Annotated in this window: 43 protein-coding genes, 1 tRNA gene and 1 pseudogene; 18 read left to right on the top strand and 27 right to left on the bottom strand. The window is 62.5% G+C overall.

Annotated elements, in window-relative coordinates:
- The 5 genes from ACFE72_RS16845 to tesB all read right to left on the bottom strand — a co-directional run.
- Positions 1 to 1,181: ammonium transporter (locus ACFE72_RS16845; protein ID WP_375414259.1), on the bottom strand; the 1,181-nt coding region annotated here is incomplete at its 3' end.
- 38 nt (positions 1,182 to 1,219) lie between these two features.
- Positions 1,220 to 1,558 carry a P-II family nitrogen regulator gene (locus ACFE72_RS16850; RefSeq protein WP_375414299.1) on the bottom strand — a complete coding sequence of 113 codons (339 nt, stop codon included), beginning with the start codon at positions 1,556 to 1,558 and terminating at the stop codon, positions 1,220 to 1,222.
- A gap of 301 nt (positions 1,559 to 1,859) precedes the next feature.
- Positions 1,860 to 3,167 carry an ammonium transporter gene (locus tag ACFE72_RS16855; RefSeq protein WP_375414260.1) on the bottom strand — a complete coding sequence of 436 codons (1,308 nt, stop codon included), beginning with the start codon at positions 3,165 to 3,167 and terminating at the stop codon, positions 1,860 to 1,862.
- A 306-nt stretch (positions 3,168 to 3,473) separates the two neighbouring features.
- Positions 3,474 to 3,812: a P-II family nitrogen regulator gene (locus ACFE72_RS16860; RefSeq protein ID WP_375414261.1), complete on the bottom strand. Its 339-nt coding sequence runs from the start codon at positions 3,810 to 3,812 to the stop codon at positions 3,474 to 3,476.
- Positions 3,813 to 4,061: 249 nt separating this feature from the next.
- The gene (gene tesB / locus ACFE72_RS16865; RefSeq protein WP_375414262.1) at positions 4,062 to 4,937 is read right to left on the bottom strand and encodes an acyl-CoA thioesterase II; all 876 of its coding nucleotides are present in this window, start codon (positions 4,935 to 4,937) and stop codon (positions 4,062 to 4,064) included.
- A gap of 195 nt (positions 4,938 to 5,132) precedes the next feature.
- On the opposite strand from tesB, the gene ACFE72_RS16870 reads away from it, so the two are divergent.
- Complete coding sequence (locus ACFE72_RS16870; RefSeq protein ID WP_375414263.1) at positions 5,133 to 6,353, top strand: ubiquinone biosynthesis hydroxylase; 1,221 nt, start codon at positions 5,133 to 5,135, stop codon at positions 6,351 to 6,353.
- A 124-nt stretch (positions 6,354 to 6,477) separates the two neighbouring features.
- Here ACFE72_RS16870 and ACFE72_RS16875 read toward each other — a convergent pair whose 3' ends face one another.
- Entirely contained in the window at positions 6,478 to 6,675 is a 198-nt protein-coding gene (locus tag ACFE72_RS16875) for a Trm112 family protein (protein WP_375414264.1), read from the bottom strand.
- Between the two features lie 54 nt (positions 6,676 to 6,729).
- Positions 6,730 to 7,266 carry a TetR/AcrR family transcriptional regulator gene (locus tag ACFE72_RS16880; protein WP_375414265.1) on the bottom strand — a complete coding sequence of 179 codons (537 nt, stop codon included), beginning with the start codon at positions 7,264 to 7,266 and terminating at the stop codon, positions 6,730 to 6,732.
- Between the two features lie 92 nt (positions 7,267 to 7,358).
- Here ACFE72_RS16880 and ACFE72_RS16885 point away from each other — a divergent pair.
- Positions 7,359 to 7,708, top strand: a pseudogene (locus ACFE72_RS16885) (hypothetical protein).
- 34 nt (positions 7,709 to 7,742) lie between these two features.
- Here ACFE72_RS16885 and ACFE72_RS16890 read toward each other — a convergent pair.
- Positions 7,743 to 8,417, bottom strand: coding sequence for an LON peptidase substrate-binding domain-containing protein (locus ACFE72_RS16890; RefSeq protein WP_375414266.1), 675 nt, complete (start codon positions 8,415 to 8,417; stop codon positions 7,743 to 7,745).
- A gap of 24 nt (positions 8,418 to 8,441) precedes the next feature.
- Entirely contained in the window at positions 8,442 to 9,365 is a 924-nt protein-coding gene (gene trxA, locus ACFE72_RS16895; protein ID WP_375414267.1) for a thioredoxin, read from the bottom strand.
- A gap of 272 nt (positions 9,366 to 9,637) precedes the next feature.
- Between trxA and ACFE72_RS16900 the strand changes: the two genes are divergently transcribed.
- A tRNA-Gly gene (locus tag ACFE72_RS16900) sits at positions 9,638 to 9,712 on the top strand.
- Positions 9,713 to 9,977: 265 nt separating this feature from the next.
- Here ACFE72_RS16900 and ACFE72_RS16905 read toward each other — a convergent pair.
- Positions 9,978 to 12,230, bottom strand: coding sequence for a vanadium-dependent haloperoxidase (locus tag ACFE72_RS16905; RefSeq protein ID WP_375414268.1), 2,253 nt, complete (start codon positions 12,228 to 12,230; stop codon positions 9,978 to 9,980).
- Positions 12,231 to 12,806: 576 nt separating this feature from the next.
- On the opposite strand from ACFE72_RS16905, the gene gcvA reads away from it, so the two are divergent.
- A complete protein-coding gene (gene gcvA, locus ACFE72_RS16910; RefSeq protein ID WP_375414269.1) occupies positions 12,807 to 13,727 on the top strand; it encodes a transcriptional regulator GcvA in 921 nt (306 codons plus the stop codon).
- A 59-nt stretch (positions 13,728 to 13,786) separates the two neighbouring features.
- Here the strand turns inward: gcvA and ACFE72_RS16915 are convergent, their stop codons facing one another.
- Complete coding sequence (locus ACFE72_RS16915) at positions 13,787 to 14,215, bottom strand: heme-binding protein (protein ID WP_375414270.1); 429 nt, start codon at positions 14,213 to 14,215, stop codon at positions 13,787 to 13,789.
- A 526-nt stretch (positions 14,216 to 14,741) separates the two neighbouring features.
- Here ACFE72_RS16915 and ACFE72_RS16920 point away from each other — a divergent pair.
- The 6 genes from ACFE72_RS16920 (at position 14,742) to ACFE72_RS16945 (ending at position 21,222) form a co-directional block, all read left to right on the top strand.
- The gene (locus tag ACFE72_RS16920; RefSeq protein ID WP_375414271.1) at positions 14,742 to 15,572 is read left to right on the top strand and encodes an iron-containing redox enzyme family protein; all 831 of its coding nucleotides are present in this window, start codon (positions 14,742 to 14,744) and stop codon (positions 15,570 to 15,572) included.
- 130 nt (positions 15,573 to 15,702) lie between these two features.
- Complete coding sequence (locus ACFE72_RS16925) at positions 15,703 to 16,575, top strand: NAD(P)-dependent oxidoreductase (RefSeq protein ID WP_375414272.1); 873 nt, start codon at positions 15,703 to 15,705, stop codon at positions 16,573 to 16,575.
- A gap of 4 nt (positions 16,576 to 16,579) precedes the next feature.
- Positions 16,580 to 17,536: a DMT family transporter gene (locus ACFE72_RS16930; RefSeq protein WP_375414273.1), complete on the top strand. Its 957-nt coding sequence runs from the start codon at positions 16,580 to 16,582 to the stop codon at positions 17,534 to 17,536.
- A gap of 81 nt (positions 17,537 to 17,617) precedes the next feature.
- Positions 17,618 to 18,679: a cupin domain-containing protein gene (locus ACFE72_RS16935; RefSeq protein ID WP_375414274.1), complete on the top strand. Its 1,062-nt coding sequence runs from the start codon at positions 17,618 to 17,620 to the stop codon at positions 18,677 to 18,679.
- A gap of 518 nt (positions 18,680 to 19,197) precedes the next feature.
- Complete coding sequence (locus tag ACFE72_RS16940) at positions 19,198 to 20,475, top strand: PQQ-dependent sugar dehydrogenase (protein ID WP_375414275.1); 1,278 nt, start codon at positions 19,198 to 19,200, stop codon at positions 20,473 to 20,475.
- 165 nt (positions 20,476 to 20,640) lie between these two features.
- Positions 20,641 to 21,222 carry a c-type cytochrome gene (locus ACFE72_RS16945; RefSeq protein ID WP_375414276.1) on the top strand — a complete coding sequence of 194 codons (582 nt, stop codon included), beginning with the start codon at positions 20,641 to 20,643 and terminating at the stop codon, positions 21,220 to 21,222.
- A 21-nt stretch (positions 21,223 to 21,243) separates the two neighbouring features.
- Here the strand turns inward: ACFE72_RS16945 and ACFE72_RS16950 are convergent, their stop codons facing one another.
- The 7 genes from ACFE72_RS16950 to ACFE72_RS16980 all read right to left on the bottom strand — a co-directional run bounded on the left by ACFE72_RS16950 (position 21,244) and on the right by ACFE72_RS16980 (position 26,507).
- Positions 21,244 to 22,452 carry a radical SAM protein gene (locus ACFE72_RS16950; RefSeq protein WP_375414277.1) on the bottom strand — a complete coding sequence of 403 codons (1,209 nt, stop codon included), beginning with the start codon at positions 22,450 to 22,452 and terminating at the stop codon, positions 21,244 to 21,246.
- 19 nt (positions 22,453 to 22,471) lie between these two features.
- Positions 22,472 to 22,720, bottom strand: coding sequence for a hypothetical protein (locus ACFE72_RS16955; RefSeq protein ID WP_375414278.1), 249 nt, complete (start codon positions 22,718 to 22,720; stop codon positions 22,472 to 22,474).
- A gap of 136 nt (positions 22,721 to 22,856) precedes the next feature.
- Entirely contained in the window at positions 22,857 to 23,108 is a 252-nt protein-coding gene (locus ACFE72_RS16960) for a hypothetical protein (protein ID WP_375414279.1), read from the bottom strand.
- A 193-nt stretch (positions 23,109 to 23,301) separates the two neighbouring features.
- The gene (gene panE, locus ACFE72_RS16965) at positions 23,302 to 24,234 is read right to left on the bottom strand and encodes a 2-dehydropantoate 2-reductase (RefSeq protein WP_375414280.1); all 933 of its coding nucleotides are present in this window, start codon (positions 24,232 to 24,234) and stop codon (positions 23,302 to 23,304) included.
- Between the two features lie 136 nt (positions 24,235 to 24,370).
- Entirely contained in the window at positions 24,371 to 25,108 is a 738-nt protein-coding gene (locus ACFE72_RS16970; RefSeq protein ID WP_375414281.1) for an SDR family NAD(P)-dependent oxidoreductase, read from the bottom strand.
- Between the two features lie 126 nt (positions 25,109 to 25,234).
- Positions 25,235 to 25,843, bottom strand: a complete 609-nt coding sequence (locus ACFE72_RS16975) for a 2-hydroxychromene-2-carboxylate isomerase (protein WP_375414282.1) — start codon at positions 25,841 to 25,843, stop codon at positions 25,235 to 25,237.
- Positions 25,844 to 25,913: 70 nt separating this feature from the next.
- Positions 25,914 to 26,507 carry a DUF2239 family protein gene (locus ACFE72_RS16980; protein ID WP_375414283.1) on the bottom strand — a complete coding sequence of 198 codons (594 nt, stop codon included), beginning with the start codon at positions 26,505 to 26,507 and terminating at the stop codon, positions 25,914 to 25,916.
- A 157-nt stretch (positions 26,508 to 26,664) separates the two neighbouring features.
- Here ACFE72_RS16980 and ACFE72_RS16985 point away from each other — a divergent pair, with 157 nt between their 5' ends.
- Positions 26,665 to 27,330, top strand: coding sequence for a glutathione S-transferase family protein (locus ACFE72_RS16985; protein ID WP_375414284.1), 666 nt, complete (start codon positions 26,665 to 26,667; stop codon positions 27,328 to 27,330).
- A gap of 60 nt (positions 27,331 to 27,390) precedes the next feature.
- On the opposite strand, the gene ACFE72_RS16990 is transcribed toward ACFE72_RS16985, so the two are convergent.
- From ACFE72_RS16990 to ggt, 3 genes are all read right to left on the bottom strand, one after another.
- A complete protein-coding gene (locus ACFE72_RS16990; RefSeq protein WP_375414285.1) occupies positions 27,391 to 28,701 on the bottom strand; it encodes a serine hydrolase domain-containing protein in 1,311 nt (436 codons plus the stop codon).
- 107 nt (positions 28,702 to 28,808) lie between these two features.
- A complete protein-coding gene (locus ACFE72_RS16995; protein ID WP_375414286.1) occupies positions 28,809 to 29,774 on the bottom strand; it encodes an amidohydrolase family protein in 966 nt (321 codons plus the stop codon).
- 139 nt (positions 29,775 to 29,913) lie between these two features.
- Positions 29,914 to 31,620 carry a gamma-glutamyltransferase gene (ggt, locus tag ACFE72_RS17000; RefSeq protein ID WP_375414300.1) on the bottom strand — a complete coding sequence of 569 codons (1,707 nt, stop codon included), beginning with the start codon at positions 31,618 to 31,620 and terminating at the stop codon, positions 29,914 to 29,916.
- Positions 31,621 to 31,751: 131 nt separating this feature from the next.
- Between ggt and ACFE72_RS17005 the strand changes: the two genes are divergently transcribed.
- The gene (locus tag ACFE72_RS17005; RefSeq protein ID WP_375414287.1) at positions 31,752 to 33,128 is read left to right on the top strand and encodes an MFS transporter; all 1,377 of its coding nucleotides are present in this window, start codon (positions 31,752 to 31,754) and stop codon (positions 33,126 to 33,128) included.
- An 8-nt stretch (positions 33,129 to 33,136) separates the two neighbouring features.
- On the opposite strand, the gene purH is transcribed toward ACFE72_RS17005, so the two are convergent.
- From purH to ACFE72_RS17020, 3 genes are all read right to left on the bottom strand, one after another.
- Positions 33,137 to 34,723, bottom strand: a complete 1,587-nt coding sequence (gene purH, locus ACFE72_RS17010; protein ID WP_375414288.1) for a bifunctional phosphoribosylaminoimidazolecarboxamide formyltransferase/IMP cyclohydrolase — start codon at positions 34,721 to 34,723, stop codon at positions 33,137 to 33,139.
- A gap of 265 nt (positions 34,724 to 34,988) precedes the next feature.
- Positions 34,989 to 36,704, bottom strand: a complete 1,716-nt coding sequence (locus ACFE72_RS17015) for a heparinase II/III family protein (RefSeq protein WP_375414301.1) — start codon at positions 36,702 to 36,704, stop codon at positions 34,989 to 34,991.
- Between the two features lie 173 nt (positions 36,705 to 36,877).
- Positions 36,878 to 38,221, bottom strand: a complete 1,344-nt coding sequence (locus ACFE72_RS17020) for an RsmB/NOP family class I SAM-dependent RNA methyltransferase (protein ID WP_375414289.1) — start codon at positions 38,219 to 38,221, stop codon at positions 36,878 to 36,880.
- Positions 38,222 to 38,400: 179 nt separating this feature from the next.
- On the opposite strand from ACFE72_RS17020, the gene ACFE72_RS17025 reads away from it, so the two are divergent.
- Positions 38,401 to 38,610 carry a DUF1674 domain-containing protein gene (locus ACFE72_RS17025; RefSeq protein ID WP_375414290.1) on the top strand — a complete coding sequence of 70 codons (210 nt, stop codon included), beginning with the start codon at positions 38,401 to 38,403 and terminating at the stop codon, positions 38,608 to 38,610.
- Between the two features lie 149 nt (positions 38,611 to 38,759).
- On the opposite strand, the gene ACFE72_RS17030 is transcribed toward ACFE72_RS17025, so the two are convergent.
- Together ACFE72_RS17030 and acs are read right to left on the bottom strand one after the other, a co-directional pair.
- Complete coding sequence (locus tag ACFE72_RS17030) at positions 38,760 to 39,272, bottom strand: L,D-transpeptidase (RefSeq protein WP_375414291.1); 513 nt, start codon at positions 39,270 to 39,272, stop codon at positions 38,760 to 38,762.
- Positions 39,273 to 39,708: 436 nt separating this feature from the next.
- Positions 39,709 to 41,661 carry an acetate--CoA ligase gene (gene acs, locus ACFE72_RS17035; protein ID WP_375414292.1) on the bottom strand — a complete coding sequence of 651 codons (1,953 nt, stop codon included), beginning with the start codon at positions 41,659 to 41,661 and terminating at the stop codon, positions 39,709 to 39,711.
- A 370-nt stretch (positions 41,662 to 42,031) separates the two neighbouring features.
- Here acs and ACFE72_RS17040 point away from each other — a divergent pair, with 370 nt between their 5' ends.
- A complete protein-coding gene (locus tag ACFE72_RS17040) occupies positions 42,032 to 43,132 on the top strand; it encodes a DNA topoisomerase IB (RefSeq protein WP_375414293.1) in 1,101 nt (366 codons plus the stop codon).
- A 56-nt stretch (positions 43,133 to 43,188) separates the two neighbouring features.
- A complete protein-coding gene (locus ACFE72_RS17045; protein WP_375414294.1) occupies positions 43,189 to 44,475 on the top strand; it encodes a glycerate kinase in 1,287 nt (428 codons plus the stop codon).
- A gap of 107 nt (positions 44,476 to 44,582) precedes the next feature.
- Here the strand turns inward: ACFE72_RS17045 and ACFE72_RS17050 are convergent, their stop codons facing one another.
- Entirely contained in the window at positions 44,583 to 45,092 is a 510-nt protein-coding gene (locus ACFE72_RS17050; protein ID WP_375414295.1) for a MarR family winged helix-turn-helix transcriptional regulator, read from the bottom strand.
- Positions 45,093 to 45,256: 164 nt separating this feature from the next.
- Here ACFE72_RS17050 and ACFE72_RS17055 point away from each other — a divergent pair, with 164 nt between their 5' ends.
- The 3 genes from ACFE72_RS17055 to ACFE72_RS17065 form a co-directional block, all read left to right on the top strand.
- Positions 45,257 to 46,297 carry a branched-chain amino acid ABC transporter permease gene (locus tag ACFE72_RS17055; protein WP_375414296.1) on the top strand — a complete coding sequence of 347 codons (1,041 nt, stop codon included), beginning with the start codon at positions 45,257 to 45,259 and terminating at the stop codon, positions 46,295 to 46,297.
- 3 nt (positions 46,298 to 46,300) lie between these two features.
- The gene (locus ACFE72_RS17060) at positions 46,301 to 48,070 is read left to right on the top strand and encodes an ATP-binding cassette domain-containing protein (RefSeq protein ID WP_375414297.1); all 1,770 of its coding nucleotides are present in this window, start codon (positions 46,301 to 46,303) and stop codon (positions 48,068 to 48,070) included.
- Positions 48,067 to 48,303: ATP-binding cassette domain-containing protein (locus ACFE72_RS17065; protein WP_375414298.1), on the top strand; the 237-nt coding region annotated here is incomplete at its 3' end. The genes ACFE72_RS17060 and ACFE72_RS17065, both read left to right, overlap by 4 nt.

The raw sequence follows: 48,303 nt of genomic DNA on the forward strand, positions 1-48,303 counted from the left end.
AGCGCGCCGACGATGCCGCCGATGCAGTGGACGCCGAACACGTCGAGCGAGTCGTCATAGCCGAGCGCGTTCTTGATCACGGTGCAGAAGAACAGGCAGACCACGCCGACCACGAGGCCGAGCACGATGGCGCCCATCGGACCGGCGTAGCCGGCCGCAGGCGTCACCGCGACAAGTCCCGCGACCGCGCCCGACAATGCGCCGAGCACGGAAGGATGACCCTTGATGATCCACTCGGCGAACATCCACGACAGCGCCGCCGCCGCGGTCGCGACGAAGGAGTTGGTCATGGCGAGCGCGGCGCCGCCACTGGCTTCGAGGTTCGATCCGGCATTGAAGCCGAACCAGCCCACCCACAGCAGCGAAGCGCCGATCATGGTCATGGTCAGCGAATGCGGAGCCATCAGCTCCCTGCCGTAGCCGGTACGCCTGCCGATCAACAGCGCGCCGACGAGGCCGGCGATACCGGCATTGATATGCACCACGGTGCCGCCTGCGAAATCGATCGCGCCCTTCTTGAAGATCCAGCCGGCGTCGGCGTTGACTTCATCGAGCTTGGCCTGTGCCGCGGCCTTGGCCGCCGCATCGCCCGCCGCCGCGAGCGCTTTCACCGCATCCGAGATCGCGTCCGGTCCGGCCCAATACCAGACCATGTGGGCGATCGGGAAATAGATCAGCGTCACCCAGAGCGGGATAAACAGCGCCACTGCCGCGAACCGCATCCGCTCGGCGAACGCACCGACAATGAGCGCGGGGGTAATCGCCGCAAAGGTCATCTGGAAGCAGACGTACACCAGTTCCGAGATGTTGGCGTCGACGCTGAACGTCGCCGCCTTCGAATCCGGGGTAACGCCCATCAAAAACGCCTTCGAGAAGCCGCCGATGAAATCCGAGCCGCCGGTGAAGGCGAGGCTGTAGCCGTAGAGCGCCCAGATGATGGTGACGATGCACACGGTGTAGAACACCTGCATCAGCACCGAGAGCATGTTCTTGGAACGGACCAGCCCGCCATAGAACAGCGCGAGGCCGGGGATCGTCATCAGCAGCACCAGCACTGTCGATGTCAGCATCCAGGCATTGTCGCCTTTGTTGACGGTAGGCTCGGCGTAGGCAGCGGTCGCAGCAAAAAGGCCGACCGCAAGGGCTGCCAATCCCGCGCTATAGGGACGCTTGAACGTCATTTGTTTTACTCCTGAGTGGGTATGATTGTGCGCGAAATCTACAGTGCCGCAGCATCCGCCTCGCCCGTGCGGATGCGAACCGCGTGGTCGAGATTGATGACGAAGATCTTGCCGTCGCCGATCTGCCCGGTTTTTGCCGCACCGGTGATGGCTTCAATGGTTTTGTCGACCTGATCCGAGGCGACAGCGACTTCGATCTTGATCTTGGGCAGGAAGCTCACCGCGTATTCGGCACCGCGATAGATTTCCGTATGACCTTTTTGCCGGCCATATCCCTTGACTTCCGTCACCGTGAGCCCGTGAACGCCAATGGCGGTCAGGGCGTCACGGACTTCTTCGAGTTTGAATGGCTTGATGATTGCCATAACAATTTTCATGGGTCCTATCCCCGCTTGGCCCTGCCGATACACGACAGGGCGATCTCGACTGAGGTTCACCACGCGGAAAAGTTCAGACCACGGGCACAGCCAGGACCGATAGAATCAAATGCCGTGCCAGACGGCACGAATTCCCTAACGGGTTATGAACGCGGGCGTTTTCGCGCTTTGCGTGAAATGCGCGCACCTGCGGTATTCGGTCGCGCCCAAAGCCTGATCAGACCTGTTCAAAAAATAGGCATGACAGAGTCCCGACATAATCGTGCCCACGTGAAGAGCAGAAGGGGCCAAGGGATTAGGTCTACTGCAATGCCTCGCCGTGCTGGGAAATATCCAGCCCCTCCAGCTCCTGCTGCTGCGAAACCCGCAACGGCACAAAGGCACCGACCAGCTTGAGCAGAACAAAGCTGATGCCGCCGGACCAGACCAGCGTGACCGCCACTCCGGCGAGCTGCAGCAGCAACTGATTGGGATTGCCCTCGATCAGGCCGGAGGTTCCGCCAATTGCCGCAGTCGCGAATACGCCGGCGAGCAGGGTGCCGGTGATGCCGCCGATGCCGTGGACGCCGAACACGTCCAGCGAATCGTCGTAATTGAAGCGATGCTTGAGGCTGGTGCAGGCCCAGAAACAGACCGCGCCGGCGATTACGCCGATGACAATGCCCTGCCAAGGCGTGACGAAGCCGGACGCCGGCGTGATGGTGCCAAGCCCCGCCACGGCGCCGGAGATCATACCGAGCACCGATGGCTTGCGCCGGGTCGACCATTCGATCGCGCCCCACGTCAGCGCGCCGGCGCAGGCCGCCAGATGCGTCGCGGTGATCGCCATCACCGCGCGCGAATTTGCCCCCAAGGCCGAGCCGCCGTTGAAGCCGAACCAGCCGACCCACAACAGCCCGGTGCCCATCACCGCCAGCGACAGATCGAACGGCGCGAGATTTTCCGCGCCATAGCCGTAGCGGCGGCCCATCACCCAGGCCGCGACCAGGCCGCCGATGCCGGCGCTTAGATGCACCACCAGTCCGCCGGCGAAATCAATTACGCCCATGGTGCCGAGGAAGCCGCCGCCCCACACCCAGTGCGCCAGCGGCACATAGACGAACATGAACCAGCCGATGCAGAACAACAGATAGGCCGAGAAGCGCATGCGGTCGGCAACGGACCCGGCGACCAAGGCCACGGTGATGACGGCGAACGTCATCTGGTACAGCATGAACAGCGCTTCCGGAATCGTCTTCGCGAGCGGATTGACGCTGTCCATTTCCATGCCGGCGAGAAACCAGCGATCGAGCGAACCGAGCCACGGCCCGTCGCCGACGAACGCCAGCGAATAGCCGAACGCGACCCAGAGAATTGAGATAATGGCCACGGCTGCGAGGCTTTGGGCCATGGTCGCCAGCACGTTCTTCTTGCGCACCATGCCCGAGTAGAACAGCGCCAGCCCCGGGATCGTCATCATCAGCACCAACGCCGTGGCAACGATCATCCATGCGGTGTCGGCGGCGCTGATGGCCGAGGTTTCGGCGAGCGCAGGCGTCGCAACCAAGACGATCGCCGCGAAAGCGGTTGGCGCAGCCAACGTCGCTGCACGACACGAATGTGTCCCCATGGTATTTCCCCCGGCCTTATATGTTTTATCGATCGCGCTCCGAGCGTCGTTGCCGGAGGTGATTATGACTCCATCCTTGCCGGGCTTGACTCGCGTATCCATCACCCTTGGAAGAACTCTTTTAAAGGATGGATTGCCGGGTCAAGCCGGCAAGGACGATGAGGTGTGTGCATCCAGTAGGCTTTGACCCATGTATCCATCCTCTTCGAAAGACTCTCGCGAAGTGATGGATTGCCGGGTCAAGCCCGCGCGTGACGGAGAATGGATTGCTTCGTCGCAAGTGCTCCTCGCAAAAACGGAGAAATCTCACAGCGCGTCGCTGTCGGTCTCGCCGGTGCGGATACGCCGCGCGTGATCGATCGGGGTGACGAAAATCTTGCCGTCGCCGATCTGGCCGGTGCGCGCGCTTGCCGTGATGACCTGCACCGCCTTGTCAGCAAGGTCGGACGCGACGGCGATTTCGATTCTGAGCTTGGGCAGGAAATTCACGACATATTCGGCGCCGCGGTAGATTTCGGTATGGCCCTTCTGACGTCCATAGCCCTTGACCTCCGTCACCGTCATGCCGTGGACCCCGATCGCGGTGAGCGCCTGGCGCACCTCGTCGAGCTTGAAGGGTTTGATGATGGCGACGACGAGTTTCATGGATCGGCCTTGCTTTGCTGGCGGGCGCGGGTTCCTTGCGGAAAGGCGGTTTAGTCTATCTATGCCGAATTTAGCTGCAGCGCGCGCATAAAATAAGCGGTTTGATGCCCGCGAATCGGGCTATCCGCAGATTTTTGCGCCGCTACTCGTCATGGCCGGCTCATCCGCCACGTCTTTCTCACAGGTCAGCCGTCAAGACGCGGATGCCCGGGACAAGCCTGGGCATGACGTGCCGCTGTGTCCTGGCCTCTAACCCACCGGCTTCTCCTTCCGCTCCCGCAGCGAGCCTTCCTGGGCGACTGACGCCACCAGGGTACCATCGGGCTTGAAGATCATGCCGCGGGTGAGGCCGCGGCCGGCGCGCGCGCTCGGGGAATCCTGGGCATAGAGCAGCCATTCGTCGGCGCGGAACGGCCGGTGAAACCACATCGCGTGGTCGAGGCTCGCCGGCATCATGCGCCGGTCGAACAAGGTGCGGCCGTAACGCGCCATCGCGGCATCGAGCAGCGAGAAGTCCGAGGCGTAGGCCAGCGCGCACATGTGCAGCGCGGGATCGTCGGGCAGTTTCGAGGCGGTGCGGATCCAGACATGGATGCGACCGTCGTCGATCTTCTGGCCGAAATAGCGGCCGAGTTCGACCGGGCGCAATTCGATCGGCCGGTCGGATTCGTAATAGCGTTTGATGAAATCCGGCATTTCTTTGAACATCGGCTGTTTGGCGACTTCCTCGGCCGTCAGCTTCTCCGGCGGCGGCACGTCGGGCATCGTGTCCTGATGGTCGAACGCGCCTTCCTCCTCGACATGGAACGAAACCATGATCGAGAAGATCGCATTGCCGTGCTGGATCGCGGTGACGCGGCGGGTCGTATAGCTCTTGCCGTCGCGCAGCCGTTCGACCTCGTAGACGATCGGAATCTGCGGATCGCCGGGCAAGATGAAATAGCAATGCAGCGAATGCGGCAGCCGGCCTTCCACGGTGCGGCACGCCGCCACCATCGCCTGCCCGATCACTTGGCCGCCGAACACCCGCTGCCAGCTCGTCTTCGGGCTGCGCCCGCGGAACATGTTCACCTCGATCGGCTCGAGGTCGAGGATGGAAATCAGGTCGATCAGGCTCTTGGACATGAGACGCTTTCGATTCAACCGTCATTCCGGGTCGGGAGCGAAGCGACCGGGCCCGGAACCCATAACCGGCGGGTGTTTATGGATTCCGGGCCTGCGCGCATCCCGGAATGACGGCCTGTGGCGGATGCCACAGCCCTTGTTTGGTGAACCTGTTTCGCCCAGCTATAGTCGGGGTGCAAGGGAGTAAGGCGTCAGATGTCGGCCCAACCAAGCATTGTCATCGGCGGCGGCGCGTTTGCGGGGCTGGCGCTGGCGCTGGCGCTGCGCCAGGGCCTCGGCCCTGCAGTCCCGATCGTCGTCGCCGATCCGGCGCTTGGCGTTCGGCCGAGCCAAGATCCCCGCGCCACCGCCATCGTTGCCGCCTGCCGCCGGCTGTTCGAAGCGATCGGGACCTGGGACCAGGTCGCCGGTCAGGCGCAGCCGATAACGGACATGGTCGTCACCGATTCAAAGCTCGAAGACGCGACGCGGCCGGTATTTCTTACATTCGGCGGCGAGGTGGAGCCGGGCGAACCGTTTGCGCACATGATCGAGAATCGTCTTCTGATCGATGCGCTGGTGCAGCGCGCCGAGGCCGAGGGTATCGAACTGCGCGCCACCGCGGTCGCCGGATTCGCGCCGCGCGCCGGCCGGGTCGATGTGGCGCTCGGCGACGGCGACACCGTCGGGGCGAGCCTTTTGGTCGCCGCCGACGGCGCGCGTTCGAAATTGCGCGAGCAGGCAGGCATCGCCACCCACGGCTGGAACTACGATCAATCCGGCATCGTCGTTACCGTCGGCCACGAGCGCGACCATCGCGGCCGCGCCGAGGAGCATTTTCTGCCTGCCGGACCGTTCGCTATTCTGCCTCTGAAAGGCACTCGTTCGTCGCTGGTGTGGACCGAGGCGCGCGCCGAGGCCGCCCGCATCGTGGCATTGAGCGCGGACGAATTTCACGCGGAACTCGAACAGCGTTTTGGGCTTCACCTCGGCGAGATCAAGGCGCTGGACCAGCCGCGCGCATTTCCCTTGGGCTATTTCGTAGCCCGCTCCTTCATCGGCGAGCGACTGGCGCTGGTCGGCGATGCCGCCCATGTGATTCATCCGATTGCGGGACAAGGCCTCAACATGGGGCTGAAGGATATCGCCGCGCTGGCGGAAGTCATCGTCGATGCGGCCCGGCTCGGCATCGATCCTGGGCAGGCCGACGTGCTCGCGCGCTACCAGCGCTGGCGCCGCTTCGACACCATGGCGATGGGCCTTGCCACCAACGCGCTGAACATGTTGTTTTCGAACAAGTCGACTGCGTTGCGTACCGTACGCGATATCGGGCTCGGGCTGGTCGATCGCATGCCGCCGCTGAAAAGCGTGTTCATCCGCCAAGCCGCAGGCCTATCGGGCGAAATGCCGAGGTTGTTGAAGGGCGAAGCGTTGTAGCGCTGATCGCCGCGTTTATGCGTCACGGCCGGGCCTGTCGCGGCCGGCGTCTTTGTTCTTCGCCGGCGCTCAAGACGTGGGTGCCCGGGACAAGCCCGGGCGACGAAAATGGCTTGCCGCACCCTCACTCGATCTTCCGCGCCTCCTCCGGAAGCATGATCGGAATGCCGTCGCGGATCGGGTAGGCGAGTTTCGCGGAGCGCGAGATCAGTTCCTGCCGCGTGCCGTCGAACTCCAGCGGACCCTTGGTCAGCGGACAGACCAGGATTTCCAGCAGCTTTGGATCGACGGCGGCGTCAGTGCGTTCGGGCGGGGAATTCATGCGCGCAGGTCTCCGGATCGCAGGGCGGGTGTAGCATATCCGGATGCCGCGAATTTATCGCAAGGCCATCCGGATCAGTTCTGTGATCACGACGTCCTGACGCGCGCGCTGCAGCGCCTTGTCGGATAGCGCAAATCCCAGAAAAGCCCAATACATGATCTGGGCACGGGCAAGGGCGATTTCATGCGGAAGTCCCCAGTGTTCGAGCTGGCCCGTCATGTAGGTCAGTCGGCGGCGGTCGATCGCCTGGACCGCATCGCGCGCGGCGGGGTCGACCGCGGCCCAGGCCCGCACCGCGCTTTCCAGCGCCGGCCTGCCGCCGAACGCCCTGCGCACCAGCGCCGGCATCGGGCTCCCGGCCGGCGCGTCCGCCTCGATAGCGGCAATGATCCGCTCCGCAGCGATCTCGCGCCAGCGCGCCAGAATTGCGGCATGGAACGCGCCGATATCCTTGAAATGCCAGTAAAAGCTGCCGCGCGAAACTCCCATCGCCTTAGCCAAAGGGTCGGCCTTCAAGGCCGTAAAACCGTGTTTTATCAAAACCCTGATGCCTTGATCGACCCAGTCCTGCGCGGATAATTGCTCGGCCATGATGCATCCTGCGGCAACATACCATACAGTAGTGTATTGACGGACGCCAGCCCGGCGTGTACCTACCATACAGTCATGTATGGAGGTAATTTATGCGCGACCTTCTATTGCAATGTTCGGGCTTGGCGGCGATCGCCCTGGCGCTGGTTCACGGCATGCTCGGCGAGACCAGCGTGTCGCGCGCGCCACCATCGAACCGCCGCGGTTGCGCCTGCTGATCCGCTTGGTGTGGCAGGCCGGTACGGTGGCATGGATCGGCGGCGGCGTGCTGCTGGCCGCCGCGCCCTGGATGGCGTCGGAACCGGCACGGCACTGGATCGTGGCGACAATGGTGGCGGTATTTGGATTTGCCGCGGGCGCCAATGCCTGGGCACTGCGGGGCCGGCATTTCGGCTGGGTGGCGCTGAGCGCGGTGGTGGCCATGGCGGCGGCGGGGTGTTGAGCCCGATCCGCGCGTCCGCGCCGGGGCGTTCAAATTACTGCAGCCCGGTATCCCCACTGGTGCGCTTCTTTGCCAGATCCATCTCGGTGACTGCGATCAGGATTTCCGCGCGGGTTTTCAAGTCGGGCGCTTCCAGCATCGCCTGCTTTTCCGGCGCGCCGTAAGGCGACATCATCGCCAGCGCGTTGACCAGCGCCTCATTGGGGGCGCTCTCGACGCCCTCCCAGTCGACTTTCAGGTCGTTGGCTTTGAGAAAATCCGTCAGCACCGCCAGCAGCGCCTCGCGGTCGACCGCCTCCTCGCCCTTGCGCGCGGTGAAGTCGTCAAGATAGGGGAAATAATCCACTTTGCACTGGCGATAGGCGGTGAGCGCCGGGACTTCCTCCTGCACCTTGAATCGCGCGATCCCGGTCAGCTCGAGGATATAGCGGCCGTCGCCGGCTTCGGCGAGCTGGGTGATGCGGCCGACGCAGCCGACCCGAAACAGCGCCGGCTTGTCTTCGTTTTTCGTATGCGCCACGTCGGGCTGGATCATGCCGATCAGGCGATGACCGTCGCGCAGCGAATCGTCGACCATCGCGAGATAGCGCGGCTCGAAAATATTGAGCGGCATCTGTCCGCGCGGCAGCAATAACGCCCCCGGCAGCGGAAATACCGGAATCACTTCCGGGAGATCGCCGGGCCCGCGATAATCGGCATTGATCGGCATGAGCGGTTCCGGTGTTGAGAATTGCTACGAGAACAGAATCGTCGATAGCCGCTTGCGCCCCTCCATGGTGGCTTCGTCGGCCGGACCCCAGGCCTCGAAGAACTGCACCAGTTGCTTGCGCGCGCCGTCCTCATTCCATTTGCGGTCGCGCTTGACGATTTCCAGGAGCTGGCTGGTGGCCTCGGCGCGATTGCCGCCGGCGTTGAGCGCGATCGCGAGATCGAACCGGGCCTGATGATCGAGCGGATTTGCGGCGACTTTCTGTTCCAGTTCGGTTACCGGACCCAGCGCCTCGGCCTGCTCGGCAAGATCGATCGACGTCTGCACCGCCCTGACCGCCGGGTCTTCGCGCTTGGAGTCCGGTACCAGAGCCAGGGTCTGTTTGGCCTGTTCGATGGCCCCGGTGGTCATGTAACACTTCGCCAGCCCGGCAAGGGCGGTAATATTTGTAGCGTCGAGCGCCAGCACTTCGGCATATACCGAGGCGGCATTGGACGGATCGCCCTCGGCCAGCAGCGTTTCGGCTTCCTTCAAAATTTCCGCAAGATCGGGCTCCCCGGTGGCAGGCATGCCCGCGGTCAGTTTGTTGATGAACGCCGTGACCTGGCTCTCCGGCACCGCGCCCATGAAACCGTCGGCGGGCTGGCCGTTGACAAAGGCGATCACGGCGGGGATCGACTGGATGCCCATTTGTCCGGGAATCGCCGGGTGCTCGTCGATATTCATCTTGACCAGCTTGACCTTGCCTTTGGCGGCGCGGACGGCCTTCTCGATGACCGGTGTAAGCTGGCGACACGGGCCGCACCACGGCGCCCAGAAGTCGATCAGCACCGGCTGGCGCTTGGATTCCTCGATGACGTCCTTGACGAAGGTTTGCGTCGTGGTTTCCTTGATAAGGTCCGGCGCTGCCTGTGGTGCCGGTCCGCTGCCCTGCTCTATGATGGTCACGTGATCCTCGCCTGATGCCGCTGACCGCCGTTCTAACACGGCGCAGCGCCATAGATGGCGGCTGACGGAAAAATTTCAATTGAGCCGGAACTTTGCGTGACGTGAAACCGCGCTCGTCGAACCATTTGCGGCGCACCGCGCCATTTCCGGCCGGTTTGCTCGCGATCGCCGGTTTTGACCGATTTGCCCCGTTTCGGGCTGTTGCATTCAGGGGCGGCATTTGGCATAGCTCTGGCCGTTGTCGGCATTACCGTGCTGCCAATCTCTCGGATGCGGGTGTAGCTCAGTGGTAGAGCACGACCTTGCCAAGGTCGGGGTCGAGGGTTCGAATCCCTTCGCCCGCTCCAGTCTCTTCAAACTGGTGTGACGCACTTCGAAGCGCTCCTCTTCTGGAGGGTCGCATGAAAGTATCGAGTATTCACGTCTGTTACCGCAGGACGGTCGCTACTATGCGACCGTCCCGCCGCATGGCGTACAGTCGGGTCCGGCTAGTGAAGGCCGCGCAAATCCGCTGTCGGAGCAGGCGCTCGTTAAAAAGAATTTTTCTCACGAATCGGCAAGCGCGGCTTTCCGCCAAGCCTATCCGGCGTTCAACCCTGCCGCGCCATGGGGTTATCCGATGACTTCTTTCAGCAGCGTACCACTTGCGATCTCAGTCGTCGTGTGAACCCATTTCATGGGATCGGTGCTGCCGTTCTTGTTTACCTTGACGATCTTGCCGTCGATCACGTCAACGGCTTCTCCATTGAAGCGCGATAACCGGAAGAAAGGCGGCGAATTCTGGCGATCTCTGGGCGCATCCTGCGACTCAATGCGTTCTTTGTAAAAGGGAGCCTCTCTGACAGCTACAGGAAGGGTGGACACCGAGGATTTCTGTGTTTGCTCGGACAACACTTGGAGCGCAATTTTCTCGCCGAGAAGGATCCCCTGAATGCTGTCGCTGCGCCAATGGACCCCCGCGATGGCACGAAACGTCGTAATATTGCTGACAAGCTTGTGGATCTCGCCGCCCACCGTCAGCTTCAACGATCGGTCGGGGATGATGGTGAAACCGTCAGCACTGGGCATGAAGGCCGGCGGGGAATTTGGGTCGGCCGTCCCGTCATCCATAGCGCCATTGGTCATAATATAGGCCTCGTTAAACAGCGCTTTCAGGATCGTCCCGCAGGCGCCCGCGACCACGGCGTGGCCGGAAGGATATGCCGGGTGTGTCGGCGAACCTTCCGGAAAGGCCAGGGGAAGCAGATAGGAGTTGCTGCCGCGCCTCTGGTTCAGCAGTTTTATCCTAGCCAGCACTGTGCGGCTGTTCATTGGTCTGGCCACGTCGCCGAACGCGGACGACAACAGGTCAGGGTGGATGCCGTAGGGGTTGGCCCCCGTCTGCCGCTGCGTGTAGTCCACACGCGCTCCGAACTCTTCCGGCCGCAAGCGCCGCCAGAGCCACTTGTGATACCAACCAGCTTTTTGCGCGCGCGTGCACACCTCGGCCAGCAGCGTAACGATGTGGGTAATGCCGAAGGTGTCGAAACCAGCTTGCGCTTTCGCGTATCGATAGGGATTTCCGACGTTAAGCAGCGTGTTGGCGAACTCGCCGAGCTCTGAAATCACAGGTTCAGGTTCCAGGGCGCCGCTAAAACGCGAGAGAACCGCCGCGTTACTTGAGACAAAATTATTCCCCGGCCGCGGAATGCCGGCGAGCAGAATGCAGGCCGCAATCAGGTACTCCTGGTAGATTTTATCAAAGTGCACATAGTTTGCCCCATCACGGAGAGTTCGGATAAACCGGTAATGATCGCGGAGGACGGTTTCGACGGCGCGCGGGTCCGTCGGAAATGCGCTCGGTAGGTCAAAGGCGTCGGTGCCGATTGCCGATCGGCTGCCATTGTGAACGCCGTACCACTCGCCCGGCGCCTTGGTTTCTTGAAACGGTTTGAAAAGATAGTCGATGTCCGCAACGACCGTCTTCTGACGCTGGCTGATGCGGAGACTTCCGAAATTAACGACACCTAGCTGCGGTCCTGCAATCGCCGTTTGCACGCCGGTCTCGCTGGTGCCCCGCAACAGGAACTGCGATATGTAGGGACCCACTTGGACGCCGTCAAAACCCGCATTCGTCTGGTTCTTGTCGGTGCGAAGATCGGCCCGAAAAAGGCGCTCAAGAGCGATGGGTCCAGCGCCGCCGGCATGTGTAAACCAGCTGAACTGGTTGAGATCATGCAGGGCGGCCAAAACGTCGGGATCGGTCGTATCGGGCGCGAATGCCGAGACCGGTTTGTCGCGAAGAAGCGCCATCCAGTACAGCTCCGCCATCTCCGCCGCAGTTTCGGCACTCTCGAACAATGGCGATGTACGAATTCTTGTAAACGGTGCATCGAAACCTTCTAAATCGAATGCAAGGCCCGCCATTGGGTTTGTAAATTTGAGCTTCTCCTTCTCCTCCGTGCCACCAATAAAATCTGCGACTTTTTCGAATTCGAGGAAACCCTCGGCAGGCTTCAAAAGGTCGTAAGTCACCTTAAGGGCATTAGACAGCGCTTCAAACGCGGCGTCAGTCGGAAGGTTTTGGTCTGGCGCGGCACCATCGCGCATGAGGCCTTTGGAATAGGATACGATCTTGTTCGACGTCTGCGAACTCGTTTCGGCAGACACTTTCGGAAGCGCCTGGGTCGCGGCAAGTTCACGAATTTTGGCAGCGTGTTGCACGCGAATTTCTGCTCCGGACGGCGTCGCGGCAGGGTCGGCGGGCGGAGTTCCCTGGACCTGAATTTGGCCTTGCGCTTGGCGCGCGGCGCCAAAGCCCGCGATGGCGGCGGTCAGACCGATTTGACTGGTCGTCAGGAAAAAATTTCGTCGCGAAATCGACATGCGTTTTTCTCCTCGCCCTTACGTTGCATGAAAAGACATTGTTTCGCAAAGTTCCATCTCAGGAACTGGTCTTACAAGAAACTGAGGGGTTGCCGGACCCTTATCTGCAACTTCCAGGACGTTGGTTAGCCGGCCCCGTAATGCATGCATCACCTGCTTGGATCAAAGAGCGCTTCGCCGACAACTGCGTGCACGTGGCTTTCCGGTCCGGGATTCCGGAGCGGGGGGTATAAGCCGGGCGCCCGGCTGGTTCGTCAACTCCGGGCGCCATCCGCGTCCATGCCACTATGCGGCAAGCTCTTCTGCATCGCATCATTTCCCCCCGCCGAAGGAACTGGATTGTTCGGAGGCACGCCGTGTGCCCGCATCCGACACCGAACAATCGCCGACCGTCCGCGTCAACGTGACCAGGTTGTCCGATAAGGCCGAATCGATCTTAGGTTGACATCTGCGGCAGCAGAGGTAATTGTATCTTTGTGACGCTCGGCGAAGAATGCATTGCTACTGGAACGGTGCTGCCGTGGGCGATTTTTATCGCTGAGCGACGGAAGACATCGATGCAAGTCGGAACTGAACATGTCCTACCGAATGCCTCCGTTGAATGCATTGAGAGCTTTCGAAGCGTCGGCTCGTCATCTGAGCTTCAAGCAGGCCGCAAATGAACTAAATGTAACGGCCGGGGCGATCGGTCAGCAGGTTAAATCTCTTGAAGAAATGTTGGGCGTCAAGCTTTTTCGGCGGCTGCACCAGTCGATCGCGCTGACCCAGGCGGGCCTTACCTATCTGCCGGCTTTGCGGAATGCATTCAGCATCATTTCCGAGTCGACCCAGCGGATTGCCGTCAAAAGCAGCGCTGAAATCCTGTCGGTCGGCGTGCAAGCGCCCTTTGCCGTGAAGTGGCTTTTCCCGCGGCTGCCGCAGTTCCTCAAGGATCATCCCCATGTCGATCTCCGCCTTAGTTCGTCGATCGAACTCGACGAAATTTATAAGGGGACGGTCGACGCGGTGATCAGGTATGGCACCGGGCATTTCCCGGGTTTTCGAAACATCCTGATCAGGCCGGAGCGCTTCGATCCGGTCTGCAGTCCAAGGCTTTTGGTGGAAGGGCCCCCGCTCAAGAGCCACCGGGATTTGAATAGCCACATGCTGCTGCACGACGAATTCCGAGAAGGATGGCTGACATGGTGCCAGGCTCAAATGATTGATGGTGTTGACGTAAAAAGAGGGCTCAGTTTCGCCGACGAGCATCTTGCGCTCAAGGCCGCTATCGAGGGCCACGGCGTAGCGCTGGGCGAAGCTCTGCTTATTGAACGGGACATCCTTGCCGGTCGACTGGTTCGCCCGCTAGGCAAGGGTATTTCGCGAGACAGCGGATACTACCTGATCTGTTCGGACGGTAGCGTCGCATGTGCGAAGATAAAAACGTTCCTTTCGTTCCTGACCGCTGAGGTTGCACGTATCAAAGATCACCGAAATGAGGCTCAAGCTGTAGCGTAGCCGTTCTGGGCCAAGATCGGATTGCGTGGCCGATAAGGCAGCCTTCTGCTTCGATCCGGTCACATCGGATTTGCCTTCAGCCCCGCCGCTTCGATGCCGGCGATGGCGCAGATCTCGTCATTGTCCGACGAGTCACCGCTGACGCCGACAGCGCCGAGCAGAACGCTCCCGTCCTGGATCAGCACGCCGCCGGGCACCGGCACCAGCCTCCCCTGCGCCAGGGTATTGACCGCGTTGATCAGATAGGGCTGTTCCTGTGCCCGCTTGAATATCGCCCGCGATCCCATGCCCATGGCCAGCGAGCCGTAAGCCTTGCCATGGGCGACCTCGCTGCGCAGCAAGCTGGCACCATCCTGCGCCGCCGAGATTTTCGTACAGCCGCGCTGGTCAAGAACAACCACCGCAAGCGGCTTCAGTTCTAGCTCGTTTGCCCTGGTTAACGCGGCGTCCAGAATCAGACGGGCGACGTCGAGGGTGAGTTCAGCCATGGATCGGATTCCCTTGCGATTGGCGGGCGGTTGGAGTGAGGAACGTACAGATCCATCGGATGCTCGCCAGATGCATGCGGTGTGCCGTATGTGCGTGTGATGGGCGTTCAGGTGGCTAGGTCGCGTGGAATCCCGGTACGCGTACGCGCGACGGAAGATGCGCGGTACATCGACGTATACCAGACAACTGTTGGTTGCAAACTCCGGCAACCCGCGCAGCAAGCATTGGGGATATCAGCCGCTCCGGCAAATTAGAAAAATGCGTTGAACGAAGCAGAAAAACTGCAGCGGCGACTTTGATTTCGCCCCGCATCACGGCCACACGGCGCGGTGAACATCGCGCACTATTGGCCTTCCATGCCGCGTTGCGAGCCGATTCGGTCCGGCGGCAACCGCCCGGACCCGGCAGATCCGTCTTCGGAAGATAGAAAACCTCCGAGATATCTGCAAAAAATCTGTGGTGACAAGCAAGCTCGCCAATGGAAATCTATCGACGTCATCATAAGCCAGCGCGTCGGAGGGGACTATGAATACCACGGAGTACGTCAACACCAGCGGCGTCAATCATTTCAATGCCGATATTCGGTGGGACACTATTTCTCCCGATGCATTCTGGTCCGCGGCCGATCGCGTTCAGGAGGAAACCCTGGCGCAGGCCAATGCGATGTTCTCTACGCTCAGAACCGCGGACCCGGAAACGCTGCGGGAGTTACTCATTCAATACAGGTATTTCACTGTATATTACATCACCGATCTGGCGCTTCTGATCGCCGGAATGGAGGATGGTCCAATGAGGAGCTTCCTTGCCGATATTCTGTACGACGAGCTTGGTTGCGGTAAGTCGAATGGCGCTCACCCGGCGCTTTATGACAAGTTTCTAAGCAGCATCGGCGTAGACGATCGCGACCTGAACAGCGAGGCATTGGCGACCAATGTCGCCTTGCTCGACGAAGCGCGTCGGCGGCTTGTCGATCCGGTTAACGGCAGCAATTACGGCATCGGCCTGCGTGGGATGGGCGGAGAATGCGTATGCCAGGTATATATCGCTCAGTTGCACGCCCATCTGATCGACAATCCGTTTATCCGCGAGCACAAGGATAAGATCGATTGGCGCTTCTGGGATTTGCACGTCGGTGAGCATGACATCGAACATCGGGAGAAAACCCGCGCGCTCATCAATACGGAGGTGGTTGCAAGGGGCGGAACCGGACTGGAAAAGCTCGGGCTTGGTTATGAATACAGCATGGAATCATGGAGACAGTTCTGGATCAACATTTTTGCGATCGCGGAGCCCGCAATATCGAGAACTGCCGACCGCAAGCCCGTACGCGGCGCGGTAGGGTTGCAAATCAACTAACCGGGTCACGCTGAAGGTACGGCGTGTACACGGCATGAATACATTGCTATTTTTCAACGTGGCTATGTGCGGCGTGGTAAGCAGGCGGCATAGAGCATAAAGTTGGCGCTAATTAGCTGGTGATGGCGATATGAAAGCGGGTCTTATAGGTGTCGGCGTGATGGGCGGACCGATGGCTCGCAACCTTAAGAAAGCGGGCCATGACGTCATGGTGTTCAACCGCACACCCGAGCGCTGCGAAGGGCTCCGATCTCTCGGAGTTGCCGTTGGGCAAACCGTCGACGAAGTGTTTTCAAGGTCGGAAGTCATCATCATCATGGTGTCTACCCAGCACGACGTCGATCAGGTTCTGGGCCGCGACGCGAGCGGTGCCATCAGAGCGCCTGTCGAGGGAAAAAGCGTCGTGCTGATGGCCACCGTGGCCCCCTCCTATTCCGAAGGTCTGGGCGCAAGCCTTTCACAGCGCGGTGCGCGCTATGTTGAGGCGCCGGTTTCCGGATCCAAACAACCTGCGGAGGCGGCCGAGCTTGTCATTCTGGCATCCGCAAAGGATGAAAAGTCCATTGATGAGGTGCAACCCTTATTCGATGCGATCGGAAAGAAGACGGTGCGCTGCGGCCCGTTGCCCACCGCGATGAGAATGAAGCTCGCGAACCAGTTGCTTCTGATCTCATGGTTTGAAGCGATAAGCGAGGCAACGTACTTCGCCAAGGGTATCGGTTTGGACGTTCCGACCTTTCTGGAGATGGTTGCAGCCGGACCATTGGCGAATGGCGTGTTCCGTTCCAAGGTCACCAAGCTGACCAATGAAGATTTCGCTCAGGAGGCGCCCATTCGTCATGTTGCCAAGGACATCGGCCTGGTTTGTGACGAAGCGCTGGAGCGCGGCCTCAAGCTGCCGGTCGCCACGACCAACCGCGAATTGTTCACGCGGGCGGTTCGGGCTGGCCAATCCCAGGACGATGTAATCGGGATCCTGAAGATCCTTCGGGAAGGCAAGTAACCCCATGACGGGGTTTTTTACGACGAAAGCACAGCCCGGTCGCACCGACGGTGGCGTGCAATTGCTGGGCGTTCTATCCGGCCTGGCCGTGGCATTGATCTGGTCAGGCTGGTCGGTCGCGACACGCTTTGCGGTGACAACCAACCTGACGCCGCAGGATGTGACCTTTCTTCGCTTCGGCGTCTCGGCGCTTATTCTATGGCCTATTCTGGTCAGGAAGGGCTTTGCAATTCAACAAATCGGTATCGCACGCCTGCTGGTGATGGTGTTCGGCGCCGGAGCGCCGTTCATGCTGCTGGCTTCAGAAGGCGTGAGGTTTGCTCCGGCGTCGCACATCGCAACGCTGATGATCGGTTTGATGCCGATCTGGGTTGCGTTGTTATCCGGGGTGCTTTTCGGCGAACAATTTTCACCTCCACAAGTCATCGGACTGATTGTCGTCGGGGTTGGCGCCCTATGCATCGGCAGCTATTCGTTGCTGGTGAACCGGTCTGTCGGCGAGTGGAGAGGCGATTTGCTGTTTCTGCTGGCCGGCTTCTGCTTTGCGTGCTTCACGATAGCGCAACGACGCTCGGGCATCAGCCCTTGGCATGCGACGGCGTTGGTGAACGTATGTTCAGCCATATTGTTTTCTCCCATTTATTTTCTGTGGCTGACGCCTTCCATCTTTCAAGCGCCGCTCAAGGAGCTTGGCTTTCAAATCGTTGCCCAAGGCATCGCGGTGGCTATCCTGGGAATGTTCTTCTACACGGAAGCGGTGCGCCGACTGGGTGCGCCTCGAGCGGCGATCTTTGGCGCGCTGGCTCCGGCTTTAGCGGTTCTCATGGGCATGGCAATGCTCAATGAACTGCCGCCCTGGCTGACCATACTGGGCATCGCATTCGTCATGATCGGCGTTGTCATGGTGGTCACGGGCAAACGAGCGCCGTTGGTGACTGCAGCGGAGCGCGGCGCGGCCTGATCGGCTCAATCTGCACTGACTTATTGCTGCCGGTTGAGCAAGTCCGATCGGTGAATTCAGTGTTCGCAAAGGAGTTGGAACATGGAAACGACCTTACAAAGCTCTGAAAAAACCTATCAGCCCGTTGAAACTGTAGCGGATCATCCTTGGAAAAAGTCAGTGGAAAGGCTGCTGGCGCAGCCGTTGTTTTCCGCGATGAACGCCGGTTGGGCAACACAACAAGACGTGTCGTTTGTCGCTCCGATTTTGATCCAGGTTCATAAGGAACTCGTCGACGCCGGAATTCGGAGCCTGCAATCCGGCGGAAATCGAACGTCTTGTTCGACGTTTCAAATCAGCTCTCATAGCGACGGCCAGATATCTGTCATTCTGGATCGTCTGGGTATTTCACGCGAACTTCAAAGCGCGCATGTGCTACCCTCCTGCGCGAAGTTTTTCGTCGACAGGGTCACAAACCTCTACACCGGGTGCCCGGCGCAAGCGTATCGCTCGTTCGTTAATATGACGCTGCAGATGTCGGCATTGAGCTTCGCCGCATTGGAGAAGGGACTTGCGGGCGCAGCGGCAAGCGTTGCGTCAAAGTTGGCCTCGCATGAAAGCGACCTGAGACTTTGCGGCAACGGTCCTGAAGGAGACGCAGTCGACACGTTCCTGGATCTCCAGCTGGAATTTCTTTCCGACCTGTTCGACTTGATGCGCCTTAACCGCTTGGACGGTCCGATCGATCGCATCCAGGCGAGACGAAGTCTGGAGAGAACGGAAGAACCCCCGATTGCACTGTTTCCGGGCGTGGGGGAAATCATGTTTGCCGAGGAGGACGAGAAGCGCAGTATTCAGTTTACTGTCGAGCGCTACCCTTGCACCGCGGAAGTGCTTGATCCTCGCGTGGTGCGCATTCCACCAGGGAAATATAATAATCGGCATAAACATGCGCATGAAACTCTTTTTCTGTTTTTTGCCGGCACCGGAGAAATCCTGGTCGGAGAAACGTGGGTCAAGGTAAAGGGCGGCGATGCGGTGTTCTGCCCGAGATGGGCAATTCATCAGACCCACAATACAGGGCCGGACGAGATGGTTCTTCTGGCCGTCACGGACTATTACCTGACGAGTCAGGTATATGTGGGGAAATACGACAAGATATGATCACATCAGCCGGCGCGGCTGGGGGGCGATAACGTTCCTGTTCCGACAGAGGGTGCGGACCGCCGCATGGACGGTACCGCACCAACCCATGCGCAGGCGCGAAAGCGCCAGTCTTGCATTGTTGGGCGGCCGCGACGAATACATGATCGAGGCTTGGCGCGCCCATTGCCCGGCATACCTTGGAGCCACGGCGTGGATGGCTCGCAGCAGCGTTGATGAGACCACCTGAATTTATTGGTTTTGAGTCAGATCTGGGACGACAACGCTTAGCAGACGCATCGGCTCCGCGCGGGTGCAGTGCAGCGACCAGGTTTAAAATTGCTTTGAACGGCAGGCCGCAGAGAAATTTCTTCTCAATCCATCCCAGCCAGTCCTAACCACACGTCGCATACTTCTCTCTTCGGCCGGATGTGTTAGGTTTTGCGGTCTGCCGCCAAACCGCAGGCCAGCAACCCGTCATGACGGGTTCGCAACAAAATAACAGCGCGGCTCGACCGGGCCGCATAGGGAGTGACGCGATGAAATCGGCTTTCAATCGATCCGTTGTTGCGTGCGCCGCCGTCTTCGCCATCGCGGGGATTGCGAGCCTCGGGATGACCCCGGCCACCGCACAGCAAAAGCCTCTGAAGAAATACGAATCCGGCAACAAGGAATTCTGGACCCATCCGCCGGACGATTGGTTCCTCGGCGACGAAACCGAAGCGCAGAAAGGCCTGGCGCCGCCATCGGGGCCGCCGACCGGCTCGTCGGACGCCGAGCTTGCCGCAATGATGAAAAAGATAAAATTGCCCCCGGGCTTCAAGATCGAAGTCTATGCATCGAACGTGCTGGCGGCACGGCAGATGGCCTGGGGCGACAAAGGTACGCTGTTCGTGGGATCGTTCGGCCTCGGCAACGTCTACGCCATCATCGACAATGGCGGCAAGAAAGACGTCAAGACCATCCTCAAGGGCCTGAACATGCCGACCGGCCTCGCCTTTCGCGACGGTTCGCTCTATGTCATCGCCGTCGACAAGCTGATCCAATACGAAAACGCCGAAGCCAACCTCGACAAGCTTGGCGACGGCAAAGTGGTGTATGACGACATGCCGTCCTACGCGGCGCATGGCTGGAAATATATTGCGGTGGACAAGGAGGGCTGGTTCTACCTGCCGTTCGGACCTCCCTTCAACGTCGGCATCCCGCCGACCTCGGTCTCGCAGATCCGCCGCGTCGATCCGAAAACCGGCAATGCCGAACTGGTCGCGCTCGGCGTCCGCAACAGCGTTGGCGGCGACGTCGATCCGCGCACCGGCAAATACTGGTTCACGGAAAATGCCCGTGACTGGATGAGCGACGACATCCCCAGCGACAAGCTCAACATGATCTCCAAGCTCGGCGAACATTTCGGTTATCCGTATTGCCACCAGGGCGACCTGCCGGATCCGAAATTCGCCATGGGCCATAAATGTTCGGAGTTCACCCCGCCGGTGCTCAATCTCGGTGCCCACGTGGCTCCGCTCGGCATGAAGTTCTATACCGGCAACCAGTTCCCCGCCGAGTATAAGAACAGCATCCTGATCGCCGAACACGGCTCCTGGAATCGTCACAAGTACCAGGGCGCCCGCATCGTGCGGGTCACCGTTGGTCCCGATGGCAAGAACGCCAAACAGGACGTGTTCGCATCCGGCTGGATCGAGGGCGACCAGGGCTATCTCGGCCGTCCTGCCGATATCATCCTGGACAAGGACGGTTCGATCCTGGTGGCCGACGATTGGGCCGGCGCGATCTATCGCATCAGCTACAGCAAGAAATAAGGGTAAGGACTCGGGCTGCGGTTGCTTCGAGGGCGACCGCAGTCCCCGCGTTTTGGAATATGGCAGCTAGCGTAAAGTCGCCATGCGCGGGCATCCACGCCTTCCTTCCTTGGCCAACAAACGTGGATGGCCGGACAAGCCCAGCCACGACGCGGAGATGACGCGATGCCGATCAAATTAGTCGCGGCCCTGCTCTTGACGGCTGTCTGCGCCGCTTCTGCCCACGCCGCCGACGTTGCCGCGGGCAAGCAAAAGGCCGAACTGTGCGTCGGTTGTCACGGCGAAGGCGGCATCTCGCAGACCGAGAATATTCCCTCGCTGGCGGCGCAGCCCGATCAGTTCATTCAATGGCAACTGGTGTTCTTCCGTGCCGGCACGCGTAAGAACGAGCAGATGCAGCCGATCGTCGAACAGCTCAACAACGACGACATCCGCAACCTCGGCGCCTATTTCGCCTCGCTGGCGCCGCCGAAAAATTCGGACCCGGATGATGACCCCGATTTGTCGAAAAAGGGTGCGCAGGCCGCCGCCGGCCGCCGCTGCGCGTCATGCCACACCGAATCCTACGCCGGCACCAAGGCGGTGGCGCGTATCGCCGGCCAGCGTGAGGAATATCTGCTCAAGGCGCTTCATGATTACAAGTCCGGCCTGCGTTCCGGCGGCGGCATGGCCGCGATGGCGGACGTCGCCTATCCGCTGCACGAAGAAGAGATCGTGGCGCTCGCGCATTATCTTGCGCATTTGTAGCCAGCCGGGGTTGCCGACAAATTACGCCGCCGCGACGCTTGCCGCCGCAGGCGGGAAATCACCGGTCGGCGCTCTTCGTAGCGTTTCCACCTTCAGCTCGCGCCGCACCCACTGACCGACGTGCGAGATCAGGCCATAGAGCAACTGGCAATGCACCGACGCATTGCTGAAGCCTTTCTCCCGCGAGTAACGGTGCGCGAGCTCCCCGCCTTGGCACAGGGTCTGCACGTCGCAGTTCCGGCAAGCTTCCGCCGATGGAAAATCGCCAGAGTTGATCTGCTTATATTTTTCGTGATCGCGAACGTCGCTGTACACATTGTCAGAGACGCTTTCGAACAGGCGCCGGTCGAATCCGGAACAGATCCGCAAGGTATCATGTAGCTCGACGCTACCGTCGGTTTCCAGGATCACGGCGCTGAAACCAGGCGTGCCGACTGCATCGGCCGACGAGTTGCCGCCAAGATGCAGGCTGACAAGATTATCAAATAGCCGGCAGTCGATGGTCTCCGCGTATTTGCCCGCCCAGGTGTCGAACGCAGAAGTGTAGAACGCAAGTAGCCGCCGCTGCGTCTCGGCCCAGTCGGTCCGGCCGGCGATATGGTCGTGGGTGAGGTCCGGAATCAGGATGTCGAACCAAGGGACCTGAAGGTCGCCACACAGCAATTCCACAGCCGCAGCGCCATCGGCGAATTCCGAAGCTACCATGATAACCCCGGCGAAACACGACCTTTCGCGAAACCGCTTTACGGCCTCGATGACGCGTGAGTAGGTGTCTCTGCCCTTGAAATCCAGCCGCTGCGTACGGCCGTGCTGGTCCGGCAAATCAAGGCTTATGCCGACGCTGACCCGATATTCCTCCATCAGGTCGCACCATGCATCGTCCAACAGCAGCCCGTTAGTCTGCATCGTCAGCTTGAGCGGCAAGTCGCCGGCGAGGTCGCGGACCCGGGCCAGGAATTGCCTCATATAGGTTTTGCCGACCAACAAAGGCTCGCCGCCGTGCAGCGCGAAACTCGCGGTGCCCATCCGGCCAGCTTCGAATTCACGACGCGCGCTGGCGATCACGGCATCGATAGCCTCCAAGTTGAGGCGCTTGGGAAGGCTCGCGCTCGGATCATCACCGAGATTGTACATGTAGCAATAGGTGCAGTTTATGTTGCACCGGCTGTGCATCTTGATGATCATAGAAAGAAACCGTCCCTCGGCAGCACTATCAAAAGCGCCGCACATCGCGGGCGTCCGGACTGCCTCAACTTCGCTGCTTGCTGTATGACTTGCTGTGATGCGGCTGCGGCGGCGTAACTTGGTCGTGCTGCCGGTTATGCGTGGTGGTCTGACCGTAGCTTTGCGCGTAGGTGTTGCTGGTATCGTCGCCGGCCTTCTCGAGGGTCCTGTTAAGGATCGCTTTAAGCGCCGGGCTTTCGTCGATGATTTGCTGGTCGATGGAAATCGAGTGGCCGCCCTCATGCTCGGTCACAAACAAACGGTAGGTGGCCATAACTCTCTCCCACTGTAGAGATTAAGGATAAACCCGGAGCTTGACGCGGCGGCGCTGGCTGTTGGCGGGCCTGCAGGCAAGTCCGAAGTTGATATATTAGCCGTCGGCTCGGATCGAGCGAACCGCAGGTGCAATGTCAAGGAATCTTCCGGGTATAGGATTTGCCGTAACCGTCGGGCCGGGTGCGGTCTTCGTGATAATTGTCGTGCTTTGGAGTCTCATCGTAGCTCTGGTCAAATCCAACGGATTCGAGCCCCTCACGGTTTGAAGTCTTGAAAGACCTTTCAACGATCGCCTTGAGCGCCGGACTTTGATCAATGGTCTCTTGATCGATCGGGAAGGTCCGGGCTCCTTCTTCCTCAACGACGATCAAACGATATGTTCGCATTATGCTTCCTCCAGCTCCGCGCGAAGTCTGGCTTTGTCATTACGACAAGTCAAGCAAAACCCCGGCGCAACTGGCGACGCACGCAACACGGACAGGATTGCGCGCGCGATCGCGCGCCTAATTTAAGTAGCGCGTATCGGTCGGTGCACCTTCTGCGGTCAAAGTCCGCGCGGCCGGATGCCGCTTCATCGGACTAGCGAGCAACTTCATCTCGCGTCTTCTCGTACGCTTTGAGATGCGTATACGCCGTGCGCAATTTTGGCACCGGCACTTTCGCCGCTTCGCCGCGCGCGGTCAGGTCGCCGATGACATGATCGGCCTCGACCGGCGCGCCGGCCTTGATGTCGCGGAACATCGATGCGGTCATCGGCGAGCCTTCGGCCGTGAGCATGCCGCTGATACGCTTCAGAAACGGCGTGCCCGGCGCATGGCCTTCGGCGCTGGCCACCGCGCTGCATTCATCGAGCATACCGAGGATGAAATCCCTGCCGCCCGGCGACGCCACGATATGTCCGACCGACGCCCGCATCAGGCAGGTGGAGGCTGCGAGCGAGGCGAGGAAAACCCATTTCTCCCACATCTCGTGAATTATTTCGTTGCTTGCTTTCGAGCCGAAATTGCCTTTTCCCATCGTATCCGCGATAGCGCGGACCCGATCCGACTGTTTACCGTCGCGTTCGCCAAAGGTCAGCGACTGCATCGGCTGAAGATGAACGATCTCGCGTGTTTCGTTGAGGGTGACGGCGATGGCGCAGAGGCCGCCGAGGATCCGCTCAGGTCCGAACTTTGCGTCGAGCGCATCCAGATGCCGCATGCCGTTGAGCAGCGGGATAACGGCCGTCTGCGGCCCAACCGCCGGCGCAAAGGATTTGATGGCGTCGTCGAGGTCAAAAGCCTTGCAGCTCAGCAAGACGACGTCGAATTTCTCCCCGAGCTGGTCCGCCTGCACGGTTGCCGGATTTTTCAGCGTCACATCGCCGAGCGGGCTTTTGATCACAAGGCCGGTTGCGGCGAGCTCGGCGGCGCGGCGCGGTCGCACCAGAAATGTCACGTCGCAGCCTGCCTGCAGCATCCTGCCGCCGAAATATCCGCCGATCGCGCCGGCGCCCACCACGAGGATGCGCATGTTTCAAATCCCTTTACTGGTTTTCAGCAGTTCTGATACGCGGGCTCGCACCGCGTATCCATCCATTTGAAAAGAGGCTTTCGAAGAAAGACGGATGGCCGGTCAAGCCCGGTCATGACGGGGAGTATCTCTGCAGCTACCACTTCTCTCCGAATGGACGAATCTCGAGCTCGAACGTCCAGGCGCTGCGCGGTTGCTGGTAAAGCTGCCAGTAGGAAGCGGCGACCGAAGCCGGGGGCATCAGCAGATCGGGATTGTCGAGCGCCCCCTTGCCCCAGAGCTGCTCGCGGCGTTCGCGCACCCAGGCAGTGTCGACGCCGGAATCGATGATCAAATGCGCCACGTGGATATTTTTTGGTCCCAATTCGCGCGCCATCGCCTGCGCCACCGCGCGCAATCCGAATTTCGCCGCGGCGAACGCGGCAAAGCCCGACCCGCCGCGCAGGCTCGCGGTGGCACCGGTGAAGAAGATGTTGCCCTTGCCATGCGGCAGCATCAGCCGAGTCGATTCGCGCCCGGCGAGGAAGCCCGCCCAGCAAGCCATTTCCCAGACTTTCCGAAATACGCGGTCGGTGGTTTCGAGGATCGGAAAATTGACATTGGCGCCGACGTTGAAGATGGTCACTTCCAGCGGCGCATGCGCATCGGCGTCGTTGAGAAACGCGGCGATCTCGGTTTCGTTGCGCGCGTCGAGGGAGCGCGCCAGGACCGTTCCACCGGAGGATTCGATTTCCTTCACCAGCGGCGCCAGCTTGTCGCCGTTGCGGCGGCCGGCGAACACGGTAAATCCTTCCGAGGCGAATTTCTTCACGATCTCGGCGCCGATATAGTCGCCGGCGCCGATCACCGCGACGGTTGCGTTGCGTGTTTGCATTCTAAACTCCACCAGACCGTCATCTCACGGAGCGCTCTTGCGCGCGTCTCGAAGGATGGCCGCATGCAGCTGTGCCCCATCCTTCGAGGCGCAGCCAACGGGCCGCCGCAATGAGTTCAAATTCGATTAACTTCCGGCCACCAATTCCTCGACCTCGCGCAGCTGTTCCTTGCCGAAGAACATTTCCTTGCCGACAAAAAATGTCGGCGAGCCGAATGCGCCGCGTTCGACGGCTGATTGCGTGTTTTCGATCAGCCTTGCCTTGACCTCGGGATCCTGCGCACGCGCGAACAATTTTGCGGCGTCAAGGCCGGACGCGGTGAGGGCCTTGGCGGCCACCTCGGGATCGTCCATTTTCTTCGGTTCGTCCCACATGTGATGAAACGCGGCATCGACGTATGTCTCGAACACGCCGTCGATCTGCGCGGCGACCGCGGCCCGCATCAGGTTGAGCGTATTGACCGGAAAGAACGGATTCCAGGTGTAAGGCTTGACGCCATGGCGCTTGACGAAACGCTCGGTTTCGACGGCGTGATACTCGCGCTTGTTCTTGACGCCGGCCAGCGTTTCGGCGGGCGATTTGTTATTGGTCGCCTTGAAGATGCCGCCGAGCAGTATCGGCACGTATTCGAACCTGACGCCGATGCGCCGTTCGATCGCCGGGATGGCTTCGTGGCTGAGATAAGCGTTGGGACTGCCGACGTCGAACAGGAATTGCGGCGCTGACTTGCTCATGGCGGACTCCGTCGGCCGACGGCTGCGGCCGGCGCCGCCGTCTTATATGATCCTTATCATTCAAACCAGCCTAGCGGTTCGCATTCGCCGGATCAACCGGAACGACACCGTCGCCGAAGGCGAGCCGGAGGATGTGATCGCGCACGTCGCCGGGCCATGCCCCGACCAGCGCGGTGAGCTGCAGCCGGTCGTCCGCGAACAACGCGCGCGAGGCGCTCTCGAAATTCGCCAGGTTGCCTGCCATCGCCGACATGAAATGATAGGCCGCATCGCGCGCGGCGCGGCTGCGGTCCTTGTCGCCGTTGGCGCGGCGCGCCGCTTCGACCAGTTTTCGTAAGCTCGCCGATGCGCCGCCAGGTTGCGCATTGAGCCACTCCCAATGGCGGGGCAGCAGCGTCACTTCGCGAGCGACCACGCCGAGTTTTGGCCGGCCGCGTCCGCGAGGCGGCGCCGCCGCCGAGGCAGGCAGCCGTGCCACGATTTCATCGTCGGAGCCGCGAAGATCGAGGTCGATCGGCTGTCCGGTCGCGTCGCTGAAAATTGCGATCGCCGCGGCGCGCTGCCCCGCTCGCTTGACCGCAAGGGCGACGTCGACGAGCGCCCCGGACGCCAGCCGCCGCTGACCGTCGAAGGCGGTAAAACATTCGGGTCGGTGCAGGGACATCGCGGGATCCAGGTAATGCCAATCTCGATATTAGTACCCGGATAAATATGATTGTCAATATTACCCTGATAATTATGGGACCGGTGCATATCGCTCGACTTTAGATGGTCGGGCTGGCACCACGGGGCCGGAACACGACGACGCCGTGGGGACCGCCATGCTTACCGTCCATCATTTGAACAATTCGCGCTCCCAGCGGGTGCTGTGGCTGCTTGAAGAACTTGGCGTGCCCTACCAGATCGCGCGCTACCAGCGTCAGCCGGACATGCGCGCGCCGAAGGAATTGCGTGCGATTCATCCGCTCGGGAAATCGCCGGTCATCACCGACGACGGCAACACCGTCGCGGAGTCCGGGGCGATCGTCGAATACATCCTCGACACCTATGGCAACGGCCGCCTGATCCCACCGGCGAAAACGCCGGAACGGCTTCGTTACACCTACTGGCTGCATTACGCCGAAGGTTCCGCAATGCCGCCGCTGCTGTTGAAACTGTTGTTCTCGCTGCTGCCGAAACGCGCGCCTGCGCTGCTGCGTCCCCTGGTGCGCGCGGTATCCAATCAGGCGCTGGGCACGCTGGTCAATCCGCAGCTAAAGCAGCACATGGCCTATTGGGAAGCCGAACTTGGCAGGAGCGAATGGTTCGCCGGCAATGACTTCACCGCGGCCGACATCCAGATGAGCTTTCCGCTGGAAGCCGCGTCGGCGCGCGCAGGCCTCGAACACGGCCATCCCAGGGCGATGGCGTGGCTCGAGCGCATTCACGCCCGCCCCGCCTACGCCCACGCACTGGAAAAGGGCGGACCGTACACGATCGGCCAGTAGGGCGGACTGGGAAGCGTAATCCGCCGTTCTGGCACCATGGGCTCGGCGGAGCACGCTTCGCTAATCCGCCCTCCGGTCCTGCGTCGCCGCAATCACCTCGCTCACCAGGCGGCCGAGCCCGCTCATATCGCCGGTCGGATCGACGGAATCGCCGAGCCGGACGATAACAAGATGCTGGGCCGGCAGGATAACGATGCGCTGGCCAAGATCTCCGGACGCAAAGAACGCGTCGCGCGGGATGCCAAGCTTGACGCGGTATTCGGCGCGCGGATGCCGGCTTCGGTTGGTCCAGAAGCCGGCACCATAGTCGGTGTCGAGCGTCGCGCTGGCTGAAAGATCGACCCAGTCCTCGTGCAGAACGCGCTGGCCTCCGGCCACGCCGTCGTTCAGATAGAGCAGGCCGAAACGTGCCCAATCCCGCGCGCTCGCCAGCATGGCGGACGATCCTTGCAGGGTGCCGGTCGCATCGAACTCCAGGGTCACGGTGCGCATTCCCAGCGGATTGAACAGCTCGCGCCATGCAAATCTCAAGGTCTGCTCGGGACCGCCGACGGCATCGCGGATGATCCGCGCCAGCAGTTGCGTCGAGGGGCTGCTATAGGCCCATCGCGCTCCCGGCGTCGCGATGAGCGGGGCTTTCGCGGCGAATCCGGCCATGTCGTTGTGCAGGTAGACCATCTGGCTGGAGGGATCGAAACCCGAATTGGTTTCATCCAGTGCAAGGCCGGTGGTCATGCGCATCAAATGTTCGACCTCGATCTCACGGCGCGGGTCGGTCAAACCGCGCCATTCGGCAATCGGCGCCGGCATCGACGGCGTGACGAGACCTTGTTGGGTGAGAAGGCCGATCAAGGCGTTGACCACGGACTTGGTCATGGAAAAGCCGCGCAGCGGCGTATCGATGCCGATGCCATCGGCATATCGCTCCGCAATCACCGTGCCGTCGTGCACGACGACCACCGCCTTGGTTCTTCGAAACGGCGGCCTTGCAGGTTCTTCGAAGGCGTGATCGAGCGCGGCGCTCAACTTGGCATCGGACGGCTCGACAATAGCGTCCCCGGCAATCTCTGGCAGCAGCGGGGGATTTTTCGGCTCCTTCAACGCGGCGATGTCGCTTTTGGGAAGATAGGGTTCGGAACGCCCGTGCAGCAGGATGCAGCCCAACCCGTTATGGAATGCGGCGCGGCTGCCGAACAGGCCGGCGACCGATGCATTGACGATGTTCTGGTCCCGGTCGGTACGATAGGTCATCGCCCATTTGAGCCGGCGAAGTCCCTCACGCTCCATGGTTTCGGCAAAGACCTGTTGCGGATCGAGCCCGGAAACGAAGGTCTTGGCGCAAACATTGTGAGCCACGACACCGGTGGCCACCCGGATCGCCCGATCGGGCCTGAAACCGATAGTCAATGCTGCGAGGCCCGCAAGGATCAATGCGGACCAAACAAGCTTTCGTGCCGTCATGCGGCGTCGGCGGCTGCTCAAAATCCGTAAAGCCGGGCCGGGTTGTCGACCAGGATGGTCTTGCGGGTGGCGGCATCGGGCGCCCACACCGGCAACTGGTTGAGGAGCCGACCGTCGTCGATCTGGAACAGCGGTGTCAGGTCGGTAATCTGCTTTCCGGGCGGCGTGATCGAATCCGGATGCGGCCAGTCGGTGCCCCAGATGATGCGCTCGACATTGGCTGCGATCAGCGCCTTCGCCAGCGGCGCCGCGTCGGGGTAGTCAGGCGCCAGTTTGGATGCACGATACGCGCCGGAAATTTTCACGTGGGCCTTGCCGGATTTCACCAGTTCGAGCAGGTCCGCAAAACCCGGCTGGTCGACGCCGAGCGCGGCTTGCGCGCCGCCGAAATGATCGAACACCACCGGCACAGGCGACGACGCCACCTGTTCCTGGATCGAGGAGATGATTGGAAGCTGCGTGTAAATCTGCACGTGCCAGCCGCGTGCTTTCATGCGATCGACCGCCGTCAGGAATCGCTGCCTTGCCACATTGGGATCGTTGACGCCGCCGGTGGCGAGGTTGAGCCGGATGCCACGGACGCCGGCCTGGCCCAGGGCGTCAAGATCAGTCTCTGCGGTCTTGTCGTCGATCACCGCGACGCCGCGGGCGTTGGCGCCCCGCGCCTTCATGCCGAACAGCGTCGCCGAATTATCGGGGCCATAGATGCTCGGCGTCACGATCACCACGCGTTCCATGTGCAGCGCCTTGTGCAGCGCCGACATCTCTTCGGGCGACGCCAGTTCCGGCGTATAGACGCGGCCCGCGAACATCGGAAATTTCGCAGGATCGGGATGAATATGGGTGTGGCAATCGCAAGCGGCTGCCGGCACCTCGAAATTCACCGGCGTGGCGGGCTGCGCGGCCTTGGCGAAAGCCGTTCGTGTTTTCACGGCCAGTCCGGCCGCGACCGATGCAAGCAAGATATCGCGTCGTGTCCGCATCTTTCTCCTCCCGGTTGAATGGTTTCGTCGGCCAACCTGTTGTCCGGTTGTTTCAGATCCCGGCTGGCGCCGGCGTCTGTTCAAATCCTACGCCGATCCGTGACGGTGTCACTCGACAAATGAGGGCGCATTCCCTGCATCAATGCCCCGCCGCTTCGGCGCCGCGGGTGCGGGGGTCGGGGGCGCCCAGCAGGCCGTTTGGCGTGACCGCGATCGAGTTGGCCGAGGTCTGGCCGAGCGGCTCGACCACCCTATGCCCCATGGCTTTCAGCGTCGTCAGGGTGTCGTCGGAAAAGCCGCGCTCGGCCCGGACTTCGTCCGGAAGCCACTGGTGATGCAGCCGGGGTGCGGCGACTGCGGAAGCCACATCCATCTGGTAGTCGAGCACGTCGACGATCACCTGCAGCACCGCAGAGATGATGCGGCTTCCGCCCGGCGATCCCGTCACCAGCACCGGCTTGCCATCTTTCAGCACGATGGTCGGCGCCATCGACGACAACGGCCTTTTCCCCGCACCCGGCAGATTGGATTCGAAACCGACCAAGCCGTAGGCGTTGGAAGCGCCGGGCGTGGCCGTAAAATCATCGAGTTCGTTGTTGAGCAACACCCCGGTGCCGTCGGCCACCAGGCCCATGCCATAGCTGAAATTGAGCGTGGTGGTGTTGCTGACCGCGTTACCGCGGCCATCGACGACCGAGAAGTGCGTGGTATTGCCGCCTTCGCGCGGCGGAACCGCCGGCAGCGCTTCTGTCCACGGCGTTGCGCGGCGGGGATCGATGCCGGCGCGCTGCTTTGCGGCGTAGTGCTTTGCGATCAAGGTCGAAACCGGCGCATCCACGAAGGCGGGATCGCCGAGATAACGCGCGCGGTCGGCATAGGCGCGCTTCATCGCCTCGATCATGAGATGCAGCGAAGGCGCCGAGCCCTGCGTCATGTCGTGCATCGGAAAGCCTTCGAGGATATTCAAGGTTTCCAGCAGCACGATGCCGCCCGACGAAGGCTGCGGCATCGATACGATGTCGTAGCCGCGATAATTGCCGCGCACCGGGGTGCGAATGACGGGCATGTAGGATCCAAGGTCCTCTAGTGTCATGATGCCGCCGGCATCGCGAATGGATTTTATGAGCTTTTCCGCCACCGGGCCTTGGTAGAAGCCGCGCGGTCCCTGCTCTGCAATTGCCGACAACGTGGCTGCGAGATCGCTCTGCACCAGCGTGTCGCCTTCGCGCAGCGACGAGCCGTCGGCGCGGGAAAACAGTTTCGCCGACGATGGCCATCGCGCCAGCCGCGGGTGCCAATCCGGCAGCGTGTCGGCGCTGTCGTCGGTGATGAGCGTGCCATCGCGCGCAAGCTCGATCGCCGGCTTCAAGACGTCCGCCAGCGTCAAAATGCCCGAACCGTATCTCTCCAGCGCGAGCGCCAGTCCCGCGACCGTGCCGGGGACGCCGATGCCTGAGGCCGAATCGCGCGATTTGGCGATATCGGGCTTGCCGTCGGCGCCCAAAAAGATGTCGCGCGTGGTCGCGGCCGGCGCGGTTTCGCGATAGTCGATGGCGACGTCTTCGTTGCGATCCGCCGAGTGGATCACCATGAAGCCGCCGCCGCCGATGTTGCCGGCGCGCGGATAGGTCACCGCCAGCGCAAAGCCGGTCGCTACCGCCGCATCGACGGCATTGCCGCCCTGCCGCAGGATATCGGCGCCGATCCGCGCGCCGAGTTTTTCCTGCGCCACCACCATGCCGAATTCGGCCGGCACCGGATGAAAGGTGCCGGCAGCCGGCGGTGTGTAAAAACCGCGGCGCCCTTCCTGGGCGCCGGATGATCCGCAGCCGATGGCGGCAAACATCAGCGCCGTTACAAACGCGCGCCGGCTCGGCCCTAACGCAGTCATCTTACGCTCCGACAAAGTGCCGCGGATACCGGGCGGATGCTATAGCGTCGGCTTGTGTTGGCAAACGATTCGGCGAGAATGCGAGCATGGCGGCCCCCGAACGCATTGCTGGTATGCACCAGACCTATCCGCCGCGCTCCGCCGTGATCGGCTGGATCCTGTTCGACTGGGCGGCACAGCCCTACTTCACGCTGATCACCACCTTCGTGTTCGCGCCGTATTTCGCCACGCATGTCGCAGCAAATCCCGCCAGCGGGCAATCGTTGTGGGGTTTTGCCACCGCGGCGGCAGGGCTGGTGATTGCGCTGTTGTCGCCGGTGCTCGGCGCCATTGCCGATGCCAGCGGCCGCCGCAAGCCGTGGATTGCCGCGTTCGGCGTGCTGCTGGTGATCGGCTCCGCCTCGATGTGGATCGGCAGGCCCGGCGATCCAAGCGTGATCCCGCCGCTGTTGATCGCGTATGGGATCGCGACCATCGGCGTCGAATTCGCCACCGTATTCAACAACGCCATGATGCCGTCGCTGGTGCCGCCGGACCGGATCGGGCGATTGTCAGGCACCGGGTGGGCCACCGGTTACGTCGGCGGTATTTTGAGTCTGATCCTGGTGCTGGGGTTTCTCGCCGCCAATCCGGAAACCCAGCGCACCCTGTTCGGCTTCATGCCGCTGTTCGGGCTCGATCCCGTCAGCCATCAGGGCGACCGCATCACCGGCCCGCTGACCGGCGTGTGGTTCATCGTCTTCGTGCTGCCGATGTTCCTGCTGACGCCGGATTATCCTGCCAGGCATCGGGTGCGCGAGGCGGTGCGTGTAGGTTTGACCGACCTGCGCTGGACGCTCGGAGAATTACTGACGCAGAAGTCAATGGCGGCGTTCCTGCTCGCCAACATGATCTACACCGACGGACTGGTATCGCTGTTTGCGTTCGGCGGCATCTATGCGGCGGGCACCTTCGGCTGGAACACGATTCAGATCGGCAGCTTCGGCATCCTGCTGGCGATCGCCGGCGCGTTCGGCGCCTGGATGGGCGGCAAGCTTGACGACCGGCTGGGGCCGAAGCGCGTGATATCAGGCAGCCTGATTATCCTGCTGCTGTCGGTGATCTGGATCCTGACGGTCGACCGCGATCATGTTCTGCTGTTCGAGGTCGCGCCGCCCGTGCCGGGGGGCGGCTTGTTCGCGGCAGCAGCCGAAAAAGCCTATCTTTTGCTCGGATGCCTGATCGGCATGGCCGGCGGCCCGCTGCAGGCAGCCTCCCGCACGCTGCTCATTCGGATGGCGCCGCAGGACCGCATCGCGCAGTATTTCGGGCTGTTCGCGCTGACCGGAAAAGTCACGTCGTTCGTGGGGCCGCTTCTGATCGGTATCGTCACCGCGGTGACCGCGAGCCAGAAGGCGGGCATGGCGGTGCTGGTGGTTTTTTTCCTCGCTGGGCTGATGCTGCTTCGAAGGGTAAGGGAGTAACCGCCGATTCAATGCCTGAAATGCCGCATGCCGGTGAATACCATGGCGATGCCGTGCTCATCGGCGGCCTTGATGATGTCGCCGTCGCGGATCGAGCCGCCGGGCTGGATCACCGCGGTAGCGCCGGCCTCGATCGCCACCAGCAATCCGTCGGCAAAGGGAAAGAACGCGTCGGACGCCACCACCGAGCCCACGGTCATCGCCCGCGCCAGCTTCAATTCAGCCGCGGCATCCTGCGCCTTGCGCGCGGCGATGCGCGCCGAATCCACCCGGCTCATCTGCCCCGCGCCGATGCCGACGGTGGCAAGATCCTTGGCATAGACGATGGTGTTCGACTTGACGTGCTTGGCGACGCGAAACGCGAATTTGAGATCGCGCAATTCCGCATCCGACGGCGCGCGTCTGGTAACGGTCGTCAGGGTCATGTCGTCGACCACGGCGTTGTCGCGGCTTTGCACCAGCAGGCCGCCGGCGACGGTTTTTGCGGTCAGGCCCGCCGTGCGCGGATCGGGCAGACCGCCCGCCAGCAACAGCCGCAGATTTTTCTTTCCCGATACGATGGCGATGGCCTCGTCGGTGGCGCCAGGCGCGATGATCACTTCGGTGAACATTTCGATGATCGCGCGCGCGGCTTCCGCATCGAGCGTACGATTGAGCGCAATGATCCCGCCGGAGGCGGAGGTCGTATCGCAAGCCAGCGCCCTGCGGTACGCGCTGACCAGGTCATCGCCTTCGGCGACCCCGCAGGGATTGGCGTGCTTGACGATGACGCAGGCTGCGGTACGCGCGGCGTCGAACTCGGCGATGCATTCGTAGGCCGCGTCGGTGTCGTTGATGTTGTTGTAGGACAACTCCTTGCCCTGCAACTGCCGCGCCGTCGTCACCCCCGGCCGGCGCTCCGGCGTGCGGTAGAACGCCGCCGTCTGGTGCGGGTTCTCGCCATAGCGCAGCGGCTGGATCAGCCGGCCGCCCAGGCTGCGGAAATCCGGCGCGCCGATCTTCAACTGCGCCGCGAACCAGTTCGAGATCGCGGCGTCATAGGCCGCCGTTCGCGCATAGGCTTTTGCGGCGAGGCGGCGGCGCAGCGGCGGCGTGGTCGCCCCCCGGTTGGCGGCGAGTTCGTCGAGCACGGCCCGGTAATCTTCGGGCTCGACGACGACGGCGACATCGTCGTGGTTCTTTGCGGCGGCGCGGATCATCGCCGGCCCGCCGATATCGATATTTTCGATGCACTCCTCGAAACCGGCGCCCTTGTCGACGGTCGCCTCGAACGGATAGAGATTGACCACGAGCAGGTCGATCGGCGCGATGCCATGGTCCTTCATCGCTTGCGCGTGCTCGGCGTTGTCGCGGATCGCCAACAACCCGCCGTGCACCTTCGGATGCAGCGTCTTGACCCGGCCGTCCATCATCTCCGGAAAGCCGGTCAAGTCGGACACGTCGGTGACCTTCAATCCGGCGGCTGCAATCGCTCTGGCGGTGCCGCCGGTAGAGACGAGATCGATGCCGTACCCCGCCAATGCCCGGGCGAATTCGATCAGGCCCGACTTGTCGGAAACGGACAGCAAGGCGCGGGTCACGCGGTGGTCGGTCATGCGTTCGGTCCTGCAGAACAAGCCCGCCGCGTAGCATGATTTTGTGCCGCATGAAACCAGGGGGAAAGCATGCGAAGCTCTTTCCCCCGTCATTGCCGGGCTTGACCCGGCAATCAATCGCCTTCGCAAAGCCTCTTGCGGAGATGGATGGATACGCGGGTCAAGCCCGCGTATGAGGAGAATGTGTGAATCCAGTCGGTTCAAGGCCGGCATGATGGAGAAATGGACCGCTTCGTTGCTGGGCTTCTCGCAATGACGGCATTCCCTACAACGGCAATTCCGGTTCGCGGCGGGCGTTGCGCTTGGCGGTCGTTGCCGAGGCCGACGTGGTCGAGCGCACAAAACTCCAGCGGATGCTGGAGGCGTGCCGCGAGTCCTGCCGGATCACGATCTGGGCGGTGCGGCGAGGCCCGTCGTTTCCGGCGAGGAATACGCTGTCTTCCAGTTCGACCTTGTCATCGAGCGCCTCGAACGTCCAGACGTCGCGGTTAGGCAACACCAGCATCACGCCGCGGGCGTCGCTAAGCCGACTCGCCTTTACGGAGGGATGCAGATGAAATCGCAGCGCGTAATCGGTGTCGTTGCCCTTGATCCGCGCCCCCGGCGGCGGCGCCAGGGTATCCTCGCCGTCGAGCCGCGTGCCGTCATGCGCCGCCATCAGCACGCGCTGATGAATCACGCCGAACTTTGCGAGATAGCCGTCATGCGACATCGTCAGCAGCATGCCGTTGGCCACCGCCTCGCGATAGCTTTCGACATTGGCCGGGCCGCTGACGACGGGAGAGCCCTGCAGCAGCCGCTTCATCGCCGACAATTCGACGAACTGGCACGATGACGTACCGTGATAGGTCAGTGTGGAATGCGCCGGCGTGCTGCGCGCGAAGGCGCGCCAGTTGTCGCGGCTGGTGGCGGGCATGCCGCAATTGATCACGATCCGGCTGGGCCCCGACGACAGCTCGAACGACAGGCAGCCGGCATGGGCGTCGTGGCTGACATTGGGTGGCGGCGGTGGACCGGTGTCGATGATCACCGTCATCGCGCCGGCATCAAGCCGCTGATAGCCGGTGTGCGGCATGTGCATCATCGGCGCGCCGTGGGTGTCGTCGTAGGCGAGCAGCGTCGCCAGCAGGTCGGACGGCGTGCCGCTCATGCCGTTGAACAATGCGAAGGTGCCGTCGCCGTGGCGGAAGAAGCGCAGCATCGGCATCATGCGGTCGATCGCATTCAGCAGTGCGGGCGGCGGCGCGATGTTTCTTGCGGCGAAGGTCTGCCGCAGCGGCAACAGGTCGATCAGCAACTCGATCAGGGCACCGGGATTGCGCGAGACATGACCGCCATCGGGAAGGATCTGTCGCTGCAATTCATCAGAGAGCTTTCGCGTCGCGATCCGGATGTGGCGCGCCTGGTTGGCGAGGCAGAGCGAGGCGTAGCACAGCGCGATCAAGACCTGCAGCCGCGGCACGCCGTCGGGAATATCCAGCATGGTATAGCGCAGATAGCGGATTTCTCGGGTCAGGCCGCGCAAATAGCGGCGATAGAATTTGCCGTCGGTATCGCCGAGCACCAGTGGCGCCTGCGACAGCAGCGAGATCACCCGGCGCGCGAGGACGTCGGCCCGGCGGCCGATCCGACGCTTGCGATTGGGGTTGGAAATCCAGTCGTCGACCAGCGCGCGCGCGTTGGCGCGGGTGATCGCGGTGTCGGCGGCGCGCAGATGGCGGAGCCAGCCGAAGCCGAGCAGCGCCACTTCCCAGTCTTCCGATGGCGGCTCGAGATCGAATATGGATCGTGCGTGGCATGTGACGATCTTGCCGGCGAACACGAAGCGGCCGGCGTAGACTTCAGCGGCGCGGGTGGCGTCGGCGGTGCGCAGGTCGTGCGGCGCGATGATCAGGCGGTCGGTGCGGCCCGGCCACAGCCGCGACAGCGCCACCGAGCCGCCGCTGGCGCGCGCTATCGCGGTCCGCGCGAAGCGGCCCATGATCAGCGTCGAAATACGTCTGCGTTGAGCGACCGACACGCGCGCCTTGGGAATGAGGATTCGCTTCCGAATCCTTTTAACTTGCGGAGGATTCTCTGCGAATCCTTTTAATCCGGAAACGCGGCCGGGACACCCCCCGCGAATGGACCGAATCTGTAATTGACCCGTAAATATCAGGATTTAACGAGCCGCGCCGCATAGAAGCCGTCGAGCCCGCTCAGGCGCGGGTCGGCATGCGGCAGGTGGCAGGGCAGGGTGCGCAGGTCGCCCTCGGGGTTTATGACTTCCGCCAGTCCAGCCACCTCGCCGGCTGCGATGGGCGCGCGGCGCAGGCCCGATTCGGCCGATAGCAGGGCCGCAATGGCCTGTTCCCCCTCTTCCGGCTCCAGCGAACAGGTGCAATAAACCAGGGTGCCGCCGGGTTTCAGCCGCGCGACGGCTTGTTGCAGCAGGCGTTGTTGCAGCGGCATCAGCGCGCCGATATCGAGTTCCTGACGCAGCCAGGCCACGTCGGGATGGCGCCGGATGGTGCCGGTGGAGGCGCAGGGCGCATCAACCAGCACGCCGTCGAATTGATCCTGGCTTTGCCACTCGGTGGCGTCGGCCACCACGGTGGTTGCCTCCAGTCCCAGCCGCGAAAGATTGTCGCGCAGCCGCGCCACGCGATTCGGCGAGCGGTCGATCGCGGTGACCCTTGCGCCGGCCTGTACCAACTGCGCCGTCTTGCCCCCCGGCGCCGCGCAGAAATCCGCGATGGATTTTCCAGCGACGTCGCCGAACAAGCGCACCGGTAAGGCCGCGGCAGCGTCCTGCACCCACCATTGCCCTTCGGCAAAGCCCGGCAGCATCGTCACCGGCCCCTGCAGCAGCGTGCGCACGGTCCCGGTCGGCAATTCTTCGCCATGCAGCCGCGTCGCCCACTGCGCGGCGTCGGATTTTACCGTCAGATCGAGCGACGGCTCATGGCTGAGGGCGACGGCAATTTCCTTCGCGGCGGCTTCGCCGTAATGCGCGGTCCAGCGCGCCATCAGCCACGGCGGCAGATCCAGGGACTGTGCGGCGACCTCGTCGATCAGCGGCTGGCCCTCGCGTGCGCAACGGCGCAGCACCGCGTTGACGAGGCCAGCATATTTCGCGGCGCGGCGGTCCGACTGCACCAGCCGCACCGAGAGGTCGACCGCGGCGTGATCCGGCACGTCCATCCAGAGAATTTGCGCGGCGCCGATCAGCAAAGCGCTCTGCGCGCGCGGCGCGTCGGTGGGAACGCCGCGGTCGAGCAGCCGCGACAGCACATGGCCCAGTGTTCCCAGCCGCCGCAGGATGGTCGCCACCAGCCGCCGCATCAAGGCGCGGTCGCGGTCGGAGAGCGTCTTCAGTCCGGGATGGGCGCCGGCGCCCTCAAGCTGATCGTCGAGCGTGCGGCGCTTGTGCAATACGCCGTCCAGAATATCCGCCGCGATCCGCCGCGCCGCGAGGCCGGGCACCTCGGTGGGCGGTGCGAATCTAACGGGAGGCATAAGGTGCTGATCGCTTTCCAAGCATCGGCAATTCGGCGCATGCCGTCGATGAGTAAAACACCTGTGGCATGCGAATATGCCAAATGTAAGAATCGCCCTGGCAATTTAATGGCAGGAGGCTCATCTATCCCGAAGGGTAGGTTTGAGGGCCGACCCGATCGCGAAATTGGAAACCTGCGATGCCGGACGATACTTCGGGGCCAGCAGCGCCACCGCCGCGCAGGCCATTATCGCCCGCGGCGCAACGCGCGCTTGCCGAAGCCGAAGCGCGCCGCGCCGCCGCCCAGGCAGCGGCTCAGCCGGCGGCCAAGGAATTTCAGGGCCCCAAGGGGCCCGAACCCACGCGCTACGGGGATTGGGAGAACAAAGGGATTGCGTCGGATTTTTAGGCCCGGCGTTCCGGGGCGCGCCGCTCGACGCAAAGTCCGGAATCCGGAGCAACGCACGGGCTGGATTCCGGTGCGCGTCGCCTCCATTCTGGAATGACGGCGCAAAGCCGCTCGGCAGTGCGGCTTGCAGCGTCAAATCCCGGCATGGTTCAGCGCGTCACCACCACCGTGGTGCCCACCGAAACCCGCTGGTAGAGGTCGCTGATATCCGCGTTCAGCATGCGGATGCAGCCGTAGGAAACGAAACCGCCGACCGAGCCGGGCATGTTGGTGCCGTGGATCGCGTATTCGCCGCCGGACAGCGTCATCGCCGCGACGCCCATCGGGTTGCGCGGCGACCCGCCGGGGATCACGCTGGGCATTGACGGCTTGTCGCGTTTGACTTCGGCGGGCGGCGACCAGGCCGGGTTGGTGTATTTGCCGTCGATGCGGGTGGTGCCCGCCCATTGCTTGCCAGCCTTGCCGACGCCGACCGGATAACGCACCGCGCGGCCCTGATCGACGATCAGATAAAGTCGGCGCTCGTTGGTCTTCACCACGATGGTCCCCGGCGAATAGTCGCCGCGAAAACCCACGACGTCCGGCCGCGCCTGCGCCGGTTCGGCCGTCACCAGGCCGGTCGCAACCGTGGCTGCCAGCACCACCGCAATTCTCCACGACATCCGTCTCTCCAGTTTTTCGTGACCGCCGAGTCAGAGCGGCCGAATCCAAGCAGATCGCAAAACCGACGCCTGATCCGCTCCCGCATTTTAGCCGCGGGCGCTAACCGACAGGTTTCCGCCCGCGCCGGGGGAGCCGCCCAGGCACGTCCACAAAAGAAAATGTTGCAAACAAAGTAAATGACTTGAAAACAACACTTGCCGGGAAACCAACCGCGGCAAGCCCTCGCCCCTGACGATTCTGTGAATGCGGTGAGATGACCGTTGTCGCGGACGCGGCGGTCCGTCATGCCGCTCTTGGCTTGGCGACGATCACAAGGACGGCGCTTTGTACGCTCGGCACCGAAGCCCTGCATCGCGCCGGGGGCGCGGTGCCAGCGTCCGGCGCTACGCGTCAGCTTTTCTTCATGCAGCGTCCGGTGTGATCGAGTTGCCGTGGCTAAGCTCCTGTCCCCTTCTTGTTTTGCCGGTTGTTGACGAGGTCATCCACCACCGCGGGATCGGACAGCGTCGAGGTGTCGCCGAGACTGCCCGGCTCGTCCTCGGCGATCTTGCGAAGGATGCGGCGCATGATCTTGCCGGAGCGGGTCTTGGGCAGGCCCGGCGCGAACTGGATCAGGTCGGGCGAGGCGATCGGGCCGATGTCTTTGCGCACCCACGCCACCAATTCCTTGCGCAAGCTGTCGGTCGGCTCGACGCCGCTCATCAGCGTCACATAGGCGTAGATGCCCTGGCCCTTGATGTCATGCGGATAACCGACCACGGCGGCCTCCGACACCGCCGGATTGGCGACCAGCGAACTCTCGACTTCCGCGGTGCCCATGCGGTGGCCGGAGACGTTGATCACGTCGTCGACGCGCCCGGTGATCCAGTAGTAGCCGTCGGCGTCGCGGCGGCAGCCGTCCCCGGTGAAATACTTTCCCTTATAGGTCGAGAAATAGGTCTGCTCGAAGCGCGCGTGATCGCCATAGACCGTGCGCATCTGGCCCGGCCATGATCTGACGATGCAGAGATTGCCCTGGGTTTCGCCTTCCAGCGCATTGCCGTCGGCATCGACGATCTCGGGCACCACTCCAAAGAAGGGCAGCGTCGCCGAACCCGGCTTGAGCCTGGTGGCGCCGGGCAGCGGCGTGATCAGGATGCCGCCGGTTTCGGTCTGCCACCAGGTGTCGACGATCGGGCAGCGCTCGTCGCCGATCACGCGGTGATACCATTCCCACGCTTCCGGATTGATCGGCTCGCCGACCGAGCCCAGCAGCCGCAGGCTCTTGCGCGAGGTCCGTTTGACCGGTTCGTCGCCGCCCTGCATCAGCGCCCGGATCGCGGTCGGGGCGGTGTAGAAGATGTTGACCTTGTGCTTGTCAACCACGTTCCAGAACCGCGAATTGTCCGGATAATTCGGCACGCCTTCGAACATCAGCGTGGTCGCGCCGTTCGCCAGCGGCCCGTAGAGAATGTAGCTGTGGCCGGTGACCCAGCCGACGTCGGCGGTGCACCAATAGATGTCGCCGTCATGGTAGTCGAACACGTAGTGATGTGTCATCGACGCGAACAGCAGATAGCCGGCCGAGGTGTGCAGCACGCCCTTGGGCTGGCCGGTCGAACCTGACGTATAGAGGATGAACAGCGGATCTTCGGCGTTCATCGGCTCGCACGGGCATTCCGCCGTCACCATTTCCGCGGCTTCATGATACCAGAGGTCGCGCGTCGGACTCATGTCGACGGCGCCGCCGGTCCGCTTGACCACGACCACCCAGTCGACGCCGCCGCACTTGGCAAGTGCCGCATCGACATTGGCCTTCAACGGCACCTTCCTGCCGCCGCGCAGGCCCTCATCCGCGGTAATGACGACCTTGGAGTCGCAGCCGGTGATGCGCTGGGCAAGGCTGTCCGGCGAGAACCCGCCGAACACCACCGAATGAATGGCGCCGATCCGCGCGCAGGCCAGCATTGCGTAGGCGGCTTCCGGTATCATCGGCAGGTAGATAGTGACACGGTCGCCTTTTTTGACGTTGCGCGTGCGCAGTATATTGGCGAACTTGCAGACCTCGTCATGCAATTGACGATAGGTGATGTGCCTGGACTCCGAAGGGTCATCGCCCTCCCAGATGATCGCGGTCTGGTCGCCGCGCTTGTCAAGATGGCGGTCGATGCAATTCCAGGCGACGTTGAGGACGCCGTCCTCGAACCATTTGATCGAAAGCTTTCCGGGAGCGAAGGATGAGTTCTCGACCTTGCTGAACGGCTTGATCCAGTCGAGGCGTTGCGCCTGCTCGCCCCAGAACCCGTCGGGGTCATTGACCGAGCGTGCATACATGTCGCGGTATTTGGCGTCGTCCACCCAGGCCCGGCCGGCCCATTCCGCGGATACGTCGTAAATCTTCTCGGACATCTCATCCTCCACCCTGTGCGGCCGGTGTACGTCTCGCCACAAGCCGTCTTCGTTGTTGGAACGATTATGCGTTGGCCTGCCCGGCGCCGACAATAGGAGCTTTGGTCGGCGCCTTGTCATTCGGGCGAGCGCCGCCGCGGCCCTAAGCGCCGACGCCACGATCACGATCGCGTTCGGTTGATCCAAAATCCTGCACTGGCGGCGCATTCACCTAATAGGCGGTAACCGGTAACCGTAATTTACCGCTGGCAGGGCTGGTGCTCCCTGTTATTACCCCCTAAATGGCGCGGTCGAGGCTGGCGGGTCGCCGGAACTAAAGATCAGCGATCGGCATTAGCGAATACAGGGTCGAGTTGAGGCGTTTAAAGTCATGATGGATCAGCAGAATTTCGAAGCGCCCGGACCGTGTGCGGAAGCTCCGGCGCCGGTTGCGATGGCAGACGCGGCGACGACGGTGGAATCGTTGGCCCAGGAACTCGGCCTCAAGCTCGGTGACCAGAACGAATTGACCATTCGGCGCATCAGGCGCGGCAAGCATTATTCATTCGTTCGCGCCAACGGAACGCCGATCCGCCATGTCGGAACCATCAAGCGGCTCCATTCCATGGCGGTACCGCCCGCCTATGAGGAGGTCCGCTATTCCCCCGATCCGACATCGCATCTGCAGGCCGTCGGCCGCGATGCCGCGGGCCGGCTGCAGTATCGCTATCACGCCGATTGGGAAAAAGTGCGCGAACAGCGCAAGGCGCATCGCCTGGCGCGGCTCGTCGCGGCCTTGCCGAAAATCCGGCGCAACGTCTCGGCGCATCTGTCCGGCGATCAGCCTACCCGTGAATTCGCACTTTCGGCCGTGATCGAACTGATCGCGCGCACCGCGATCCGTCCGGGCAGCGAATCCTACGCGCGGCTCAGCGGCACCCGGGGCGCAAGCACGCTGCTGAAGTCGAACGTTGCGATCGAGGACGACTGCATCGTGCTGACCTTCAAGGCCAAGGGTGGCAAGGCCGTGCGCAAGGAATGCGATGCGTCCAAGCTGGTGCGCGCCCTTGCCATTCTGCGCCAACTGCCGGGCAAGCGAATGTTCCAGTACAAGGACAATGCCGGCAGCATACGCGTGGTCAACGCCACCCAGGTCAACGAATTCCTGCGCGAGATCGCCGGCATCAAAATATCGCTGAAGGATTTCCGCACCCTGATGGCCTCGGCCGTGGTGCTGGAATCGCTGTCGCGGATCTCGCCGGCCGCGAGCGCCCGGGGCCGCAAGAAGCAGGTGCTGGAAGCGGTGCGCTCGGCCGCGGACGAGCTGTCGAACACGCCGGCAATCTGCCGCAAGAGTTATGTGCACGACACTATCGTCACCGCGTTCGAGGAAGGAATTCTCGAGCGGTTCGCGGCAACCATGAAGGGCTACCGCTCGCAGTCCAAGCGCGAGCAGTTGCTGGCGCAGGTGGTCGCGACCGCGGCGGCGTAACGTCGCTTCGTCGTGCGCCTTGCGATCGCTCCCCGGGATCGTCATAACATCACGGCATGACCGACCGACGCCCTCTTCTGCGCGCGATGTATGATGCCGCCGTGGCTGCGGCGCATCCCGACGTGGTGCTCGCTTCGCATTTGCGCCCCGTACCTCGGGGAAAGGTGATCTGTCTCGCTGCGGGCAAGGGCGCGGCTGCGATGGCGGCGGCCGTGGAACGGCACTACCTCGACGCGTTCGAAATGGAGCCGTCGCGACTCACCGGCATCGCCACCACGCGGCACGGCCACGGCGTGCCGACGCGGCGTATCAAAGTGATCGAGGCCGGCCATCCGGTGCCCGACGAGGCGGGCCTCAAGGGCGCCGACGACAGTTTGAAACTGGCCGCGCAGGCAACTGCAGACGATCTGTTGCTGGTGCTGCTGTCCGGCGGCGGCTCCGCCAACTGGATTGCGCCGGTCGAGGGCATCGGCTTTGCGCAGAAGCAGCAGGTGACCCGCGCCTTGCTGCGCTCCGGCGCGCCGATCGGCGAGATCAACACCGTCCGCAAGCATCTGTCGCGGATCAAGGGCGGCCGCCTTGCCCGCGCCGGTCAGCGCGCGGAAATCGTGACGCTGGCGATTTCAGACGTGCCGCGCGACGATCCCTCCGCAATCGCCTCGGGGCCGACGGTGCCGGATCCGACCACGCTCGCGGACGCCCGTGCGCTGGTCGCCAAGTACGATCTCAAGCTCGACAACGCGATCAGCCGGGCGTTGAACGATCCGGCCAATGAAAGCTGCAAGGACGGCGATGCCGCCTTCGCGCATGCGCATTTCGAACTGATCGCGCGGCCGCGAAATTCGCTCGATGCCGCGATACAACTGGCGAAGGACGCCGGCTACGAGATCGTCGATCTCGGGGCCGATCTCGAAGGCGAAGCGCGCAGCGTCGCCGCCGAGCACGCGAAGCTTGCATTGCAGGCCCGCGCGCAGGGTAAACAGCTCGCGATCCTGTCCGGCGGCGAACTCACGGTGACCGTGCGCGGCAATGGCCGCGGCGGTCCCAACCAGGAATATGCGCTGGCGCTCGCCGGCCTGCTCAACGATGTGAGCGGCATTTCGGCGTTGGCGGGAGATACCGACGGTGCCGATGGCGGAGCAGGAAGTGCGGCCGATCCGGCTGGCGCGATGATCAATCGACAGACGTTCGCGAAAATGAAGTCGCTCGGCCTCGATGCCCGGAGCTATCTCGACGCCAACGACGCCACGACGTTCTTCGAGGCGACCGGCGACCTGCTGATGACCGGCCCGACGCTCACCAACGTCAATGACGTCAGGGTGATTCTGGTGGACCCGGTGTAAGGCATCGCGTCCCGGACGCAGTACAGCGCTAGCTTTTGCGAAGCGGCGCGCTGCTGAGCCGGGGCCCGTTTGCCGGCGACTCGAGGAAACCGGATCCCGGCGGACGCCTAAAACTCCGCCGCGATCTTGGCCAGCATGGTCAGCAGCGCGGCGCGGTTGGACGGTCCCAGCAATTCGTTGAGGCGCGCTTCGTGCTTGGAGGCGACGAGCTTCTTGGCGCGGGCCAGCACCGCGCGGCCTTTGTCGGTCAGCATCAGGATGTGCGAGCGGCGGTCGTTGGTCGAACGCATCCGGACGCATAATTCGCGGCTCTCGAGGCCGTCGAGCATGGCAACGAAATTCGGACGCAGGATACCCAGCGTATTTGCGATCTCGGTCTGGTTGCGGCCGGGGTTGTTGTCGAGCAGCAGCAGCACCGAGAACTGGGCCGGCGTCAGTTGCAGCGGCGCCACGCAGCGCAGAAAGTCCTCGAATACCTTGAGCTGCGCGCGCTTGAGCGAATAGCCGAACAGTTCGGACAGTTCGCCCATCTGCAGGGCATCGCCGGCCACGCCATCCACCGTCTCCTTGCGGAGGGCCTTGGCACCATCGGTCGCGGCAGTCTTGGAAACAGTCATCGCTCGATGCTCGCAATCCCGGTAGGTTGAAACATCCCGGTCAGGCCGGCGCCGGGCCTTGAGATTATATTTGATAATTGTTATGCGCTATATCAAATAAGGGCGGCGTCGATCAACTGCCGTTATCGAACGGTTTCGGGCCGGGACGCGTTAAGGGGGAGCGCTTGAACACGACGATCTTGCTGTTCCTGCTGCAGGACGGCGTCACCAACGGCGCGATCTATGCGCTGCTCGGGCTGGCGCTGGTGCTGGTATTCGCGGTCACTCGGGTGATCCTGATTCCGCAGGGCGAGTTCGTCACCTATGGCGCGCTGACCTACGCGACGTTGTCGGCCGGCAACGTGCCGGGCACCGCGAAGCTCGCGGTTGCCATGGGTGTGGTGGCGTTCGCGCTCGATCTTTTCATGGCGCGCAAATCGTTGCACCGGCGCCGCGTGCTTCGCGCGCTGGCGCTCAACATCATTTTGCCCGTCGTCATTCTCGCCTTGACGGGTTGGCTCGCCGGCCGCCAAACCCCGATCGCCGTCAACATCGCGCTGTCACTGCTGATTGTAGCTGCGATCGGACTGTTTCTCTATCGCATCGCATTCCAGCCGATTGCGCACACCTCGGTGCTGGTGCTGCTGATCGCTTCGGTCGGCTGCCACCTCGCGCTGCAGGGAATGGGCCTGGTGTTTTTCGGCGCCGAAGGCCAGCGCGGCCCGACCATTTCCGATATCGCGTTCACGGTCGGGCAACTGCGCTTTACCGGCCAGAACATCGCCGTCTACGCCATTACGGTTACCTTCATCGTCGGACTGTGGCTGTTTTTCGGCTACACCATCTACGGCAAGGCGCTGCGCGCCACCGCGGTCAATCGGCTGGGCGCGCGCCTGGTCGGCATCCGGACCTCGCTGTCCGGGCAACTCGCGTTCCTGCTCGCCTCGGTGATCGGCGCGATTTCCGGAATCCTGATCGTGCCGATCACCACGCTGTATTACGACACCGGATTCCTGATCGGCCTGAAAGGGTTCATCGCCGCCATCATCGGCGGCCTCGTCAGCTATCCGCTCACCGCCGTCGCGGCGCTGGTGGTGGGTGCGGTCGAAGCATTCTCCTCGTTCTATGCAAGCAATTACAAGGAGGTCATCGTTTTCACCCTGATCCTTCCCGTGCTCGTGCTGCGCTCGCTGGCGGCGCCCGCGGTCGAAGAGGAAAAGGACTGAGCGATGACACGGCGTCTCCCGGTCCTGGTGTTTGCGCTGGCGATGGCGGCGATTCCGTTCATTCCCGGGATGCCGCCATTCTGGATGGTCTTGCTGGACAACATCGGTCTTGCCGCGCTGGTGGCGATGGGGCTCGTTCTGCTCACCGGCGTCGGCGGCCTCACCTCGTTCGGGCAGGCGGCGTTTTGCGGTTTCGGCGCCTACACCACGGCGGTGCTGACCACCGCTTATGGCCTGTCGCCATGGCTGACGCTGCCGCTGGCGCTGCTGGTGAGCGGCGCCGCTGCCGTGCTGCTCGGCCTCGTCACCGTGCGGTTGTCCGGACACTATCTGCCGCTCGGCACCATCGCCTGGGGCATCGCGCTGTTCTATCTGTTCAGCAAGCTGGAGCTGTTGGGCCGCAACGACGGCATCTCGGCAATTCCGCCGCTGGCGATCGGGCCGCTGAAGATGCTCGATCCCGGCACGATCTATTTTGCGATCTGGGTCGCCGTCATCCTCTGCGCGGTCCTCACCATGAACCTTCTCGACTCGCGGACCGGCCGCGCCATCCGCGCGCTGCGGCGCGGCCACGTCGCCGCCGAAGCGTTCGGGGTGCAGACGGCGCGCGCAAAGCTGCTGGTCTTTATTTATGCCGCGATGCTGGCGGGCCTGTCGGGCTGGCTTTATGCGCATTTCCAGCGCGCCGCCAATCCGACTCCGTTCGGCCCGCAGGCCGGCATTGAATATCTGTTCATCGCCGTGGTCGGCGGCGCCGGCTATGTCTGGGGCGGCGTGCTCGGCGCCGCCATCGTGGTGGTTCTGAAGGAAATATTGCAAAGCTACCTGCCGCTGGTTTTCGGCGGCCAGGGCCAGCTCGAAATCATCGTGTTCGGCATTCTGCTGGTGGTGCTGCTGCAACTGGCGCCGGCCGGGGTGTGGCCCTGGCTGATGTCGCTGCTGCCGTTCGACACCGACCGCAAACGGCCGGACACGTCGATCGCGCCGCTGGCGGCCGCGCGGCCAAACCTGAAATCCGGCGCGCTACTGAGAATCGACAGCGCGCGAAAGCAGTTCGGCGGCGTCGTTGCGGTAAACAATGTCAGCTTTGACGTGCAGGCGCGAGAAATCGTCGCATTGATCGGGCCGAATGGCGCCGGCAAGAGCACGACCTTCAACCTGATCACCGGCGTGCTGACCTCATCCGGGGGCAGCATCGCGCTGCTCGGCAACACCATCGACAACGCGCCGCCGCAGGAAGTGGTAAAACTCGGCGTTGCCCGCACCTTCCAGCACGTGAAACTGGTGCCCGATATGACCGTGCTGGAAAACGTCGCGATCGGCGCGCATCTGCGCGGCCATGCCGGCGCTGTCTCCAGCATGCTGCGGCTCGACCGCGCCGACGAAGCCGGGATACTCGCGGAAGCGGCACGGCAGATCGGGCGCGTCGGCTTGAGCGACCAGATCAACCAGCTGGCCGGCTCGCTGTCGCTGGGCCAGCAGCGCATCGTCGAGATCGCGCGCGCGCTGTGCGTCGATCCGATCCTGCTGCTGCTCGACGAGCCGGCCGCGGGACTGCGGCATATGGAAAAGCAGCGGCTCGCCGCATTGCTGCGGCAGTTGCGCGACGGCGGCATGTCGGTGCTGCTGGTGGAGCACGACATGGGTTTCGTGATGGATCTGGCCGATCGCATCGTGGTGCTGGATTTCGGCACCAAGATCGCGGAAGGAACGCCGGACGCGATCAAGCGCAATCCCGAGGTCATCAAGGCCTATCTCGGAGCCGCGTCATGACGCCGCTGCTGTCGGTTTCGGATGCCTACGTCGCCTACGGCAAGGTCGAGGCCGTGCGCGCGGTGTCGCTCGACGTGCGCGACAACGAGATCGTCACCATCATCGGCGCCAACGGCGCCGGCAAGACCACGCTGCTCAATGCCGTCATGGGCATTTTGCCGCTGCAGGGAGCCGCCGCCTTCGCCGGCGAAGACATATTGCGGGTGGAGATCGAGGATCGTGTCGCTGCGGGA

Source organism: uncultured Bradyrhizobium sp. (genome assembly GCF_964252615.1).
Taxonomy (GTDB): Bacteria; Pseudomonadota; Alphaproteobacteria; order Rhizobiales; family Xanthobacteraceae; genus Bradyrhizobium.

Coding starts and splice junctions, on each gene's coding strand:
- ACFE72_RS16850 (WP_375414299.1), bottom strand. CDS start 1,558: ATGAAAATTGTTATGGCAATCATCAAGCCATTCAAACTCGAAGAAGTC.
- ACFE72_RS16855 (WP_375414260.1), bottom strand. CDS start 3,167: ATGGGGACACATTCGTGTCGTGCAGCGACGTTGGCTGCGCCAACCGCT.
- ACFE72_RS16860 (WP_375414261.1), bottom strand. CDS start 3,812: ATGAAACTCGTCGTCGCCATCATCAAACCCTTCAAGCTCGACGAGGTG.
- tesB (WP_375414262.1), bottom strand. CDS start 4,937: ATGTCCAAGAGCCTGATCGACCTGATTTCCATCCTCGACCTCGAGCCG.
- ACFE72_RS16870 (WP_375414263.1), top strand. CDS start 5,133: ATGTCGGCCCAACCAAGCATTGTCATCGGCGGCGGCGCGTTTGCGGGG.
- ACFE72_RS16875 (WP_375414264.1), bottom strand. CDS start 6,675: ATGAATTCCCCGCCCGAACGCACTGACGCCGCCGTCGATCCAAAGCTG.
- ACFE72_RS16880 (WP_375414265.1), bottom strand. CDS start 7,266: ATGGCCGAGCAATTATCCGCGCAGGACTGGGTCGATCAAGGCATCAGG.
- ACFE72_RS16890 (WP_375414266.1), bottom strand. CDS start 8,417: ATGCCGATCAATGCCGATTATCGCGGGCCCGGCGATCTCCCGGAAGTG.
- ACFE72_RS16905 (WP_375414268.1), bottom strand. CDS start 12,230: ATGTCGATTTCGCGACGAAATTTTTTCCTGACGACCAGTCAAATCGGT.
- gcvA (WP_375414269.1), top strand. CDS start 12,807: ATGTCCTACCGAATGCCTCCGTTGAATGCATTGAGAGCTTTCGAAGCG.
- ACFE72_RS16915 (WP_375414270.1), bottom strand. CDS start 14,215: ATGGCTGAACTCACCCTCGACGTCGCCCGTCTGATTCTGGACGCCGCG.
- ACFE72_RS16920 (WP_375414271.1), top strand. CDS start 14,742: ATGAATACCACGGAGTACGTCAACACCAGCGGCGTCAATCATTTCAAT.
- ACFE72_RS16925 (WP_375414272.1), top strand. CDS start 15,703: ATGAAAGCGGGTCTTATAGGTGTCGGCGTGATGGGCGGACCGATGGCT.
- ACFE72_RS16930 (WP_375414273.1), top strand. CDS start 16,580: ATGACGGGGTTTTTTACGACGAAAGCACAGCCCGGTCGCACCGACGGT.
- ACFE72_RS16935 (WP_375414274.1), top strand. CDS start 17,618: ATGGAAACGACCTTACAAAGCTCTGAAAAAACCTATCAGCCCGTTGAA.
- ACFE72_RS16940 (WP_375414275.1), top strand. CDS start 19,198: ATGAAATCGGCTTTCAATCGATCCGTTGTTGCGTGCGCCGCCGTCTTC.
- ACFE72_RS16945 (WP_375414276.1), top strand. CDS start 20,641: ATGCCGATCAAATTAGTCGCGGCCCTGCTCTTGACGGCTGTCTGCGCC.
- ACFE72_RS16950 (WP_375414277.1), bottom strand. CDS start 22,452: ATGTGCGGCGCTTTTGATAGTGCTGCCGAGGGACGGTTTCTTTCTATG.
- ACFE72_RS16955 (WP_375414278.1), bottom strand. CDS start 22,720: ATGGCCACCTACCGTTTGTTTGTGACCGAGCATGAGGGCGGCCACTCG.
- ACFE72_RS16960 (WP_375414279.1), bottom strand. CDS start 23,108: ATGCGAACATATCGTTTGATCGTCGTTGAGGAAGAAGGAGCCCGGACC.
- panE (WP_375414280.1), bottom strand. CDS start 24,234: ATGCGCATCCTCGTGGTGGGCGCCGGCGCGATCGGCGGATATTTCGGC.
- ACFE72_RS16970 (WP_375414281.1), bottom strand. CDS start 25,108: ATGCAAACACGCAACGCAACCGTCGCGGTGATCGGCGCCGGCGACTAT.
- ACFE72_RS16975 (WP_375414282.1), bottom strand. CDS start 25,843: ATGAGCAAGTCAGCGCCGCAATTCCTGTTCGACGTCGGCAGTCCCAAC.
- ACFE72_RS16980 (WP_375414283.1), bottom strand. CDS start 26,507: ATGTCCCTGCACCGACCCGAATGTTTTACCGCCTTCGACGGTCAGCGG.
- ACFE72_RS16985 (WP_375414284.1), top strand. CDS start 26,665: ATGCTTACCGTCCATCATTTGAACAATTCGCGCTCCCAGCGGGTGCTG.
- ACFE72_RS16995 (WP_375414286.1), bottom strand. CDS start 29,774: ATGCGGACACGACGCGATATCTTGCTTGCATCGGTCGCGGCCGGACTG.
- ggt (WP_375414300.1), bottom strand. CDS start 31,620: ATGTTTGCCGCCATCGGCTGCGGATCATCCGGCGCCCAGGAAGGGCGC.
- ACFE72_RS17005 (WP_375414287.1), top strand. CDS start 31,752: ATGGCGGCCCCCGAACGCATTGCTGGTATGCACCAGACCTATCCGCCG.
- purH (WP_375414288.1), bottom strand. CDS start 34,723: ATGACCGACCACCGCGTGACCCGCGCCTTGCTGTCCGTTTCCGACAAG.
- ACFE72_RS17015 (WP_375414301.1), bottom strand. CDS start 36,704: ATGGGCCGCTTCGCGCGGACCGCGATAGCGCGCGCCAGCGGCGGCTCG.
- ACFE72_RS17020 (WP_375414289.1), bottom strand. CDS start 38,221: ATGCCTCCCGTTAGATTCGCACCGCCCACCGAGGTGCCCGGCCTCGCG.
- ACFE72_RS17025 (WP_375414290.1), top strand. CDS start 38,401: ATGCCGGACGATACTTCGGGGCCAGCAGCGCCACCGCCGCGCAGGCCA.
- ACFE72_RS17030 (WP_375414291.1), bottom strand. CDS start 39,272: ATGTCGTGGAGAATTGCGGTGGTGCTGGCAGCCACGGTTGCGACCGGC.
- acs (WP_375414292.1), bottom strand. CDS start 41,661: ATGTCCGAGAAGATTTACGACGTATCCGCGGAATGGGCCGGCCGGGCC.
- ACFE72_RS17040 (WP_375414293.1), top strand. CDS start 42,032: ATGATGGATCAGCAGAATTTCGAAGCGCCCGGACCGTGTGCGGAAGCT.
- ACFE72_RS17045 (WP_375414294.1), top strand. CDS start 43,189: ATGACCGACCGACGCCCTCTTCTGCGCGCGATGTATGATGCCGCCGTG.
- ACFE72_RS17050 (WP_375414295.1), bottom strand. CDS start 45,092: ATGACTGTTTCCAAGACTGCCGCGACCGATGGTGCCAAGGCCCTCCGC.
- ACFE72_RS17060 (WP_375414297.1), top strand. CDS start 46,301: ATGACACGGCGTCTCCCGGTCCTGGTGTTTGCGCTGGCGATGGCGGCG.